The organism is Stenotrophomonas sp. WZN-1 (assembly GCF_002192255.1).
Taxonomy (GTDB): Bacteria; Pseudomonadota; Gammaproteobacteria; order Xanthomonadales; family Xanthomonadaceae; genus Stenotrophomonas.
Map to the genome: position 1 here is coordinate 4,457,501 of NZ_CP021768.1, position 55,203 is coordinate 4,512,703.

At 68.1% G+C, this 55,203-nt stretch carries 45 protein-coding genes and 1 pseudogene (1 of these 46 running past the window's edge); 20 read left to right on the forward strand and 26 right to left on the reverse strand.

What is annotated here, in order from left to right; all coding sequences use genetic code 11:
• From CCR98_RS20740 to egtB, 6 genes are all read right to left on the reverse strand, one after another.
• Positions 1–285, reverse strand: partial view of a DUF2628 domain-containing protein gene (locus CCR98_RS20740; protein ID WP_087924072.1) — the 5' portion only. Its footprint begins 249 nt before the window's first position; the window shows 285 of its 534 coding nt (coding positions 1–285); the start codon lies at positions 283–285; the stop codon falls past the left edge of the window.
• Between the two features lie 71 nt (positions 286–356).
• A complete protein-coding gene (locus CCR98_RS20745; RefSeq protein ID WP_087924073.1) occupies positions 357–1,127 on the reverse strand; it encodes a GYF domain-containing protein in 771 nt (256 codons plus the stop codon).
• A 26-nt stretch (positions 1,128–1,153) separates the two neighbouring features.
• The gene (locus CCR98_RS20750) at positions 1,154–2,044 is read right to left on the reverse strand and encodes a D-hexose-6-phosphate mutarotase (protein ID WP_087924074.1); all 891 of its coding nucleotides are present in this window, start codon (positions 2,042–2,044) and stop codon (positions 1,154–1,156) included.
• A gap of 61 nt (positions 2,045–2,105) precedes the next feature.
• Complete coding sequence (locus CCR98_RS20755; protein WP_087924075.1) at positions 2,106–3,353, reverse strand: lytic murein transglycosylase; 1,248 nt, start codon at positions 3,351–3,353, stop codon at positions 2,106–2,108.
• 84 nt (positions 3,354–3,437) lie between these two features.
• The gene (egtD, locus tag CCR98_RS20760) at positions 3,438–4,412 is read right to left on the reverse strand and encodes an L-histidine N(alpha)-methyltransferase (protein WP_087924076.1); all 975 of its coding nucleotides are present in this window, start codon (positions 4,410–4,412) and stop codon (positions 3,438–3,440) included.
• On the reverse strand, positions 4,409–5,680 hold the full coding sequence (gene egtB / locus CCR98_RS20765) for an ergothioneine biosynthesis protein EgtB (protein ID WP_087924077.1): 1,272 nt from the start codon (positions 5,678–5,680) through the stop codon (positions 4,409–4,411). The genes egtD and egtB overlap by 4 nt, the downstream gene beginning before the upstream one ends.
• Before the next feature lie 151 nt (positions 5,681–5,831).
• On the opposite strand from egtB, the gene CCR98_RS20770 reads away from it, so the two are divergent.
• Entirely contained in the window at positions 5,832–7,112 is a 1,281-nt protein-coding gene (locus tag CCR98_RS20770; RefSeq protein WP_087924078.1) for a GGDEF domain-containing protein, read from the forward strand.
• Between the two features lie 3 nt (positions 7,113–7,115).
• Here the strand turns inward: CCR98_RS20770 and CCR98_RS20775 are convergent, their stop codons facing one another.
• On the reverse strand, positions 7,116–7,508 hold the full coding sequence (locus CCR98_RS20775) for a YchJ family protein (RefSeq protein ID WP_087924255.1): 393 nt from the start codon (positions 7,506–7,508) through the stop codon (positions 7,116–7,118).
• A 93-nt stretch (positions 7,509–7,601) separates the two neighbouring features.
• On the opposite strand from CCR98_RS20775, the gene CCR98_RS20780 reads away from it, so the two are divergent.
• Entirely contained in the window at positions 7,602–8,390 is a 789-nt protein-coding gene (locus CCR98_RS20780) for a TSUP family transporter (RefSeq protein ID WP_006477938.1), read from the forward strand.
• A gap of 106 nt (positions 8,391–8,496) precedes the next feature.
• On the opposite strand, the gene CCR98_RS20785 is transcribed toward CCR98_RS20780, so the two are convergent.
• The 4 genes from CCR98_RS20785 to folE form a co-directional block, all read right to left on the reverse strand.
• Entirely contained in the window at positions 8,497–11,877 is a 3,381-nt protein-coding gene (locus CCR98_RS20785) for an SbcC/MukB-like Walker B domain-containing protein (RefSeq protein ID WP_087924079.1), read from the reverse strand.
• A 16-nt stretch (positions 11,878–11,893) separates the two neighbouring features.
• On the reverse strand, positions 11,894–12,595 hold the full coding sequence (locus CCR98_RS20790) for a DUF4194 domain-containing protein (protein WP_087924080.1): 702 nt from the start codon (positions 12,593–12,595) through the stop codon (positions 11,894–11,896).
• Positions 12,582–14,051, reverse strand: a complete 1,470-nt coding sequence (locus CCR98_RS20795) for a DUF3375 domain-containing protein (RefSeq protein ID WP_087924081.1) — start codon at positions 14,049–14,051, stop codon at positions 12,582–12,584. The genes CCR98_RS20790 and CCR98_RS20795 overlap by 14 nt, the downstream gene beginning before the upstream one ends.
• 112 nt (positions 14,052–14,163) lie before the next feature.
• Positions 14,164–14,775: a GTP cyclohydrolase I FolE gene (folE, locus tag CCR98_RS20800; protein ID WP_004141296.1), complete on the reverse strand. Its 612-nt coding sequence runs from the start codon at positions 14,773–14,775 to the stop codon at positions 14,164–14,166.
• 617 nt (positions 14,776–15,392) lie between these two features.
• Here folE and CCR98_RS20805 point away from each other — a divergent pair.
• The 6 genes from CCR98_RS20805 (at position 15,393) to CCR98_RS20830 (ending at position 21,069) form a co-directional block, all read left to right on the forward strand.
• Entirely contained in the window at positions 15,393–15,848 is a 456-nt protein-coding gene (locus CCR98_RS20805; protein ID WP_087924082.1) for a MarR family transcriptional regulator, read from the forward strand.
• Positions 15,849–15,955: 107 nt separating this feature from the next.
• Positions 15,956–16,165 carry a DUF1656 domain-containing protein gene (locus CCR98_RS20810; protein WP_010487502.1) on the forward strand — a complete coding sequence of 70 codons (210 nt, stop codon included), beginning with the start codon at positions 15,956–15,958 and terminating at the stop codon, positions 16,163–16,165.
• Positions 16,162–17,079, forward strand: a complete 918-nt coding sequence (locus tag CCR98_RS20815; protein ID WP_198361045.1) for an HlyD family secretion protein — start codon at positions 16,162–16,164, stop codon at positions 17,077–17,079. The genes CCR98_RS20810 and CCR98_RS20815 overlap by 4 nt, the downstream gene beginning before the upstream one ends.
• Positions 17,076–18,536: an efflux transporter outer membrane subunit gene (locus CCR98_RS20820; RefSeq protein ID WP_087924084.1), complete on the forward strand. Its 1,461-nt coding sequence runs from the start codon at positions 17,076–17,078 to the stop codon at positions 18,534–18,536. The genes CCR98_RS20815 and CCR98_RS20820 overlap by 4 nt, the downstream gene beginning before the upstream one ends.
• A 3-nt stretch (positions 18,537–18,539) precedes the next feature.
• Positions 18,540–20,579 (forward strand): FUSC family protein, encoded by a 2,040-nt coding sequence (locus CCR98_RS20825; RefSeq protein ID WP_087924085.1) that lies wholly within the window; start codon positions 18,540–18,542, stop codon positions 20,577–20,579.
• Positions 20,580–20,673: 94 nt separating this feature from the next.
• The gene (locus tag CCR98_RS20830; RefSeq protein ID WP_087924086.1) at positions 20,674–21,069 is read left to right on the forward strand and encodes a hypothetical protein; all 396 of its coding nucleotides are present in this window, start codon (positions 20,674–20,676) and stop codon (positions 21,067–21,069) included.
• A gap of 69 nt (positions 21,070–21,138) precedes the next feature.
• On the opposite strand, the gene recD is transcribed toward CCR98_RS20830, so the two are convergent.
• From recD to recC, 3 genes are read right to left on the reverse strand one after another with little or no spacing between them, the layout of a single operon-like run.
• Positions 21,139–23,019, reverse strand: a complete 1,881-nt coding sequence (gene recD, locus CCR98_RS20835) for an exodeoxyribonuclease V subunit alpha (RefSeq protein ID WP_087924087.1) — start codon at positions 23,017–23,019, stop codon at positions 21,139–21,141.
• Complete coding sequence (gene recB, locus CCR98_RS20840; protein WP_087924088.1) at positions 23,016–26,696, reverse strand: exodeoxyribonuclease V subunit beta; 3,681 nt, start codon at positions 26,694–26,696, stop codon at positions 23,016–23,018. The genes recD and recB overlap by 4 nt, the downstream gene beginning before the upstream one ends.
• Positions 26,693–30,037, reverse strand: coding sequence for an exodeoxyribonuclease V subunit gamma (recC, locus tag CCR98_RS20845; protein ID WP_087924089.1), 3,345 nt, complete (start codon positions 30,035–30,037; stop codon positions 26,693–26,695). Before recC ends, recB begins: the two co-directional genes overlap by 4 nt.
• Before the next feature lie 189 nt (positions 30,038–30,226).
• Here recC and CCR98_RS20850 point away from each other — a divergent pair, with 189 nt between their 5' ends.
• The 6 genes and pseudogenes from CCR98_RS20850 (at position 30,227) to CCR98_RS20875 (ending at position 34,326) form a co-directional block, all read left to right on the forward strand.
• Positions 30,227–31,015, forward strand: coding sequence for an ATP-binding cassette domain-containing protein (locus CCR98_RS20850; RefSeq protein ID WP_087924090.1), 789 nt, complete (start codon positions 30,227–30,229; stop codon positions 31,013–31,015).
• Entirely contained in the window at positions 31,015–31,764 is a 750-nt protein-coding gene (locus CCR98_RS20855) for an MlaE family lipid ABC transporter permease subunit (RefSeq protein ID WP_005414955.1), read from the forward strand. The genes CCR98_RS20850 and CCR98_RS20855 overlap by 1 nt, the downstream gene beginning before the upstream one ends.
• Positions 31,765–31,823: 59 nt before the next feature.
• Positions 31,824–32,288 (forward strand): annotated as a pseudogene (gene mlaD / locus CCR98_RS20860) (outer membrane lipid asymmetry maintenance protein MlaD); the annotation flags it as partial.
• A 56-nt stretch (positions 32,289–32,344) separates the two neighbouring features.
• Positions 32,345–33,007 (forward strand): ABC transporter substrate-binding protein, encoded by a 663-nt coding sequence (locus tag CCR98_RS20865; RefSeq protein WP_087924091.1) that lies wholly within the window; start codon positions 32,345–32,347, stop codon positions 33,005–33,007.
• Complete coding sequence (locus CCR98_RS20870) at positions 32,997–33,308, forward strand: STAS domain-containing protein (protein ID WP_087924092.1); 312 nt, start codon at positions 32,997–32,999, stop codon at positions 33,306–33,308. The genes CCR98_RS20865 and CCR98_RS20870 overlap by 11 nt, the downstream gene beginning before the upstream one ends.
• Position 33,309: 1 nt before the next feature.
• Entirely contained in the window at positions 33,310–34,326 is a 1,017-nt protein-coding gene (locus CCR98_RS20875; protein ID WP_087924093.1) for a VacJ family lipoprotein, read from the forward strand.
• Positions 34,327–34,426: 100 nt separating this feature from the next.
• Here CCR98_RS20875 and CCR98_RS20880 read toward each other — a convergent pair whose 3' ends face one another.
• The 3 genes from CCR98_RS20880 to rmuC all read right to left on the reverse strand — a co-directional run bounded on the left by CCR98_RS20880 (position 34,427) and on the right by rmuC (position 37,058).
• On the reverse strand, positions 34,427–34,972 hold the full coding sequence (locus tag CCR98_RS20880) for a glutathione peroxidase (protein ID WP_014039024.1): 546 nt from the start codon (positions 34,970–34,972) through the stop codon (positions 34,427–34,429).
• 66 nt (positions 34,973–35,038) lie between these two features.
• Positions 35,039–35,428 carry a hypothetical protein gene (locus tag CCR98_RS20885; protein ID WP_087924094.1) on the reverse strand — a complete coding sequence of 130 codons (390 nt, stop codon included), beginning with the start codon at positions 35,426–35,428 and terminating at the stop codon, positions 35,039–35,041.
• A gap of 61 nt (positions 35,429–35,489) precedes the next feature.
• The gene (gene rmuC, locus CCR98_RS20890) at positions 35,490–37,058 is read right to left on the reverse strand and encodes a DNA recombination protein RmuC (protein ID WP_087924095.1); all 1,569 of its coding nucleotides are present in this window, start codon (positions 37,056–37,058) and stop codon (positions 35,490–35,492) included.
• A 55-nt stretch (positions 37,059–37,113) separates the two neighbouring features.
• Between rmuC and CCR98_RS20895 the strand changes: the two genes are divergently transcribed.
• Positions 37,114–37,719 (forward strand): glutathione S-transferase N-terminal domain-containing protein, encoded by a 606-nt coding sequence (locus CCR98_RS20895; RefSeq protein WP_087924096.1) that lies wholly within the window; start codon positions 37,114–37,116, stop codon positions 37,717–37,719.
• A 65-nt stretch (positions 37,720–37,784) separates the two neighbouring features.
• Here CCR98_RS20895 and CCR98_RS20900 read toward each other — a convergent pair whose 3' ends face one another.
• Complete coding sequence (locus CCR98_RS20900; protein ID WP_087924097.1) at positions 37,785–38,792, reverse strand: zinc-binding alcohol dehydrogenase family protein; 1,008 nt, start codon at positions 38,790–38,792, stop codon at positions 37,785–37,787.
• A gap of 91 nt (positions 38,793–38,883) precedes the next feature.
• Between CCR98_RS20900 and CCR98_RS20905 the strand changes: the two genes are divergently transcribed.
• The 3 genes from CCR98_RS20905 (at position 38,884) to CCR98_RS20915 (ending at position 42,263) form a co-directional block, all read left to right on the forward strand.
• Complete coding sequence (locus CCR98_RS20905; RefSeq protein WP_087924098.1) at positions 38,884–39,855, forward strand: LysR family transcriptional regulator; 972 nt, start codon at positions 38,884–38,886, stop codon at positions 39,853–39,855.
• A 15-nt stretch (positions 39,856–39,870) separates the two neighbouring features.
• Positions 39,871–40,500 (forward strand): leucine efflux protein LeuE, encoded by a 630-nt coding sequence (leuE, locus tag CCR98_RS20910; protein ID WP_087924099.1) that lies wholly within the window; start codon positions 39,871–39,873, stop codon positions 40,498–40,500.
• 335 nt (positions 40,501–40,835) lie between these two features.
• The gene (locus CCR98_RS20915) at positions 40,836–42,263 is read left to right on the forward strand and encodes an amino acid permease (protein ID WP_087924100.1); all 1,428 of its coding nucleotides are present in this window, start codon (positions 40,836–40,838) and stop codon (positions 42,261–42,263) included.
• Positions 42,264–42,312: 49 nt separating this feature from the next.
• Here CCR98_RS20915 and CCR98_RS20920 read toward each other — a convergent pair whose 3' ends face one another.
• Together CCR98_RS20920 and CCR98_RS20925 are read right to left on the reverse strand one after the other, a co-directional pair.
• Entirely contained in the window at positions 42,313–43,554 is a 1,242-nt protein-coding gene (locus tag CCR98_RS20920; RefSeq protein ID WP_087924101.1) for a dipeptidase, read from the reverse strand.
• 218 nt (positions 43,555–43,772) lie between these two features.
• Positions 43,773–44,942, reverse strand: coding sequence for a class I SAM-dependent rRNA methyltransferase (locus CCR98_RS20925; protein ID WP_010487449.1), 1,170 nt, complete (start codon positions 44,940–44,942; stop codon positions 43,773–43,775).
• A 349-nt stretch (positions 44,943–45,291) separates the two neighbouring features.
• Here CCR98_RS20925 and CCR98_RS20930 point away from each other — a divergent pair, with 349 nt between their 5' ends.
• Both CCR98_RS20930 and CCR98_RS20935 read left to right on the forward strand, forming a co-directional pair.
• Positions 45,292–46,254, forward strand: a complete 963-nt coding sequence (locus CCR98_RS20930) for a TerC family protein (RefSeq protein WP_087924102.1) — start codon at positions 45,292–45,294, stop codon at positions 46,252–46,254.
• Between the two features lie 107 nt (positions 46,255–46,361).
• Positions 46,362–47,132, forward strand: a complete 771-nt coding sequence (locus CCR98_RS20935; protein ID WP_087924103.1) for a rhomboid family intramembrane serine protease — start codon at positions 46,362–46,364, stop codon at positions 47,130–47,132.
• 108 nt (positions 47,133–47,240) lie between these two features.
• Here CCR98_RS20935 and CCR98_RS20940 read toward each other — a convergent pair whose 3' ends face one another.
• From CCR98_RS20940 to rpmH, 6 genes are all read right to left on the reverse strand, one after another.
• Entirely contained in the window at positions 47,241–48,356 is a 1,116-nt protein-coding gene (locus tag CCR98_RS20940) for a glycerophosphodiester phosphodiesterase (protein WP_087924104.1), read from the reverse strand.
• Between the two features lie 101 nt (positions 48,357–48,457).
• Complete coding sequence (mnmE, locus tag CCR98_RS20945; protein WP_087924105.1) at positions 48,458–49,807, reverse strand: tRNA uridine-5-carboxymethylaminomethyl(34) synthesis GTPase MnmE; 1,350 nt, start codon at positions 49,805–49,807, stop codon at positions 48,458–48,460.
• Positions 49,808–49,810: 3 nt separating this feature from the next.
• Positions 49,811–52,483 (reverse strand): polysaccharide deacetylase family protein, encoded by a 2,673-nt coding sequence (locus CCR98_RS20950; protein WP_087924106.1) that lies wholly within the window; start codon positions 52,481–52,483, stop codon positions 49,811–49,813.
• Positions 52,484–52,598: 115 nt separating this feature from the next.
• Positions 52,599–54,314: a membrane protein insertase YidC gene (gene yidC, locus CCR98_RS20955; RefSeq protein ID WP_087924107.1), complete on the reverse strand. Its 1,716-nt coding sequence runs from the start codon at positions 54,312–54,314 to the stop codon at positions 52,599–52,601.
• Positions 54,314–54,808: a ribonuclease P protein component gene (gene rnpA / locus CCR98_RS20960; RefSeq protein ID WP_072168770.1), complete on the reverse strand. Its 495-nt coding sequence runs from the start codon at positions 54,806–54,808 to the stop codon at positions 54,314–54,316. Before rnpA ends, yidC begins: the two co-directional genes overlap by 1 nt.
• Positions 54,809–54,813: 5 nt before the next feature.
• Positions 54,814–54,954, reverse strand: coding sequence for a 50S ribosomal protein L34 (gene rpmH / locus CCR98_RS20965; protein WP_005411729.1), 141 nt, complete (start codon positions 54,952–54,954; stop codon positions 54,814–54,816).
• Between the last annotated feature and the right edge of the window lie 249 nt (positions 54,955–55,203).

A 55,203-nucleotide genomic window follows, 5' to 3' on the forward strand; every position in this document is an offset into this window, starting at 1 on the left:
GGTCAGCAGCGCGATGCCGAACAGGACCAGTTCGAAGAGGATGGCCGCCAGGTACATCTTCCGGTGCAGCAGCCAGTACGTCGGCACCAGGAAGGCGGGCCAGTGCCACGGCCGCGGCGGCTTCGGCACCGGGCTGTCCAGGCGCCAGCGCTGGCGGTAAAGCGCCGCGTGGGGGCCCACGAGGAGGTTCAGGTAGTCCGCGTCGGACGAAGCAGGCGCGTCGTCCACCTCTGCGGCGGGCGCGAGATAGGGATTGTCATCCGCCGGGGTTTCCAGATGAGCCATGTCGGCGACTCCTTGCCTGTTATGAACCTGCGATAGCGGCAGCTGCGGGCGAATCTGGAGCGGCCCCTGCCTCAGCCTGCCATCGCCTGCCCCACCAGCATCACCGCAACGACGGCGATGGCCACCACCGCCGCTGCCAGTGCATTGGTGTCACCCCGCCTGGCCAGCTCGCTGTGCAGATGCGCCTCATCGTCACCCGCCAATGCACGGGCACGGGCGATCTCGCGCTGGCAATGCGCCAGGTACCAGCGATTGGCATACACTGCGGCGGTGATGTTGATCACAAGGGTGATGATCATCGAAGCGCCTTCCGGCACCCCCAGCAACGCCTCGGCGATGCTGAAGAACACCAGCATGCCGGCCCAGATCGCCGCCAGCCGGTACATCCTGCGGTACACCATCCAGATCACGCCGATCAGGAACGCCGGCCAGTGCCAGGTACCGTTGCCCTCGGCAACACCCTGGTCGAGCCGCCAGCGCTGACGATAGATCGGGAAGTTGCCGCCGACAACGGCGGCGTACAAGGCGATGTCGCCTTCCAGCTGCGGCGCGGCCGCTGCCACCGGCGAAGCAGCCGGCGCACGATAGGGGTCGGACGGATCAGCGGTCGGTGCGTCACCGCCGCTGACGGCCTGCACCGGTTCAACCAGCGGCGGGGTCGGATCCATCGGCGTCACCGAAGGATCCAGCTCGGCCAGCGGCCGCCACGATGCCATTCCTTCCCGCCACATCAGTGTGCGGGCGGTTACGGTGCCGTCCTGCTGCAGGCGGCGCAGCCCGGCCAGGTCCACCGGCCCTTCGCTCTGCTTGCTGTTGGCGTACCACCACTGTGCGTCCTGCATGCCATCCATTCCTGTCGATCCCATCGCTACTCTGAACATCCCGCCACGGCCTGCAGCGGTTCACTGGTCAGCACCTGCACCAGCTGGTGGCGCGCGCCGGGCGCAAGGGTAATCTGCTCTGGCCCGGCATTGGCCACTTCCAGGCACACGTAGTCGTGCCAACCGTCGCCGACATCGGCCATCTTCGCCGCCGCCTCCGCGCCCGGATTCCACGCCACCAGGGTCTGGCTGCCTTCGCTGCGGATCTCGATCCGCCGCTGCAGGACGGGATCGCGCAGCACGTAGTGGCCGCCGGCACCGGTATAGATGCGGTCGCTTCGACCCGGATCGCGCGGGTCACGCAGCGACCAGGGCCCCTGCTGCTCGCGCAGCTGCGTGTAATCGTCGTACTTGTCCAGATAGTGCAGGCCATCGAGGCCATCGACCTCGACACGACGGGCATCGCCGACCCGGAAGTAGCTGTGCAGGGCCTGGGTGAAGGTCACCGGAGTCGGGCCGGTGTTCTCGGTGGTCAACTGCTGGCGCAGCTGGCGACCGATGCGCAGCTGCATCTGCAGGCGCAGGCCACATTCGGCAATCGACAGGGGCGCCAGCTGCAGCTCCAGCTCACCATCATCGTCCCGGCGGGCCTGCAGCAGCTCCCAGCGCGCGGTACGCACCAGGCCGTGTGCCGGCACGTCATCACGCTGGCCCTGGCGACCGAACCAAGGCCAGCACACCGGAACCCCGCCCCGGATTGGCGTGGGCAGCCCGGCCCGTTTCGGCGACAGCCACAGCAGGTCCGGCTGCCCTTCCGGAATGAATGACAACAGCTGTCCACCGAACACACTGATGACCGCGGTGGCGCTGGGGGCGCGTACCTGCCAGGCCTCGAGCCCGTGGTACAGGCCGGTGCTGATGTGCGGGTTCGACTGCATGCGATGACGCTCCTTGATGACCGCGGCGATGATGTCGCGGCCAGCCTGCGATCGGCAAGGTCTAGCGGGAGGCAGGCGCCCCTGCTGCTGCCTCCTGCTGCAATGCGCGCAGGATGCGCTGGCCGGCGCGCCCATCCGCATTGGCCCACCCCAGGCGCTGCTGCTCGGCCTGGATCGCGCGACGGGTGGCGGTGCCGATCATGCCGTCGGCGCTGCCGATGTCGTGGCCTCGGGCCAGCAGCAGGGTCTGCAGCTGGCGGCGTTCATCGCGGCCGATGCCGGGATCATCGGTCGGCCAGGCGGTGGCCAGGCCGGTGCCGCCACGCAGCTGGTCGGCCAGGGTGGCAATGGCCAGTGCATAGCTTTCGGCAGCGTTGTAGCTGTAGATCGCGTCGTAGTTGCGGAACACCAGCAGTGCCGGGCCCTTGATGCCGGCCGGCAGCAGCAGGGCCGCGCGCGCGTCGGCCGGCAGGTTGGCCGGGGCCAGCACGCTGCCATCGAGCGCGGTCACGCCCTGCGCTCGCCAATCGGCAAGGGCTCGACGCTGGGTGCGACCCGCCTGGCTGGCGTTGAAGCCGGCGGGAACACGGACCTCCATGCCCCACGGTTCGCCACTGCGCCAACCGGCACGCTTCAGATAGTTGGCGGTGGAGGCCAACGCGTCAGGAATGCTGCCGACCAGATCGCGACGACCATCGCCATCACCATCGACTGCGATACGTGCGTAAGTGCTGGGCATGAACTGCGTATGCCCGAAGGCGCCGGCCCAGGAACCGGTGAGCCCCTGGGCCTGCAGGTCACCGCGGTCGATCAGCTTGAGCAGCGCCAGCAGTTCGCCGCGGAAGAACGCCTGGCGGCGGCCGGCACAGGACAGCGTGGCCAGCGACTGCAGCAGCGGGCGCTTGCCGAAGACGCGGCCATAGTCGCTCTCCACCCCCCAGACCGCGACGATGGTGGCCGGATCGACGCCGTACTGTGCAGAGACGCGATCGAGCAGATCGCGATGTTGCTGCAGCAGGGTGCGGCCATCATCGACGCGCTGGCGGTCGACCAGCGCGGCCAGGTAATCCCAGATCGGCGTGGTGAATTCCGGTTGTGCGTCCAGCAGCCCGAGCACGCTCGGGTCCGGCGTGAGTCCGGCGGTGATTCCGTTGAATCGATCAGCGCTGATGCCCTGGGTCGCGACGGTGGCCTGCAGCCCCGCCAGGCAGCGGTTGAATGCCGGATCGATAGTGGCGGCGGGGGTCGCAGGCAGCGTCGGTGTCGACGCGAGGGCGGCCGCCAGGCCGAGCGTGGTCAGAATGGGCATGGCGTCCTCCGTGTTGCCGTTGCACGGCCATCTTAGGGGCAGCGCTGCGGCCGAACCTGAAGGGGCACCGGCTGGCCGCCCACCCTAGGCAGCGCGCAGCAGGCGCAGGCCATAGGCGGGGCTTTCGGCATCCCAGCGCTGCGCGACCTGCAGGCCCGCCTGCTGCAACAGCGCGTCGAAGCTGTCATCGGTGTACTTGTGGCTGTACTCGACGCGGATGGGCTCACCGGCAGCAAAGTGGAAGGTGTGGCCATCCAGGTGGACGTCCTGCGCCCACTGGCTGACCAGGTCGGTTTCGATGCGCAGCCGCGCGGTGCTGTAACGGGCGCGGTGGCGGAATCCGTCGAGATCGAAATCGCTGCCGATCTCGCGATTGAGGCGGGCCAGCAGGTTGAGGGTGAATGCTGCGGTGACACCCTGCGCATCGTTGTAGGCCGCCTCGATCAGCGACGGGTCCTTGTGCAGGTCGATGCCGACCAGGGCCAGGCCGTCGCGGCCCATGGTCTGGCGCATCGCCCGCAGCAGCGCGACGGCATCCTCGTCGGCGAAATTGCCCAGTGTGGAACCGGGGAAGAACAGCAGGCGACGGGCCGGCGCGCGCTCGGGCGTGGGCACGGCGACGGCGCGGGTGAAGTCGGCGCAGACCGGCAGCATCTCGACCTCGGGCAGCGCGGGTGCCAGATGGTCGATGCTGGACAGCAGTGCGGCTCGCGAGATCTCGATCGGCGTATAGGCCACCGGATCCTGCAGTGCGGCCAGCAGCAGCGCGGTCTTGCGGCCACTACCGCTGCCCAGCTCCACTACATGCAGGCGCGGGCCGACCACGCGCGCGATATCGGGCAGCACCCGGGCCAGCAGCGCCAGCTCGGTGCGCGTGGGGTAGTACTCGCAGGTCTGGGTGATCTGTTCGAACAGACGCGAGCCGCGGGCATCGTAGAAGTACTTGGAGGGCAGCTGCCGCGATGCGCGTGACAGGCCGGCCACCGCATCGGCCAGGATCTGCTGGCGGCTGGGGGTCAGGTCGGTCAGCGCCTGCAGCGCGTCATGCACCGTGCTCATGTGAGGTCCCTGGCCAGGCGCAGCCCGGAGAACTGCCAGCGCGCCGGCGGCATGAAGAAATTGCGGTAGCTGGCGCGCACGTGGTCGCGGGGCGTGGCACAGCTGCCGCCGCGCAGCACCCACTGGCCACACATGAACTTGCCGTTGTATTCGCCGAGGCTGCCGTCAAAAGGGCGGAAGCCCGGGTAGGCGCCATAGGCGCTGGCGGTCCATTCCCAGACATCACCGAAAAGCTGCCGCAGCCCACTGCCCTGCCCGGCCTGCGGGTGCAGGTGATCGTCATCGGCAAAGTGGCCGCGCAGGGGTTGCGACGCGGCGGCCGCTTCCCACTCGAACTCGCTGGGCAGGCGCGCACCGGCCCAGCGGGCGCAGGCATCGGCCTCGTAGTAGCTGAGATGGCAGACCGGCGCATGCGGATCCAGCTCACGCCAACCCCCCAGGGTGTACTCGCGCTGCAGGGCATCATCCCAGTACAGGGGGTGCTGCCAGCCTTCGGCTTCACGCAGCGCCCAGCCTTCGCTGAGCCACCAGCGCGGTTCGCGGTACCCCCCTGCCTCAATGAAGGTGCGGTACTCGGCATTGCTGACGGGGCGTTCGGCCAGCGCATGCGCAGACAGAAGCATACGGTGCGGCGGCGATTCGTTGTCGTAGGCGAAGGCGGCGTGCCTTGGCCATGCCGCGGCACCGACGGTGACGATTCTTTCGGGCGATTCGATCCAGCCCTGCGTCGTCGCCGTGCTGGCGACGGGCCGCAGGTCCTCGCGATACGGTGGCTGCAGTGGATTGCACCAGAACGCATGCTTGATGTCGGTCAGCAACAGTTCCTGGTGCTGTTGTTCATGCTGCAGTCCCAGCTGCAGGTGGTGAAGCGCCTGCTCATCAAGGTCACCCGCCGCCAGCCGTGACTGCACCTGCATGTCGACCTGCTGCCGGTAGTCGAGCACCTGCTGCAGCGAGGGCCGTGACAGCAGCCCGCGCTGCGGCCGCGCATGCGCCGGGCCGATGCTCTTGTAGTAACTGTTGAACAGGTAGTCCCAGGCCGGGTCATGCGCCGGCGTGGTGCTGAAGCCGGCCAGCACGAAGCGTTCGAAGAACCAGGTGGTATGGGCCAGGTGCCATTTGCTGGGACTGGCGTCGGCCATGCTCTGCAGCATGGCGTCCTCGGCACTGAGCGGCGCGGCCAGCTGCAGGCTTCGCGCCCGCACCTGTGCAAAGCGGCGGGCGAGATCGCGCTGCGGGGCAGCGACGGCGGCGGGTACGCTGTCCATGCGGGCAGCATCGACGCAGGACGGTGAGTGCGACGTCATGGCACCGCACCACCACGTTCACATGACAGCGGGCGCGCGCATTCAAGAAGCGCGTGGGGACGCCGCTAACGGCAATGTTGCGGCCGCATCGTCACCGCACTGGACTTACTGCGTGCCCCTGCATCCGCTCCGCCAGCCTGCGCATTACCTGTTCGTGCTGCCCGCCGTGCTGGTCGTCGGGGTGCTGTGGATGGCGCTGGGCACCGAGGATGTGGCCAGCCCCGGCCAGCGCATCCTGCCCTGGCTGCTGGCCTGCCTCGGCGCGGGCCTGGCGCTGCTTTACCACCAGATGCGCACGCTGTGCCTGCTGCTGGTGGTGGCAGTGGTGTTCGCCCTGCTGCATCGGGACGTCGGTGGCTACCTGCACAGTGGCCATGTCGACGCCCTGACCCCACTGCGCTTCCACGCGATCTCGGCGTGGGTGCCACTGCTGTTCGCCGGACTGGCGCTGTGGCCGGAACGCGGACGCCGACGCCAGGACCTGCTGCTGCGCAGCGTGGTCTGCGGCGCGGCGCTGGTGGTCTTCCTGCTGCTGGCGGCACAGCAGCCGCAGGGCATGCACGATCTGCTGTCGAACCGTCACTGGGGCTGGATTCCCGCCGACTGGAACGCGCTGGCGCAGCTGCCGGCGCTGCTGTTCCTGCTGGCAACCGCAGCATTGGGCTGGCAGGCGTGGCGGCATCCGCGGCCACTGCACACGGCGATGCTGCTGGCCCTGCTGTGCCTGTGGTGGATGCTGCCGCGGATCTTCCTGCAGCCGGTGCTGCTGCCAGCGCTGAGCAGTGCTGCTCTGCTGTTGATGCTGGGCGCGATGCTGCAGGAGTCCTTCCACATGGCCTTCCGCGATGAGTTGACCGGCCTGCCGGGGCGACGTGCATTCAACGAGACCCTGCAGCGGGCACGTGGTACCTACAGCGTCGCGATGGTGGACGTGGACCACTTCAAGTCATTCAACGACACCCACGGCCACGACACCGGCGACGATGTGCTGCGCCTGGTGGCGTCGCGGCTGGCGCGGGTGGGCGACGGTGGCCGCGCGTTCCGCTATGGCGGCGAAGAGTTCGCGGTGGTGTTCCTGGACCGCCCGGCGGCGGCCTGTGTCGATGCCGTGGAAGTATTGCGGCAGAGCATCGAGGACACCCGCATGCAGCTGCGTGACCGCAGCACCCGCAGCCGTGACGACGACGCCGGCCGCCAGCAGCGCGGACGCGGCGGCAGCGGCCAGGTGGTGCAGGTGACGGTGAGCATCGGGCTGGCCGACAGCCGCGAGGATCCGCGGCCGATGGCCGTGGTCAAGGCCGCCGACCAGGCCCTGTATGTGGCCAAGGATGGGGGCCGCAACCAGGTTCGCGCGCACGGCGGCCAGCGCGTGCTGGCTGCGCGAAGCGCGTAGGGCTCAGACCGCGTCGAGGTAGTACCAGCGGCCGTCGATGCGTTGGAAGCGGCTGTGCTCGGTCATCTTCACCGCGCTGCCGCCGCCGATGCGGTAGCGCGCGGTGAAGCGGACTTCGGCGTTGCCGGTGCCGGTGACGGTGTGCTCGTGCACGGTCAGGCCCAGCCAATGCGTGCGCTGGCCGGGTGCTTCATCCAATGACAGCTCGGCCGGACGCGTATCCGGGTGCCAGGTCTGGCGCAGGTAGTCGGCCAGGCCCCGCACATACGCGCTGTAGCGCGAACGCATCAGATGCTCGGCATCGGGTGCGGCTTCACCGGCGTGGAAACGGCCGCAGCAGGCGGCGTAGTCGGCAGGCAGGCCACAGGGACAGGGATCGGCGGGTTTTCGGCTCATGCCGGCATTGTCGCCGGGTTGCACGGATTGATCCACGCGCGGCACAGGTCAGTTGCAGCAGGACAGGCGTATGCTGTCGCGCCCCCACCTTGAATGATCGCCGTGCTGGAACTGGTTCCCCCTGAGTTGTGGTGGCTGGTGGTGATCGCCTTCATCGCCGGTCTTGTGGATGCTGCCGTGGGTGGCGGTGGCCTGGTGCAGCTGCCCGGCCTGTTCACGGTGCTGCCGCAGCAGACGCCGGCGATGCTGTTTGGTACCAACAAGTTCAGTTCGATGTTCGGCACCGGTGCGGCTGCCTGGCGCTATGCGCGCAACGTGCGCTTCCCGTGGAAGCCGGTGCTGTTCGCGGCCGGCACCGCCTTCATCTTCTCCTTCGCCGGGGCCACCGCGGTGAGCCTGCTGCCCAAGGACGCGGTGCGACCACTGGTGCTGGTGCTGCTGATCGCGATGCTGGCCTACACGTTGTGGAAGAAGGACTTCGGCGCGCTGCACCGGCCGCAGGAGATCGGCCGCCGCGAACTGGTGATCGCGCTGGCGATCGGTGCGGCAATCGGCTTCTACGACGGCTTCTTCGGGCCGGGCACCGGCAGCTTCCTGATCTTCCTGTTCGTGCGCTTCTTCGGCCTGGATTTCCTGCGTGCGTCGGCCGCGTCGAAGGTGGTGAACCTGGCGACCAATGTGGCGGCGATCTCGTTCTTCGTGCCGACCGGCAACATCCTGTGGCTGTTCGCGCTGCCGATGGCGGCGGCCAACATCATCGGTTCGGTGGTGGGCACGCGCCTGGCGCTGAAGGGCGGTACGCCGTTCATCCGCAAGCTGTTCGTGGGACTGGTGGTGGTGCTGATCGCGCGGATGGCGTGGGATACGTTCCGCGGCGCGTGAACGAGCGTCATGACCTGGTTGGTGCCAACCTTGGTTGGCACACGGTTTCCGATCGCGAAGAGCAGCCGAGCATGGCTCGGCTCTACAGGTCGCTGGACCGAGGCGATCAGGCCTCCGCTTCTTCCGGTTCGTTGGCCTGCTGGCGGCTGCGCTCGGGCAGCTTCAGGCGCTTGCCTTCTTCGTCGTACTCGATCAGCAACACGCCGGAGTCGTGGCGGCCGCTGATTTCGACGAAGCAGGCACCGCCGATGAACGGTTCCAGCGTCATCACCGACTTCAGCGGGGTGGCGACCACCATCTGGAAGCCGAAGTTGTCGAAGATGTTCATCGCCAGTGCGGTGAACTCGTTGTCGGCCTTGTCGAAGGCTTCGTCGAGCACGACGGCGGCGTAGCTGGGCAGCTGGCTGTCGGCACCGCCGAGCTGGTAGCGCAGCGCTGCAGCCAGGCAGGTGGTGGCCAGCTTCTGGCGCTGGCCGCCGGACTTGCCGGCGCCGCTGCGGTAGATCTCGACCTGCTGGCGCGTTTCCGCATCCAGCTCGACGCCGATGAACTCCACATGCATGCGCACGTCCAGCACCAGCTCGCGCCAGCGCTTGTCCTCGCCTTCCTGCGAACCCAGGCGGTTGACCAGCTGGCGCAGCACGGTGAACTGCGATTCGGCCAACTCGCGCTGCTCGGTCTGCTGCTGCGACAGCACCTCGCGCAGCTGCAGGTGGAACTCACCGACTTCCGGCAGGCGGCGGTCGCTCAGTTCGATGGTCAGCAGCGTGCCACGGTTGAACGGCACCTGCTCCAGGCTGGCGTTCACTTCGTCCAGGCGCTGGCCGATCGACTTGCGAGCCTCTGCACTGTGGCGCTGCAGGGCCAGCAGGTTGTTCTTGCTCTGGTTCTGCAGCAGGTCGAAGAAGCGCTCTTCGTGCTGCGGCAGGCCGTCGCGCTCCAGGCGTTCGAGGCGGGCGAGGAAGTCCTCGGCCGAGGCCACCGAGACGGTGAAGTCGCCCGATTCCTCCGGCCACTGCTGGATGAAGCGACGGAAGCAGCCGATCAGCTGGTTCTCGATGCGGTTGAGGTCCTGCTGCGAGGACGACAGCTGCTCGTTCAGCGCGTTGCTGACCTGGCGCATGTGCGCTTCGAGCGTTTCCAGGCTGAGCGGGCCCTGCTCCTGCAGGCGCTCGGCCAGCCCGGCTTCCTGCTCCTGGGCCAGGCTCGGCAGCACCAGCGCACGGCTCTGCTGGCGGGCGCGGTCGAGGCGATCACGTTCCTTGACCAGCTGGCCACGCTCGACGCGGACGTCTTCATAGGTGCGGCGGGATTGTTCGATGTCGGCGCGCACGGCGTCGATCTGCTTGGCCAGCTTGGCGAGGTCGGCGTTGCCTTCGCGCAGGTCGCGCAGGGTGGCCTCGATATCGCTCAGGCGCTGCTGCGGGGCAGCGATGTCGATCTCGTTCCAGCTGATGCTGACCAGCTCGTGGCAGGCCAGGCGGCGTTCGTTGTCGCGGTCACGCTGGCCGCGCAGGCGCGCGATGTCGGTCTCGCAGCTGGCGATGCGCTTGGCCAGTTCCTGTGCTTCGCGCTCGAAGGCGCCCACCTTGTCGTGGTTGTTGAAGCCGAGGATCCAGCGGCGACGGTCGCCCACCGCACTGCGGTCATCCTTCTCGAAACGGTCACCGGGATGCTTGACCTGACCCTCGCGGGTGATGCCGCGGTCGACGTTGCGCAGCTGCTTGGCATCCACGCATTCGTAGTCGAAGCGCTTGCCCAGCTCGCGCCGCAGCCAGCTTTCGAACACGTGCTCGCGCAGCTCCAGCTTGTGCAGCAGCGACTTGGCCGACGGCTCGCGCGCGAACGCGTCATCGTTGCGGCGCACGCGGTAGTAGGTGAAGCGCATGCCCAGGTGAGTGCGATTCACCCACTCGGCGACGTCGTTGTAGTGCTTGTCATCGACCAGCAGCGACAGCGCGAAGCCACCCAGCACGCGTTCGATGGCGCCCTGCCAGCCCTGCTCTTCCGAGCGGACCTGGATCAGTTCGCCAACGAAGGGCAGTGCCGCTTCGGCGATGCCGGTTTCCTCGGCCAGGCGCGCGCGCAGCTTCTGCATCGGCGCCGGGATGTTGGACGGTGTACGCTGCATCGCTTCGAGTTCGGCACGGACCTCGCCGAAACGGCGCTCGTCATCGCGCTTGCCACCGAGGCGATCACTGATCGCATCGTCCAGTGCCGAGGAGGCACGCTGGCGGTCCTGCAGCTCGTTCTGTGCGCGCTCGACCAGTTCGGCGAAGCCATGGGCGTCGTCCGGCAGTTCGGCCCCCAGCTGCTGCGCCGCCTGGCGTGCCTGCTCGCGCTTGGCCTTGCGACGGTCGCGCTCGGCTTCGGCGCGGCCCTGCTCGCGTTCCAGTTCCTCGATTCGTTCACCGCCCTGCTGGCGGCGCTGCAGTTCAAGTTCGGCCAGGCGCTCGGTGTGGTTGTCGAGCGCGGCGCGGCGCTGGGCTTCTTCGCCCAGCAGGCCACGGTCACGCACGTCCATCTCGCGCAGGCGCGCCTCGATCAGCGCCTGGCGGCGGCTTTCGCGGAAGCTGTCGACGCCGAGCTTCAGTGCTTCGTCGTCGCCGCGCTGGCGGTGCATTTCCTTCAGGTCGTTGTAGTAGGCGCGTGCCGGCAGCAGGGTTTCCACCTGGCGACGGGCGGTGACCACGGCCTGGTGCGCGCCGTCGAGTTCGGCGAAGTCGCTGACCAGGCGCTCGGCGGCGTCGAAGGTCTTCGGCGTGTCGAGCATGAAGTCGCGCAGGAAGACGTTGAGGTCGCCCAGGTTCTTCGCCGACTGCGTCTTGTGCAGCAGGCGCAGCGCCATTTCGTTGTCGATGCCGAGCAGGTCGCGGAAGCGCTCGGCGTAGCCGGAGAAGGTGTCGAAGTGGTGCAGGTCGGACAGCTTCTGCTTGAGCTTGCGCAGGTCCAGGTCGAAGCCGCCGAGGTCCTTGGCGATGTCGAACGGGCGCTCGGCAATCATGTAGTGCTTGCGCACGTCGCCGGCCGAGGTGCCATTGCCGGAGATCCACAGCAGGCGCACCAGGCTGACCACGCGGCCATCGCCGGCACGGTACTCCAGCACCAGTGCGGTCCAGGTCGCGCCCTTGCGCAGGTACTGGGTGGCGATTTCGCCGGTGCCGCTGTCCTGCTGGTCGGCCCACGCGCCACGCACGTAGGACACCAGGTTGCGGTCGCGGCCACTGCGCTCGGCTTCACGCGCGGCGGCGTTGAAGTCGACGATGGCCGGCGGCGTCAACAGCGCGGACATGGCATCGAGCAGGGTCGACTTGCCCGAGCCGGAACGACCGACGAACAGGAAGCCGCGCTCGGCGATCGGCACTTCGGTCAGGCCGTTGAAGGTGCCCCAGTTGTGCACCTGCAGGCGGCGCATGCGGAACTGCTGCAGGCGCGGGTCCGGCAGGCCTTCGTTGAACAGGGCGGGAGTGTGCTTGGAGATAGCCATGCGATGGTCGGGTCTCTCAGGCCTCGGCGGCCGGGGTTTCGCGCAGCTGGCGGTAGACCGCCGAAAGCTGGGACACGTCTTCGGCGGAGAACAGCAGCTTGAGCGCCGGCGAGACTTCGTGGCGGTCTTCCTGGCCGCTGAGGCGGGTCAGGATGTGGTTGTCCTTCATCTTCTGCACCGCCGAAGCGACGCGGCGGTTGAAGCCGGCGCGGTCGGTGGACAGGTTCTTCTCGTAGATGGCCAGCGCTTCGGCCATCTCGGCGTCGGCGACCACCGCGCGGTTGCCGCGCGCATCGGCCTCGGCCAGCTGCTGGCGCAGGTACAGCAGCAGCACCGAGTCGATGAAGGTCAGCGGCGAGGTGCGCAGCAGCACCGGCGCGTCGACGTCTTCGGTGTCGGCCTGGCGGGTGAAGGCCACGCCGCTGTCACGGTCCAGCACCAGTTCCAGGAACAGGTCGGCCAGCGCCGAACGGATGGCGGCTTCGCTGCGGATCAGTGCCGGCCACAGCTTGGCGTGGCGCAGCTGGTCGATGCTGGGGCCGATCAGCAGCTGGCACAGCGCGCGGCGCGCATCCAGCGGCAGGCGCCCGGTATCGCCGAGGTAGTACACGTCGTTGCCACGGCGGGGCTGCGCCACGGCCGCCACCGGTTCGGCTTCGTAGGCGTCTTCCGCCACGTCGGCCTGCGGTGCGTCGATGGGATCTTCATGCCAGCTCATGGCGTCTCTCCTGGGTGAACCAAACCAGCGGGATGCGGGCCCGACGGACCTGGCCGTCGCCACCACGCCATTGCGCAAGCTCCTGCTCGCCGGCGACCACGTTGCCGAAGCGCGTGCCCAGCGACAGGTAGCCGATGACGCTGCCAAGGCCCTGCGGCGCCTCGCGCTGCGACAGGGCCTGGGCGATGCTGAGCCGCGGCTGTGCATCGAGCAGGTCGTGCAGGTCGCGGCGCAGGGTGCGGAAGTCGATTTCGGACGAAGCGACCAGGTCGCCGACGCTCTCCAGGCTGATCGCGGCCGCGTCGTTGTACTCGACGTTGCCATCGACCTGGGCACTGCGTGGATCGTGCAGCTTCCACTGCGACCACGAGCGCAGGCGACTGGTGGTCAGCTGCAGGTCACGGCCGATGCCGCGTTGTGCGGGGAACTCGTCGCGCAGCGCCAGCGCTTCGGACTGCGCCTGCTTCAGCAGCTGGTTGAGGCGGCGCTGTTCCAGGTAGCCACGGCTCTGCACGAAGCCGCGCAGGCTGCGCGCGAAGTTCTGCAGCACGTCGTGCACCTGGCCACCGCGCTCGAGCATGGTGCTGGTGAAGCCGCGCAGGAAATTACGCTCGTTGCGGTCCAGGCGGCGGGCGAAGCCACGCGCCAGCACCGCTTCCAGCGCGGCATCGAGCTGGGCGCTCTGTTCGGCGTCGTTGAGCAGGCGCCAGAAGGCCTGGAAACTGCGGCCGGCATCGCTCTCGCCGATCACGTCCACGCCTTCGAACAGCTGCGACAGCACGTCGCCACGCTCGCCCTCATCGTCGATGATGCGTTCGCGGAAATCGCGGTTGAGCTGCTCGAAGTCGTCGCGCACGCGGCGGAAGTCCTCGGTGAGCTCGTCGGCCAGGCCGATGATCTGGCGCGCACGTTCCAGCGCGCGCTTGCCATCCAGCGCGATCACACGGCCGGCACCGACGCGGGCGATCTCGGCGTCGATGCGGTCGCGCTCGTCGCGCAGCGCCGACAGGCGCGCGTCCGGATCGGACTCGGTCTGCGCGGCCAGCTGCGAGAGCTGTTCGATGACCAGCGCCAGGCGGCTTTCAGTGGCAGCCACGCGAGCCTGCTCAAGGCCATCGGCGAAGCGGATGGCCTGCAGCGCCGCGGTCGACAGCTCGTACTGCTCCTGGTCGGCGCCCTCGGGCAGGCGGCGTTCCAGCCAGCCCTGGGCCAGCCAGTGCGCGATGTAGGCCTGCGCGGTACGCGGCAGGTCGCGCGACAGTTCGTCGCCGTTGAGCTGGTCCAGCGCGCGTTGCAGGCGCTCGTTGAGCACCGACGAGGGCAGCGTGCGCTCGCCGTCCATCAGCAGCCCCTGCAGCAGGCCGATGATTTCCGGAGCGTGGTCGGCGGCGAGCAGCTTCCACTGGGGCTGTTCGCGCAGATGGCGGTAACGGGAGATGCGTTCGCGATGCTTCATGCAGCGAAAGAGGTCTGTTGGGCTGACAAGGACGAGCCGCCACGCACGGCTGCCGCGTGGGCAGCCGTGGGCATGCCGGCCCGCAGCGGCCAGCGGGGTGCGGGCAGGCGGCTCAGCGCTTGCCGCCCACTTCGATGAAGCGCAGGAACTCGGCGCGGGTACGCGCGTCGTCGCGGAAGCTGCCCAGCATCTTCGAGGTGACCATGCTGACGCCGCGCTTGTGGATGCCGCGGGTGGTCATGCATTCGTGGGCGCCTTCGACGACCACGCCGACACCGATCGGCTGCAGCACATCCTGGATGCACTGGGCGATCTGCGCGGTCATCTTCTCCTGCACCTGGAAACGGCGGGCGTAGGCTTCGACGACGCGGGCCAGCTTGCTGATGCCCACCACCTTGCCGGCCGGCAGGTAGCCGACGTGCACGCGGCCGATGATCGGCGCCATGTGATGTTCGCAGTGGCTTTCGTACTCGATGTCGCGCAGGACGATCAGTTCGTCATAGCCGGCCACTTCCTCGAAGGTCCGCTCCATGTAGGCGCGCGGGTCGTCGCGGTAACCGCTGAACCAGTCGCCATAGGCTTCGGCGACACGGCGGGGGGTATCCAGCAGGCCTTCACGGGACGGGTCCTCACCGGCCCAGCGCAGCAGGGTGCGCACGGCATCCTCGGCCTGGTCCTGGGTCACGTCGCCCTGCGGGGCGGCCTTTTCGTTGTTCTTGCTCATTGCGTACAGCGTCCCGAACGGGGGGCGAGCATCGTACCCGACCGGGGGGGGGGTCGTCCTGTTGGGACGGTTCATCGGGGGTTCTTCCGGCGCGTACTTGCTATCGGTCTGGAGTGGGAGAGGGGGCTGCGCAGGACACGCCGTAAACCCGTCCATGGGGGCTCGATGGCGCCATCCATGGCGCCAACGGTCCTGCGCAGCCCCCTCTCCCCCTCCCTGACGGTTTCCTGCGGGCGCGGCCGGACCAGCCGAAAGCGGGGTCAAAAGCTGGGGTTCATGGCTTCGGAAACGGCTCGCGCCACTGCCCTGGTGGGTGCGGACCGTTGTCCGCACTGCTTCTGCTTCTGCCTTTCTTCTGCTTCTGCCTTTAAAGAGCCAACCCACCGCGCCCGCGGGATGTGGGGTGGGGTGGCGGAGGGCCGGACGGGGCAGGGCCGTGAGGCGCATGGATGCGCCGATCGAGCTTACATGGACGTACTTGCAGCGTGCCCTGCCCCGTCCGGCCCTCCGCCACCCCAGCCGATAGCCAGCAGGCGCAACGCTTTCCTCACTACACCCCACCCATTCATAAAAACCCATTGATAGGAATGAAATTAGTAGTATCCTATCTATCTCTTATGGACCGACCCCTCGACGAGCGCACCGTGCTGCAGATGCAGCTCAGCTCCGGCCTGCTGTACGCAGGGCGGCAGTGGCAGCGCCTGGCCGACAGCCGGCTCGGCAGCTACGGCATCTCCACCGCCTGCACCATGCCCCTGCTGATGATCGGCCGCTCCGGCGGTGGCATCCGCCAGGTTGCGCTGGCCCAGCAGCTGGGCATGGAGGGGCCTTCCCTGGTGCGCCTGCTCGACAAGCTGTGCGCCAGCGGCCTGGTCCGCCGCGAGAGCGATGCCAGCGACCGCCGCGCCAACCTGCTGTGGCTGACCGACGCGGGCCATGCGCTGGTCAGCGAGCTGGAAGACCAGTTGATCGGCCTGCGCCAGGACGTGTTCGGCGAGCTTTCCATGGATGAACTGCATGCCGTGCTGAAGGCATGGCGCCTGCTGGCCGAGGCCGCCGACCGCATCACGTAAGAGCGCTGCCCCCGAATACCGCCGCTGCCGTGCACACGCCAGCGGCTTTTACCCGTTGCCGTTGTTCTGTTGCCCCTCCCCTCCCCACTTCGCCCCCGCCCCTACCGATGCCCGGTGAATTCAGTCTCCACGGAGTGTTCGTCCCGACCCTGCTCGGGTTGATGCTGCTGGCCTATCTGGTCAACAGCGGTCTGCACGCGCTGCTGCAGCGTGCCGGCGCCTATCGCCATGTATGGCACCCGGCGCTGTTCAACCTGGCCCTGTACGGGATCGTGCTTGGCCTGCTGTTCCACCTCCTGCGTTGGATGCAATCGTGAACAAGATCGTGAAGAAGACCCTGCCGGTGCTGCTCACCAGCGCAGCCGTGATCGTCGCCCTGCTGGTGCTGCGCCAGCTGTGGGTCTATTACATGGATGAGCCGTGGACCCGCGATGCCCATGTCGGCGCCGACGTGGTGCAGGTGGCGCCGGACGTGTCCGGGCTGGTGGAAACGGTGAGCGTGGCCGACAACCAGGCGGTGAAGAAGGGCGACCTGCTGTTCGTGGTCGACCGCGCCCGTTACCGCATCGCGCTGGAGCAGGCCCGCGCCAGCCTGGGCGAGCGCCAGGCATCGGTGGCGCAGCTGCGCCGCGAGATCGGCCGTGACCGCAGCCTGCAGGACCTGGTCGCCGCCGAGGACGCCGAAGTGCGCCGCGCCAAGCTGCAGGCCGCACAGGCTGCGCTGGCCACCGCACAGGCCGCGGTCGACCTGGCCGAGCTCAACCTGGGCCGCACCGAGGTGCGCGCACCGGCCGATGGCCGGGTCAACGACCGCACCATGCGGGTGGGCGACTACGTGGTGGCCGGCAAGCCGGTGCTGGCGCTGCTGGATACCGGCTCGTTCCGCATCGATGGCTACTTCGAGGAAACCCGACTGCGTGGCGTGGCGCCGGGGCAGCGCGTGGACATCCGCCTGATGGGTGAATCGGCCCCGCTGCGCGGCCATGTCGAGAGCATCGCCGCCGGCATCGAGGACCGCTACCGCAGCAACGGCAGCAGCCTGCTGCCGAACGTGACCCCGGCCTTCGACTGGGTGCGGCTGGCGCAGCGCATCCCGGTGCGCATCGCCATCGACGAAGTGCCCAAGGGCGTCGAACTGATCGCCGGCCGCACCGCCACGGTGACCGTGGACACCGGCCGCCACCCGCACAGCGACAAGGCCGGCGCCGCGCCGACACAGGCGGGCCTGTGAACGCCGCCCTGCCCCGTCTCGGCTTGATCGTCGCGCTGGCCAGCCTGGCCGCATGCAGGACCGTTGGCCCGGATTACGCGCTGCCGGAAGGCTCGGCGTTCAAGCGCCCGCAGGCCAATGCGGCCTTCATCGATACCCAGAACCCACAGGTGGCCGCCAACCAGGCGCTGCCCGACCGCTGGTGGTCGCTGTACAACGACCCGGTGCTGGATGGCCTGATCACCCAGGCGCTGCGCGACAACGTTGAACTGAAGGCCGCTGATGCGCACCTTCGCCGTGCCGCAGCGGTGTACGAACAGGCGCTGGACGCTGGCGGCTTCGAGTACGAGGCCGAGGCCGGGGTCAGCCGCGCGCAGCTGTCGGCCGAATCGTTCCTGCAGGAACACGAGCTGCCGGTGATCAACCTGGCCGATGGCAAGTTCGCGGTCAGCTACCAGTTCGACCTGTTCGGCAAGCTCAAGCGCGGCGCCGAAGCGGCGCGTGCCGACGAGCAGTCGGTCGCTGCGGCGCGCGACCTGGCCCAGGTCAGCGTGGTCGCGCAGGTGGCCGACAGCTATCTGGAAATCTGCCACGCCAACCACGAACTGCATGTGGCCGAGCATTCGCTGCAGCTGCAGCAGCGCAGCCGCACGGTCACCGAGCGCCTGATCGCGGCCGGCCGCGGCACGCCGCCGGAACTGGCCCGCGCCAATGCCCAGGTGGCGCTGCTGGAAGCCGCACTGCCGCCGCTGCATGCGCAGCGCTCAGCGGCCGCCTATTCGCTGGCCGCCCTGCTCGGGCAGACCCCGGGCCAGCTGCCGGCCGGCGTGATCGACTGTGCACACGCCCCCAGCCTGGCGCAGCCGCTGCCGGTCGGTGATGGCCGCGCGCTGCTGCAGCGCCGCCCGGACGTGCGCCAGGCCGAGCGCACGCTGGCCTCGGCCACGGCGCGGATTGGTATCGCCACCGCCGAGCTGTACCCCGACATCCGCCTGGGTGCCTCGCTCGGTGCCGCCGGCCTGCTGGAGGACTTCGGCACGCCGATGACCCAGCAGTGGTCGATCGGTCCGCTGATCTCATGGACGCTGCCGTCTTCGGGCACGCATGCACGCATCCACGCCGCCGAGGCGGGTGCCGATGCGGCGCTGGCCGAGTTCGACCACACCGTGCTGCAGGCGCTGCGCGAGACCCAGACCGCGCTGGACCGCTACGCGCAGGACCTGCGCCGGCTGCAGTCGCTGCGCACTGCGCAGGAACAGGCCGCATTGGCCGCCGAGCAGAACCGCCGGCTGTACCAGGGCGGCCGCACGCCGTACCTGTCCAGCCTGGATGCCGACCGCAGCCTGGCCAGCAGCGATGCCACCCTGGCCGCCGCCGAAGCGCAGGTCTCGCGCGACCAGATCCACCTGTTCCTGGTGCTGGGTGGTGGCTGGCAGGCCAGCGCTGCCGCGCCCAACGCCTCGACCGCAGCAAAGTAAGCCATGAACGCCCTGACCGAACGCCAGGCCTGGCTGTTCTCGATCAAGACCTACCTGGCCGCGGTGGCCGCGCTGTACATCGCCATGGCCGGCAACCTGTCGCGCCCGTACTGGGCGATGGGCACGGTGTACATCGTCAGCCAGCCGCTGCTGGGCCCGACCCGGGCCAAGGGCGTGTACCGCATCGTCGGCACACTGGTGGCCGGCCTGGCCACCCTGCTGGTGCTGCCGGCGCTGGTGGAGACGCCGCTGGTGCTGAGCGCGGCAATGTCGATCTGGCTGGCCGGCTGCCTGTTCATGGCCCTGCTCAACCGCGGGCCGCGCGGCTACGCGTTCCTGCTGGCCGGCTACACCACCGCCTTCATCGGCTTCCCGGCGGTGACCTCGCCGGAAACCATCTTCGACACGGTGGTGGCGCGCAGCGAGGAGATCATCCTCGGCACGGTGGTGGCGGTGCTGTTCGCCTCGCTGCTGTTCCCGGCCTCGGTACGCCCGATGCTGCGCGCGCGCATCGGCAACTGGATGGAGGACGCCGCACAGTGGTGCCGGCAGATCCTTGAACGTGGCCGCGCGCATGCGCCACGCAACCGGCTGGCCGCCGACCTGGTGCAGTTCGAGGCGCTGATCGAGTTCCTGCGCCGCGATGATCCGCGCCATGCCGGTTCGGCGGTGTCGATGGAGCGCCTGCGCGAGCGCATGCTGCTGCTGTTGCCGGTGCTGTCGTCGATTGCCGACCGCCTGAGCGCGCTGCGCAGCGGTGGCCAGGCCCTGCCGGAAGGACTGCCGGCACTGGTCGATGACATCCACGACTGGCTGGACGGGCCGACCAACGCCAGCGAATACGCCCGCCTGCGCGCGCGCATCAGCGCACTGAAGCCGCAGGTGGACCGCGACCTGCAGCACCTGCAGCTGGCCAGCCTGCTACTGCGCCTGGAGGAACTGGTGGACCTGTGGCAGGACTGCCGCACCCTGCAGCACGCGATCGACCACGGCACCGCGCCGCTGGACCGCGCGCACTACCGCATCCGCACCGAGCGCGTGGCCGCCGACAAGCACGTCGACTACGGCATGGCCCTGTTCTCTGCGCTCAGTGCCGGCGTGGCCCTGATGAGCTACTGCGTGCTGTGGATCGCGCTGGGTTGGGAAGGTGGTGGCAACGGCGCGATGATGGCTGCGGTGACTGCCGCATTCTTCGCCGCACAGGATGACCCGGCACCGAGCATGGTGTCGTTCCTGGTGTGGGCGATGGTCGCCTCGGTGGTGGCCGGCGTGTACCTGTTCGGCGTGTTCCCGGCGGTGCACGACTTCGGCCTGCTGGCACTGGTGCTGGCGGTGGCGTTCCTGCCGCTGGGGCTGATGCTGCACCACCCCAAGAGCGCGCTGTTCGCACTGCCGCTGACGGTGAACCTGGCCGCGCTGCTGAGCCTGCAGAACACCTACAGCGCCAACATCCAGACCTTCCTCAACTCGTCCATCGCGATGTTCATCGGCATTGGCTTTGCGGTGGTGATGACCCGCCTGTTCCGTTCGGTCGGTGCCGAGTGGACCGCACGCCGGCTGGTGCGGCAGGGCTGGACCACGCTGGCCGAGGCCGCCGAAGGCCGCGGCCAGCAGGACCGCCAGCGCTTCGCCGCACGCATGCTCGACCTGCTGGGCCTGCTCGCACCGCGCCTGGCGGCGACGCCCGAGGGCAGCGACATTGCCTCGGTGGACATGCTCAACGAGGCACGCATCGGCCTGAACATCCTGCAGCTGCGCCGCGCGCGGCTGGAACTGCCCGAGCGCAGCCGCGAGGCGGTCGAGCACATCCTGGAAGAGATCGCCGTGCACTACCGCCGGCAGATCGCCGCGCGCAAGCCGATTGTGGCCGCCGAAGCGCTGCGCGAGCGGCTGGATACCTCGCTGGGCCGGGTCGGCAGCGTGGCCGCCTGCAAGGCCCGCGACGAAGCGTTGATGGGCCTGATCGGCCTGCGCTTCGCGCTGTTCCCGGAGGCCAAGGCATTGGCGCCGGGGTTGGCGGATGCCGACGTGCCGTCCATGTAATGCGATCCGCCGGGCATGGCCCGGCGCTACCATCGTCATCCGGTAGCGCCGGGCCATGCCCGGCGTCCTTACGCCACGGCAACAGGACGGTTCAATGAGTTACGACATAATGGTGTTCGAGGCCAGTGCGGCCCCGCGCGAGGTGGCGGCCTTCATCGCCTGGTTCGAGAAGCAGACGCAGTGGAACGAGCGCCACGAGTACGACGACCCGGCCGTCAGCAGCTCCGCATTGCAGGCGTGGTTCGCGGAGATGGCACAGGAGTTCCCGCCAATGAACGGGCCGCTGAGCAACGACGACGATGATCGTGCCGAGGTGACCGAGTACAGCATCGGTAGTCAGGTGATCTACGGCGCGTTCGCCTATTCGGTGGCCGAGCGCGCGCATGGCCGCGTGCAGGACCTGGCCGAGAAGCACGGCGTGGGCTTCTTCGACGTGAGCGCCGATGAAGCCGCGATCGTGTTCCCCGATGGGCTGGTATTGATCGCGTAGATCCACGCCATGCGTGGATGAGAGCCGAAACGACCAAAACGCGCTTCTGTGAAGCGCATCGCGCCCGCGTCAGAACAACTGGCCCTGCACCGTGGGCTGTTCGATACGCGCCGGTGCTTCGGCCACCGCTTCCGCACCCAGCCGCCATGCCATGCCACCCAATCGGCTGGCATGGCGCTTCAATGCGGCCTGCAGCACGTCGGCGCTGCCCGCCACATGCAGCACCTGGCGGGCGCGGGTCAGGCCGGTATAGACCAGTTCGCGTGACAGCACGCGGCTGTCCTGGCGCGGCAGCTGCAACCACACTTCATCGAACTCCGAGCCCTGTGCCTTGTGCACGGTCATCGCGAAGGCGCTTTCGTGCGCGGGCAGCGCCGCCGGGTGGAAGGCGCGCGGCTGCTCGACGGTGTCGCCGGGGAACCAGGCCACCATCGCGCCGCTGCTGTCGCGCAGGCAGATGCCGATATCGCCGTTGAACAGGCGGTGCCGGTAGCTGTTCTCGGTCACCAGCAGCAGGCGGCCCTGGAAGTAGCCCGGGGTGTTGCCCGCCAGCAGCTGCTCGATACGGCTGTTGAGCCCGCGCGCGCCCTGCGGGCCTTCGCGCAGCGCGGTCAGCAGGCGCAGTCGCCCGGCCTGCTGCAGGGCAAGCACTGGATCAGCCGCGTCGGCCAACGCACGCCAATGGCCCAGCAGGTGCTCGCGCTGGCCGCGCAGCGGGTCTGCCTCGCCTTCATGGAAATGCACGCCGGCCAGTTCACCGCCGCGCAGCAGCTGCAGGGCGGCGCCGGCGTCACCCTCGCGCACGGCATCTGCCAACGGGGCCAGCACCAGTGCATCGCTCTGCCGGTACCCACGTTGCAGCTGCACGCGGCGGCCGGCGAAGGCGCGTGGTTCGGCCTGGCGCTGCAGCGTGGACGGCGCCAGCAATCCACGCAGCGCCTGCGCATCATCGGCGCGGGTGCCGATGCCATCACCGCTGGCACGCAGGATCGCGCTGAGCACGTCGCCGACCTCAACCGACGGCAGCTGATCGGGATCGCCGAGCAGGATCAGCCGGGTGCCGCTGGCGATCGCATCGACCAGCTTGGCCATCATCGGCAGATCGATCATCGAGGCTTCGTCGACCACCACCACGTCCACCGGCAGCGGATTGTCGGCGTGGTGGCGGAAGCGCGGTGAATCGGGAATAACGCCGAGCAGGCGATGCAGGGTGGTGCCGGTACTGGGCAGCGCCGTGCACAACGCCGGGTCCAGTCCTTGTTCCTGCAGGCGTTGCACGGCCACGCGCAGGCTCTCGGCCATGCGTTCGGCGGCGCGCCCGGTAGGCGCGGCCAGCGCCACCTCGGGCAGCGGCTGGCCAGCGTGCCGGGCCTGCACGGCCAGCAGCAGCAACAGGCGCGCGATGGTGGTGGTCTTGCCGGTGCCGGGGCCGCCGGTGACCAGTGCCAGCGGATGGCGCAGGGTCACGCCGGCGGCGCGTGCCTGGTGATCTTCGCCGCCCAGTGCCTGCGGGAACAGCTGCGCGAACAACGGCGCCAACGCTGCCATGTCCGGCGCCGGCAGCGGATGCCGGCCGATGCGCTGCAGCCCAGCCGCCAGCTGACGCTCGTACTCGCGATAGCGGCGCAGGTAGAGCAGGCCGTTCTCCAGCACCAGCGGCGCATCGTCGGCGATGGCATCGGCCTGCTCCGGCGTCGCGACCCACGGCGATGCGCGCAACTGTGCCAGCCAGTCCTGCGCGGCAGGCCACTCGGATACGCCTTCCAGCAGCCGCTGCGGTTGCGCCGGATCGAACGCAGCATGGCCTTGCGATACCGCCAGCGACGCAAGCGCGGCCGCCAGCGCCACACTCTCGGGCGTGTCGTCGCGCAGCCGCTGCAGGCTGGTCGCCAATGCATGGTCGAGGGTGCGCAGCTGACCCTTCTGATGCAGTTCCTTCAGCAGGCTCATGCGCTGGCTCCGCGGGCACGTGCGGCCAGTTCCGCCTGGGCCTGTTCGCCACCGGCGAACAATGCATCCAGCGCATCCACCAGCGCCAGCGGGAAGCGGTCCACATGCACGCCGTTGCCGGTGCCATCCAGGCCGCGGCAGAACAGGTAGCGGATGCCGCCCATGTCGCGTTCGTAGTCGTAGGCTGCGCCGAGGCGGAAACGCAGCCAGCGATGCAGGGCCACCGTATAGATCAGCGCCTGCAGGTCGTACTCGCTGTGGCGCATGGCAATGGCCAGCAGGTCCGGGCTGTAGCCGGGCAGGCGGTTGGATTTGTAGTCGAGCACGTACCAGCGCCCGTCGCGCACGTAGGTCAGGTCGATCATGCCGGTCATCAGCCCTTCCAGGCGGCGGCGCTGGCCGAAGCCGCGTCGCGTGCTGGAAACCCCATGCGCATGCAGCACCTGCAGCAGCGCCGGCACCGTGGTCGGCTCGATGGCAAAATGGAAGTCGATTTCCGCGCGGCGCTCGCCTTCACCCAGGCTGTGCAGCGCGCCGCCTTCGGGCAGCGGCACGGTCAGCGTGTGGCCCACCAGCGGCACCAGCACCGCCACGCCATCGTCCAGGTCGACGTCGGCATAGCCTTCGTCGTGCAGCGCCTTGCGCAGCACCTCGGCCTGGCCCTCTGGGACTTCCAGGCCCGGCTGCCAGTCAGCCCAGGCAGCGAAGTCGACGTTCTCCATCGCTTCGTGCAGCACGTTGCCGAAGCGACTGCCCATGAAGCGCGGGTCGACCGCTGCGCTGTCCTCGGCCGCCGCAGCGGGTTCCGGCAGCGCGGGTTCCAGCGGCAGTTCCGGGCCGGCCGGTTCGTCGGCGGCCGGTGCCGGCAGCTCGGTGGCGGCGGCCTCGATGTCACTACCGGCGCCCGCATCGGCATGCGCCAGCTGGGTGAAGCTGTACACCCACCAGTCATGTGGTACGCGCCGGGTCAGGGCACGCACCGCCGGAAGGTCACCTTCCATTTCGGCCGCCAGCTGCGGCAGCGCGGCCGGTGTCTCGCTGTCATCGATGTGCACGTCGGCCTGGGCGCGCAGCGCCTGCAGGTCGCCCAGCAACGGCGCCAGTCGCGTCCTGCCCAGCCCGGCGAGATCGCCCACCGCGATCCACAACGCGTGTTCGGCGCGGGTCAGGCCGACATACAGCAGGCGTGCATCCTCGGCGCGCTGCTCGCGCTCGCGCTGGGCACTGGCCGCTTCCCAGGCTTCGTCCTTGTCCAGCTTCCAGTGCAGCTGGCGCTGGCCATCGACGTGCACGGTGCAGTGCGAGGCGGTGTTCGGTGCGCCGCCGTCGATGCCGACGAACGGCAGGAACACCAGCGGATACTCCAGGCCCTTGCTCTTGTGCAGGGTGATGATCTGCACGCGGCGCGCATCCGATTCCAGGCGCAGCAGCTGCTGCTCGTCATCCTGGTCGGCGCTGGCCATCTGCCCCTGCAGCCAGTCCAGCAGGCCGTGCATGCCCAGCGCCTGCGCCGAGGCTTCCTGCAGCAGTTCGCCCAGCTGCAGGTAATTGGTCAGGCGGCGCTCGCCATCGATCAGCGCCAACAGGCGTTCGCCCTGCGCGGCACAGACATCGGCGATCACCGCGAACGGTCCGCCGCGCTGCCAGCGCTCGCGCCAGTGCAGCAGCTGTGCCTGGAACCCGCGTTGCAGATCGCCCTCGCGTTCCATCGCCGCGATCGCGCTGGCGCGTTGACCGAGCAATACCGTGGCCAGCGCTGCACGCAGGCGGCCTTCGTCAGCCGGTTGCAGCAGCGCCAGCAGCAGCGCACGAAGATCGCGCGCTTCAGGGGTGGAAAACAGGCTCTGCTTGCCTGCCGCCACTGCGGGGATGCCGACTGCTGCCAGCGCACGCTGCACCAGCGTGGCCTCGCGGTGCGAGCGCACCAGCACCGCGATGTCACCCGGCCGCACCGGCTGCCCACGCAGCACGGCACTGCCCGCACGCGCCTCGACCAGAATCTGGTGAATCGCCGCCACGCAGGCCTGGGTCGCTGCCTCACGCGAGGCGTCCGCACTCATCGCCTTGTCACCGCCACTGCGCAGCACGCGCAGGGTAAGTGCCGTGGCGGCGTGGCCGTCGCGCAGGTAGTCCTCATCGGTGCGCACGCCACCGGGACGCACCGGCTCGAACTGGATGTCGCGTTCGAGGAAGGCATCTTCACCACCGTTGTCGTACAGCGCCTGCAGCGCACGCAGCACAGCCGGTCGCGAGCGGAAGTTCTGGTCCAGCACCGGCGCCAGCTGCGCCAGCTGCTTGGCCTTCAGGTAGGTGTGGATGTCACCGCCGCGGAACCCGTAGATCGCCTGCTTGGGGTCGCCGATCAGGAACAGCGCCGGTGACAGGCCGAGTTCGCGTACCTCCGGCGAATTGCCAAACACGGTGCGGAAGATGCCCCACTGGCGATCGTCGGTGTCCTGGAACTCATCGACCAGCGCGATGCGGTACTGCGCGCGCAGCTGCCTGACCAGCGCCAGCCGCTGCGGGCCTTCCATGGCCAGCGCCACGCCATCGATCAGGTCGTCGTAGGTCTGCACCCGGCGCGTGCGCTTCAGCGCCTGCAGGCGCTGCGTGGCTTCTTCGCGCAGGCGGTGCAGGAAGTTCAGTGCGGTGCCACGCAACCAGGCATCGCGTTCGGCGAGCAACGCGACATAGCGCGCCAACGGCGCCTGCAGCGGCGACGACGGCGTGCGATCAGCGAATTTCTTGTTGGTCTTGTCAGCCAGCACCTCCGGCAGCAGTGCCGGCAGGCGCTCGCTGGCCAGCAGTTCGCGCGGATCGGCGCGCTCGGCCCAGCCCAGCAGCTGCCGGCCCAGCGGGTGCAGCCAGCCCAGCTTGTAGGACACGCCGTTGATCCACTTGTTGTCGACGGCATCGCAGAGGTCGATGAAGAACTGCTCACCATGCTCGCGCAGCGCCAGCTGCAGTTCGGCGGCGGTGGCCTGCAGCGCCGGGTGTGGATCGGCCAGTGCCACCGGCCGTGGCAACGGGTGCAGTGGCGGCGCAGCCAGCAGCGCGCGCAGATCGGCGGCCAGCGCATCCGGGTTGGACCACAGCCAGGTCAGCGGTTCCAGCGTGGCCGCGTCGTTGGCGTGCACCCGCCATAGATCGGCCGCCAGCTCCTCCAGCAGCTCACGGTCGCTGGCCAGCAGTTCCGGCGGGTCGAAGGTATGGCCGCTCTCCAGCGCATGCTCGCGCAGCACGCGGGTACAGAAGCCGTGGATGGTGAAGATCGACGCCAGGTCGATCTCATCGGCGGCCACCTGCAGGCGTCGCTTCAGCGCGGCAGCGCTCTCGGTGCCACCCTGCAGATGGCGCTGCAGTACGTCGCGGGTCAATCTCGCGTCCGGTGCTTCGCCCTCGGCCGGTTCCACATCGACCAGGCGCGCGGCCAGCGCCAGGCGCTCGCGGATGCGCTTGCGCAGTTCCTGGGTGGCGGCATCGGTGAAGGTGACCGCCAGGATCTGGCCGATGCGCAGGCCCTGCTCCACCACCAAGCGGGTGAACAGCGTGGCCAGCGTGAAGGTCTTGCCGGTACCGGCGCTGGCCTCGATCAGGCGGATGCCATCCAGCGGCAGGGCCAGATAGGGATCGCCCGCCATGCGCTGGGAGTCATCATCGACGATGACGGTGCTCATGCGCTGCCCTCCTGGCGTGCATCGGCGCCAAGGGTGCGGCCCTCGCGCACTGCGCTGAAGACCACCTGGCTGTTGCGCAGCAGGTCGGCATAGCTGGCATCGGTGGCGAACGGATCGGCACCGCGCAGCAGCAGCTGCCAGGCGTCGCTGCTGGATTCACCCCAGCTGCGGTCGCTGCCGTGCCACTGCTTCCAGCCTTCGCTGCGCTGTTTTTCTGCCGGCGCGTTGTACAGCACCCAGCCGGTGTACGGGGCAAAGCGCAGCGGTTCACGCAGGCCACGCTGGCGCAGCTGCAGCAATGCGCGCAGCGCGGCGCGTGCAGCAGGAACGCTCAACGCCGGCAGCACATGCGGGCCGGGACCGGCATCGCCGCCATCGTGGAACTGCACCAGCGGCAACGCATCGCCGGCAGCGTTGGCCAGCAGCCAGTCCAGGCCCTGGCGGATCACCGCATTGCCATTGAGGGTACCGGCACGCAGGCGCACCAGCCCGTCGGGGTGTCGATCCGCCACCCGGCCATGCAGGCGCACGCCATCGATCTCCACTTCATAGCGGCGGCTTTCGAGTGGTTCGCCCTGCATCCAGCCCAGCAATGCACTGGCATACGGGCGCGTCTTCAACTGCTCCACCTCGAACTGCCGCTCGCCCAATGGACCCGAGGGCAGCAGGCCGCGTGCGCGCAGGCGTGGGTACAACGGCTCGGTATCGCCGCTGAGCGTGGCCCGCACCACCGCCGCCTGCACGCTGCGCTTCTCCGGCCCGCGTGATGACAGCACCAGCGGCTCCAGGTCATCGACCTCCTCGACGTCGTCGGCCAGGCGCAGGCCCAGCGACTGTGCGAGAAACTGCCCGGCCGGGTCGCACAGGAAACGGCGCAGGGTATCGAGTGCGACGTCGTCTTCCACCGCATCGTCGAGCGGCGGCAACGCCGCATCGAACCACGGCTGCAGGCCGCCGCGCTGGCCGATGAGGCGACCGGCGGCCGGATGCCATTGGCGGCGATAGCTGAAGCGGCGTGAATCGCCATCACCGAACGCCGCCGGCGAGAACGGCTGCAGTGCGTGGCGCACGGTGAAGTCACGGGCCGCCGCAGGCGGATCGAAGTGATACGCGGCGGCGGCATCAATCAGTTCGCTGACCAGCACCGACGGCTCGCGCACGCTGCCATCGCGCGGATCGGCACCGAGGTAGCTGAGGTAGAACACCTCCTGCGCGGCAGCGAACAGCTGCAGGAACAGGAAACGGTCGTCTTCGCGGGTGGAGCGGTCGCCGGGACGGCGGCGCGGCGTGTCCAACTCGGCGGTGAGCTGGTTGAGACCGGCCGCCGGGTCACGGCGCGGGAAGTCGCCATCATTGAGGCCCAGCACGCAGATCACCCGGAACGGCAGCAGGCGCATCGGCACCATGCGGCCGAAGCTGATGCCACCGGTCAGCAGCGGTGCGCGCGTATCGGCCTCGCCCAGCGCGCCGGCGAAATGCGAACGCACCACCTCCGGTGGCACGCCGTCTTCGAAACCGGCCTTGGCGGCATCGTCGGCGAACTGGTTGAGCAGCTTGCGCAGGCGCTCCAGCGCGCGCTGGCTGTTGGGCGAGCTGGGCGCGGTCGGCAGCAGCGCGTCCAGCAGCGACAGCAGGCGCTGCCGCCACTGCGCCGGCGTCAGCAGCTCGCCGAGGCGACGCTGGTAGACCGCCAACACGCGCAGCAGGCGCAGCAGCCGGTCCAGCGCTTCCAATGCGCCGCCCTCCAGCTCGATCCACGGTGCAACACCGGCCAGGTCGGCCTCGCTGCCGGTCGCGTGACCGAGCACCAGGCGGTCCAGCGCGAACTGCCAGGTGTAGGCGTCGTCGGCTGGTGCCTGGTGCTGGTTGCGGTGCTTGGCATCCAGGCCCCAGCGTGCGCCCGCCTGCTGCAGCCAGCCATGCAGGCGGTCGAAGTCCACCGCTTCCAGACCGGCCGCTTCGGCCAGTGGCGCGCTGGCCAGCAGGTCCAGCACTTCGTTCAGGCCGAAGCGCGAGACCGGCAGGCCCAGCAGGTGTACGAACACATCGGCCAACGGCTCGCCCGCCAGTGGACTGCTGTCGGCCAGCGCATACGGAATGTGCTCTTCCTCGCCGCCACGGCCGCCGAACACCGCTTCCAGGTACGGCACATAGGGATCGATGTCCGGCGCCAGCACCGCGATCTCGCGCGCCTGCAGTGGCGGATCGAAGCGCGGGTCCTGCAGCAGGCTGCGCAGCTGGTCGTGCAGCACCTGCAGTTCGCGCAGGCGGGTATGGCAGGCGTGTACCTGCAGGCTCGGGTCGTCGCGGCGCAGGTCGTCGCGCAGCTGCCCCGAAGGCAGCGCGCGGCGGTGGAACAGATCGCGCTGCAGGCGATGCAGCAGGCTGTCGGACAGGCCACCTTCGTCCAGGGTCGGACGCGTGTCTTCTTCCGGATCGGAATAGGCCGCAATCTCGCCGGCCGGGTGCACCACCTCGTAGCTGCCCAGCACCGCCATGAAGTCGCGGCCGGCCGCGCCCCAGGCTTCCAGCAGACGGTTCTCACCGGCCGCTTCACCGAAGGGATCGGGCGCGCCGCTGCGCAGGCGCTCGGCCAGCGTCTGCAAGTCACCCCAGTACGACTGCACCGGAGTGGGCATATAGAAGTGCAGCTCGCCGACCCGGGCCTGGGTGGCCATCACCCGCAGCACGTCGGGCGAGATATTGAGCGTCGCGAACGCGGACATGCGCGGCGGCAGGCCCTGTGGCAACGGCTGGCCGGCGCCCTCGAAGCGGTCCAGGTAGGCCTGGATGCGGCGCGCGCGGTAGTCGTGGCCACCGGCGATGGTGCGCCAGAGGATCGCCTGCGGGTCGGCCGGGTCGGCGCCGGCCTCCCAGCGCAGCAGCCAGTCGCGGCGCCAGGCCTGGTACTTTTCGAACACCGAGGCCAGTTCACCGGCCAGTGCCCACGGCTTCAGCGCGTCGCCGCCGGCAAGATAGGACTGCAGCGCGCGCATCGGTGGCTGCGCCAGCAGCGCCGGGTCGCGCAGTGCCTGGTACAGCTTCCAGTGCAGGCCAGCCGCGTCCAGGTCGTCGCGTTCACCCGGCACATTGGCGTTGAGCGCACGGGCAACAAACTCGCCCGGCGTCAGGAACTCAAGATTGGCAGCCACGCCATATTCGGCAGCGAGTGTCGCTTGCAGCCAACGCCGCATCGCCACCTGCGGGATCAGCACCACCTCCGGCGCCAGCAGCGGCTGGCCCGGAACCGGCGCACGCATGTTGCGCGCCAGCAGCGCGGCCAGCACGTCCAGGGAGTTGGAATGGTAGAGGCGGAAATCGCTGCCCGGGTCACTCATCATGCACAGTGTGCAACACGGCAGGCAGTATTCAATGGCTGGCCCATCGCCGGTACGGATTGTTCCGGGCAGCCGGCCGATTGTCCCGACCTGGCAAGGGTCTTGCCGTGCCACAATACTGGACCGTCCAGTCTGCTTATGTTCAGCCGACGGGCCCGATCCTTCGATGTCTAAAAAACGTTAATGGTGCCCATGTCGGCTTCCACCTCCAGTCTGGTGCAGTTATCCAACGTCCGCATCGACCGGAGCGGGCGCACGATCCTGCGCGACGTGTCGCTGCAGGTGCCGAAGGGCAGCATCACCGCGGTGCTGGGTCCGTCCGGCAGCGGCAAGTCGACCCTGCTGGCGGCGCTGACCGGCGAACTGCGCCCGGTCGCCGGCGAGGTCACCCTGTTCGGCAAGCCGATTCCGCATGACAGCGGCGCGCTGCTGGAGATGCGCAAGAGCGTGGGTGTGCTGCTGCAGGGCAATGGCCTGCTGACCGACCTCACTGTGGCCGAAAACGTCGCGCTGCCACTGCGCACGCATACCCTCCTGCCGACCGCCGTGCTGCGCCGGCTGGTGGAGATGAAGCTGCATGCGGTGGGCCTGCTGGCCGCGGCCGATGCCTGGCCGCGCGAACTGTCCGGCGGCATGGCGCGCCGCGTGGCGCTGGCCCGCGCGCTGGCGCTGGACCCGCCGCTGATGATCTACGACGAGCCGCTGACCGGGCTGGACCCGATCGCCTCGGGGGTGATCATGAGCCTGATCCAGCGCCTCAACCACAGCCTGGGCCTGACCAGCATCATCGTCAGCCACCACGTGCACGAGACCCTGCCGATCTGCGACCAGGTCATCGCCATTGCCAATGGCGGCATCGTGTTCCAGGGCACGCCCGAAGCACTGCAGTCCAGCCATGACCCGCTGCTGCGGCAGTTCCTGCACGGCCAGCCCGATGGCCCCATTCCGTTCGATGCCGCGCCTCGCGCGAGGGTCGCCTGATGCCGTTCGTCCAAGCCACCCGCTCGCTGGGCCGCGCCGGCCTGTTTTCGCTGACCGTGCTGCGCGGTTCGCTGCCGACCCGTGATTTCCTGGCTGAGCTGACCCGCGAGATCTACAAGATCGGCGCGCGCTCGCTGCCGATCATCGCCGTCGGTGGTGCCTTCGTCGGCCTGGTACTGACCCTGCAGGGCTATCGCACGCTGACCACCTTCGGTGCGGCCGACGCGCTGTCGACCCTGCTCGGCCTGTCGCTGTACCGCGAACTGGCGCCGGTGCTGACCGCGCTGCTGTTCATCGGCCGCGCCGGCAGCTCGATTGCCGCCGAACTGGGCCTGATGCGTGCCACCGACCAGATCAAGGCGTTGGAACTGATGGCGATCGACCCGGTGGCCAAGGCTGTCGCGCCACGCTTCTGGGCGGCGGTGCTGACCGTGCCGCTGCTGACCGGCATCTTCTGCTCGCTGGCGATCAGCGCCAGCTACTTCGAAGCGGTGCACGTGCTGGGCCTGGACAATGGCGTGTTCTGGTCGGCGCTGCGCAACAGCGTCGATTTCTGGGATGACTTCGGCGTGGCGATGCTGAAGTCAGCGATCTTCGGCGGCACCGCCGCGCTGGTCGCCGCCTACGTTGGTTTCCATGCCGAGCCGACCATCGAGGGCACCTCGGTGGCGACCACCCGTGCGGTGGTCAACGCCTCGCTGCTGGTGCTGATGTTCAACTTCGTGCTGTCGGCAATGTTGTTCACCTAACCCCTCCACCGGCGGTGCGCAGGCGCGCGCGGCCACCACGACTCGATCAGGTAATCCACATGGCCATCCGCGGTCCCAGACTCGAATTCTCCGTCGGCGCCTTCCTGCTGCTGGCCCTGGCCTCGCTGATGGTGCTGGCCGTGGCCTCGACCAACCAGCGCTGGAGCTGGGGCAGCCAGGGCTACGAGCTGAAGGCGCGCTTCTCCCAGGTCGGCCAGCTGCGCAAGCAGGCGCCGGTGAAGATCGGCGGCGTCACCGTCGGCCAGGTCGCCTCGATCGACCTGGATCCGGTGAAGTTCGAGTCCATCGTGACCCTGCGCATGGACAGCAAGGTCAAGGACCTGCCGGCGGACACCTCGGCCGGCATCTTCACCAGTGGTTTGCTGGGCGAGAGCTATATCGGTCTGCAGCCGGGTGGTGACCCGGACGTGCTCAAGGCCGGTGACGAGATCGTCTTCACCCAGCCAGCAGTCGACCTGATCCAGCTGGTCGGCAAGTACATGTTCAGTGGCGGCGCCGGTGGTGGCGCAGGCCAGAAGCCCAACGATGGCGCGCAGGCGCCTGCAACGGAACCGCAACCATGAAGATGAAACTGATCCCGGCCCTGCTCGCCTCGACGCTGCTGCTGGCCACGCCGTTCCTCGCCCAGGCCCAGGCCGCCGCCCCCGCCGCTGCCGCGGCGCAGGGCCAGGCCGGCAAGGTGGTGATCGATGCCAGCACGCGCATCCTCACCACCCTGCAGCAGCGCCGGAGCGAGTTCAGCAGCAACCCGGCCAGCCTGCGCAGCTACATCGACAGCGAATTGAACCGCACCTTCGACCGCGACTACGCCGCGCGCCTGGTGCTGGGCCCGCACGCCCGCGGCGCCTCGGATGCCGACATCAAGCTGTTCGCCGATGCCATGGCCGACAGCCTGATGCAGCGCTACGGTTCGACCCTGCTCAACATCCAGGGCAAGCCGAGCTTCCGCCTGAAGGGTGAGAGCCCGCTGCCGGGCAACCGCGGCGTGCGCGTGAGCACCGAGCTGGTGCGGGCCGGCAGCGAACCGACCCCGGTCGAATACTGGATGCGCAACGTGAACGGCCAGTGGAAGATCTTCGACGTCAACATCGAAGGCATCTCCTACGTGCAGACCTTCCGCAACCAGTTCGATACCCCGCTGCGCCAGAAGGGCATCAAGCAGGTGGCCAGCGAGCTGCACAGCGGCAGCATGCAGGCCGGACCCGCGGGCAATGGCAAGTAACGCACTGGCGCTGCTGGAAGGCGACACCCTGCGCCTGCGCGGAGTGCTCGACCGTGCCGCGGTGATCGCGTTGTGGCCGCAGCTGCAGTCCCTGCCGGCCAAGCTGGCACGGCTGGAACTGGGCGAGGTCGAGCGCGTGGACAGCGCCGGCCTGGCCCTGCTGGCCGAACTGGCGGCCCGTGCACGCAAAGCCGGCCATGCGCTGTCCGTTTCCGGCGCGCCGTCGGGTTACAACGAGCTGAGCGCAGCCTACCGGCTGTCGCCCGACCTGGATTTCAACGCTACTTCTGCTGCGAGCTGACATGAACGTCGTACGCACTTTCCCCCTGATCGTCCTGGCCACCGCCCTCACCGCCTGTGCCGGCAAGCCCGCGCGCAGCGATGCTGCGGTGGCCAGCACCGTGGTTGCGCCCAGCCCGGCTGCCGAAGCACCAGCCGCACCGGCCGATAGCGGCGTGGTCGACGCTGCTCCGGTCGCTCCTGTGGCCACCCCTGCGGCGCCCGCCGCGTCGTCGCCGACGGCTGCGCCGCAGGGCGCGGAGGCTGGTGCACCGAAGACCGCAGCGTCCACCGCCGCCGATGGTGACGATGATTTCGACGCCCTGTATGGCGGCACCGGCAACACCGGCAGTGCCGCCGCCTACGATCCGTGGGAACCGTTCAACCGCAAGGTCCACGCCTTCAACAATGCGGTCGACCGCGGGGTGGCCCGCCCGCTGGCCACCGCCTATACCCATGTGGTGCCGCGTTTCGCGCGTACCGGCGTCAGCAACTTCTTCAGCAACCTGCGCGCGCCGGTGACCATCACCAACCAGCTGCTGCAGGGCCGCGGAGCCGACGCCTGGGACACCCTCGGCCGCTTCCTGATGAACAGCACGCTGGGCATCGGTGGCCTGTTCGATCCGGCCAGCAAGGCGATGGTGCCGCGTCGCAATGAAGACTTCGGCCAGACCCTGGGCGCCTGGGGCTGGCGGCGTTCGCGCTACGTGGAACTGCCGTTCTTTGGCCCACGTACCGTTCGCGATGTGTTCGGCCTGGCCGGTGACATCCCGTTGTCGCCGATTCGCCGCATCGAAGAGGACAAGATCCGCATCGGCCTGCAGGGCCTGCAGCTGGTCGACACCCGCGCGCAGCTGCTGGCGATCGACGACCTGCGTGACACCGCCGTCGACGAATATTCGCTGGTCCGCGATGCCTGGATGCAGCGGCGCAACTACCAGATCGAGAACGATCTGCGCAGCAAGCGCGACCGCGGCCACGACGATGCCAATTCGCCGATCCCGGTCGATGCGATGCCAATGCCGCAGTGGACCCACTGAGTCCGGTCTGCAGCGCATGAAAAACCCCGCCTCGGCGGGGTTTTTCTTTTCCGGCAGGGTTCCTTTCCGGTGGGTGCCAACCTTGCTTGGCACGCGTTCCTCAGGCCGCCAGCGCCGCCTCGATGGCCTCGCGCAGGCGCGCATCATCGGCGGCCACGTCCGGGGCAAAACGGGCGACGACCTTGCCATCACGGCCGACCAGGAACTTCTCGAAGTTCCACAGCACCGCCGGTGCCGGATGGATCGGGATCTCCTTGCTGGCCAGGCGCTCGCGCAGCGGGCCTTCACCGATCGACTGCGGCTGCGCGGCGGTCAGCTGTTGGTACAGCGGGTGGGTGTCCTCACCGGCCACGCTGATCTTGGAGAACATCGGGAAACTGACATCGTAGGTGAGCTGGCAGAACTGCTGGATCTCGGCCTCGCTGCCCGGCTCCTGGCCAAGGAAATTGTTGGCGGGGAAGCCCAGCACTTCCAGGCCCTGCGCGTGCTTTTCCGCGTACAGCGCCTGCAGGCCTTCGTACTGCGGGGTCAGGCCGCACTTGGAAGCGACGTTGACCAGCAGCAGCACCTTGCCCTGGTAGTCGGCAAGCGAGGACGGCTGGCCGTCGATGGTGGTGAGGGAAATGTCCTGGATCGGGGTGCTCACGCGAGGGCTCCGGCAACAGCGGGGAATGGCCCACCAGCATAGCGCCGCGCGATGCCGGCACTACGATCAATCCACGCAGATCGTGCCCTGCGCCTTGCCGTCGTCGATGCGCTGGCGGCAACCGAAGTTCTGGCGCACATCGCGCTGGCAGGTACCGGTGGCGGCACTGCCGGCGACCAACTCGGGACCGGCCAGGCACTGGCCGGTGCAGTCGCTCTTGCGGCTGCAAGCCTTGCCGGCGTCGGCATAGGGGATCACGCACTGCTCGCGCTGCAGGCGGCCGAGCCGCTGCAGGGTGCCGCCGGCGGCCTGGCAGTCGACGTCGCGTGCTTCGCGGTAGGCCTCGGTGGCTTCCGGCGTGGGAGCGGTCGTGGTGGTGTCGGCAACCGGGGGCGTGCTGCTGCACGCAGCCAGCAACGCAGCGAGGACAAGAACGGCACAGGAGCGAAAGCGCATGTCGATACCCGCCACGGACCCAGGGCGCCCAGCATAGCCAGGCGCAGGTGCACGGGACGTGTCAGCCCGCATTGCCGTCCTCCTCGTCCTCCGGCGCGCTCAGCTGCTGCATCGGGTCCGGGGTCAGCTCCGGCGGCAGCGCGCGCTTGGCCTTGCTGCCCAGTTCGGCAAGCCGACGGGCGCGGCTGATGGCCGACTGCGGCGAATCGATCAGGCGATTGCGCGCATCGGCGTAGGCCTTGCCGGCATCGTCCAGCTTCTTGCCCATGGCGGTGAAGTCCTGCAGGAAGCCGGTCAGCGCGTCCAGCACCAGGCCGCCGGCCTCGCTGATCTTCAGCGCCTGCTTCTGCACCTTGTCGCGCGTCCACAGGCGCTCGGCCACGCGCAGCAGCGCCATCAGGGTGTTGGGCGAGGCGAACACCACGCGGTTGTCGAAAGCGAACGCCTGCAGGCTGCCGTCGGCACCCAGTGCGGCCGACAAGGCACCCTCGATGGGAACGAATGCAATGGTGATGTCCAGCGTCTCGCTGCCCAGTGCCTTGGGATAGTTCTTCTCGCCCAGATCCTTCACATGCTGCCGCAGCGCAACCGCGTGCCGGCGCAGCGCATCTTCCGACTGCTCCGGGGTGGCGGCATTCATGGCTTCCTGCCAGGCGATCAGGTTCACCTTGCTGTCAATCACCACGCTGCGTTCGTCGGGAAACTGCACCACCACGTCCGGTCGCAGGCGTGCACCTTCGTCATCCACGGCATGCTTCTGCCGCTGGTAGTGCACGCCCTCTTCCAGCCCCGATCCGCGCAGTACGTTGTCGAGCATCAGCTCGCCCCAGTCGCCGCGGACCTTGGCATTGCCCTTCAGCGCGTTGGTCAGCGCCGATGCCTGCGCGGCCATGTCCTGGTTGAGCGTCTTCAGTTCGCCCACCGCACCCAGCAGGCTGGCGCGCTGCCGCGCTTCCTCGCCATACAGGGTGTCGACGCGGGTGCGGAAATCGCCCAGTTTGTCGGCGAACGGCTTGAGCAGTCCCTCGATATCCGCGCGCGACTGCACCGTCGCCTGCCGCACATTCTTCTCGAACTGCTGTCCCCGTTCGTCGAACACCTTGCCGGCCAGTTCGGCGAAAGCGCCGGACAGCTTTTCCTTGGCCGTATCGAGATAACTGCGCAGTTCGGCACTGGCCCGTTCGGAGTGCTGCAGATTGGCCACCGCGCGGGCGTGTTCACCGTGCAGCTGCTGGTAGCGCTGCTGCGCCTGCTGCAGTTCGCGACTGGTATCGGCAACGGCAGCGCGCGCCTGCGCCAGGGCCGCTTCACGTTCGGCCAGCTGTGCTTCGCGGCTGGCCGACAGCGCCGCCTCGCGCTCCACCCGGGCGGTCAGCGTAGTGACCGCCTGTGCGTGCTGCTGGCTGCGGCTTCGTTCGTTTTCCAGTTCAGCGCCCAGCGCATCGAGGCGGCCGCGCAGCTGGCCGGCATCGACCAGGGCGAGGCGATGCTGTTCGCGCTCGTTGTCCAGTTGCCGCTGCAGTTCGTCGGACGGTGCACCGCCGGCACTGCGACGCCACAGCAGCAACAGCGCGACCAGGGTCGCCAGCAGCAGGACCACTGCCAGGATCATGAGGACTTCGATATTCATGCGATCAGTTTAGCCCCGCTGCGCTAGGCTGGGTCGGTCTGCCCCGGGAGCCCCCATGCTCGCTCTGTACGGAACGCCCACCTCCATCAACGTGCGCAAGGTGCTGTGGCTGTGCGCCGGACTCGACCTGTCACTTCACCACGAGCCAGAACCGCCGGCGGACCTGCTGGCGACGCTGAACCCGAACCGTCAGGTGCCGGTGCTGCGCGATGGCGACTTCGTGCTGTGGGAATCCAACAGCATCTGCCGCTACCTGGCCGTGCGCGGTGGCCGTGACGACCTGCTGCCCGGCCTGGCGCAGGGCCGCGCCCGGGTCGAGCAGTGGATGGACTGGCAGGCCAGCGACCTCAACAGCGCCTGGCGGCACGTGTTCATGGCGCGCGTGCGCCAGCACCCGGACTACCCGGATGACACCCGCGCCGAGGCCAGCCTGGCGCAGTGGAATCGGCTGATGGCTGTCCTTGATGCACAGCTGGCCGCTACCAACGGCTATGTGGCGGGCAACACCTTTACTCTCGCCGACATCGTGCTCGGGCTGTCGACCCAACGCTGGCGCAGCACGCCTGGCAACAAGCCCGTGCTGCCACACCTCGCGGCGTGGTTCGAACGCCTGCGGCAGCAGCCGGGTTTCACCACCCACGTCGACAACGGTGTGGCCTGAGGCAGGGGTCAGATCCCTTTCCCGGGGAAAGGGATCTGACCCCAAGGGCGCGGGAACAGCCGGTGTTACCAGCCTTCCAGCACGATCTTGCCCTTGGCGCGATGGCTTTCCAGCAGCGCATGGGCACGCCGCAGGTTGGCCGCGTCGATGCGGCCGAAGTGCTCGCCCAGCGTGGTCTGCAGCACACCGGCATCGATCAGCTCCGCCACCCGGTTCAACAGGTCGTGCTGGCGCTGCATGTCGGCAGTGCGGTACAGCGGCCGGGTGAACATCGACTCCCAGTGCAGGGACAACGCCTTGCGCTTGAGCGCCATCACGTCCACCTGGCCGGGATCATCGATCAGCCCCAGCTGGCCCTGCGGCGCCAGCAGTTCCACGATCTGCGCGTAGTGCTGGTCGGAGTGGGTCAGGCTGGCCACGTGCTGCACCTCGCTGATGCCCAGCCGCGCCAGGCCCTCGGCCAGCGGCAGGCTGTGGTCGATCACGTGATGCGCGCCCATCGCGTAGACCCAGTCCTGGGTATCCGGACGCGAGGCGGTGCCGATCACCGTCAGTTTCGTCAGCTTCCGCGCCAGCTGCACCAGGATCGAGCCGACACCACCGGCAGCACCGATCACCAGCAGGGTCTGGCCCTCGCCACCACCTTCCGGGATGCGCAGGCGGTCGAACAGCAGCTCCCACGCCGTGATCGCGGTCAGTGGCAGTGCGGCGGCGGCCGCATCATCGAGGCTGGCCGGCTTTCGACCAACGCTGCGCTCGTCCACCAGCTGGTACTGGGCATTGCTGCCCGGGCGATCGATGACGCCGGCGTAGTAGACCGCGTCGCCGGGCTGGAACAGGGTCACTTCGCTGCCTACCGCGTCGACGATGCCGACCGCATCCCAGCCCAGCACGCGCGGGCCATCGGTGGCCACGCCGCGGCGGACCTTGGTGTCGACCGGGTTCACCGCCACCGCGCGTACCGCCACCCGCAAGTCACGCGGGCCGGGCTGCGGCAGCGCCAGGTCGATGTCGATCAGGGCCCGGGCATCATCGATCGGCAGGCCGGCGTGGGTGTAGGCAATGGCGCGCATGGCAGCGGTCCAGTGGGGAAGGAGGCGACAGGTTGCGCCGCGCGCGCTCCCGCAGAAAGGCGCAGAATCGGGCAGCACTTTCACTCTGGCGATGAAGATGATCCGCTTCGACGATCTGCAGCTGTTCGTCCGCACTGCCGCACTGGGCAGCTTCTCGCAGGCGGCCCGCGAGGCCGATCTGCTGCCGGGGCAGGTCGCTGCGGCGGTGGCGCGGCTGGAACGCGAGCTGGATCTCCGCCTGTTCGTGCGCACCACCCGCAGCCTGCGCCTGACCGGTGAGGGCGCGCTGTACCTCCCCTATGCACAGGAGGTGCTGGCGACCCTGCGCGAGGGCCAGGCCCGCGTGCAGGGCGAGGACACCGAGCTGCACGGCACCCTGCAGCTGTCGGCGCCGTCGGACTTCGGTCGCAACCTGCTGCTGCCGTGGTTGAGCGCGTTCCGCGCCGCACATCCGCGGCTGCGCCTGCACCTGCGCCTGTCCGACGAGGTCGCCGACGTGTTCCGCGACCCGGTCGACGTGGCGATCCGCATCGGCCACTTCGACGACGCCAACTACGTCGCCCTGCCCCTGCTGGAAGGCAACCGGCGCCTGCTGGCGGCCTCGCCCGACTATCTGCAGCGGCACGGCACGCCTACCCGTCTGGACGAGTTGCGTGAGCATGATTGCCTGGTCTATCAACTCAATGGCCGCGCCTATGATCGCTGGTCGTTCGAGGTCGACGGGCGCCGCAGCGTGATTCCGGTGCGCGGTCCGCTGGTCTGCGACGACGCCGATGTAGTGCGGCGCTGGGCGGTGGCCGGCGAGGGCATCACCTACAAGTCCTGGCTGGACCTGCGCGAGGACGTGCTGGCCGGGCGCCTGCAGCTGCTGCTCGACGGTATCGGCAGCAGCATCCCGCTGCAGCTGGTGTGCCCGCACCGCAAGCAGTTCTCGCCCGCAGTACGGCAACTGCATGCGCAGCTGCGCCAGCACCTGCAACCGCTGCTGTCTGGCATGCCTGATGGTTCCACCGGCCCCCTGTCGCCAATCCCGGCGCTGACCGACAATGGCGGCCCCCCGTAACAAGAGAACGCCGCCATGCCGTGGATGGGCATCCAGGACCTGTGGACGTTTCTGGTCGCCGTGCTGGTGTTTCTCGCCCTGCCCGGCCCCGGCACCTTCACCCTGCTGACCGCCACCGGCCGTGGTGGCGTGCGTGGCGGCTACACCGCGCTGGCCGGCCTGCTGGTCGGCGACCAGATCCTGATGTGGCTCGCCTTGGCCGGCGTGGCTGCGCTGCTCAAGGCCAACCCTCTGGTATTCCACGCGGTGCAGTACCTCGGCGCGGCCTACCTGGTGTGGGTGGGCATCAGCCTGCTGCGCACGCCCAAGCACGAGGGTAGCGACGCCGGCCCGATCCGCATGCAGCCGGGCCGCTACTTCCAGCAGGCGATCCTGGTCAGCCTGCTCAACCCCAAGGCGATCCTGTTCTACATGGCCTTCCTGCCATTGTTCATCGATCCCAAGGCACACCAGGGCCTCGCCACCTTCGCTGCGCTGGCCGGCATCATCCTGGTGGTCAGCATCGCCTACTGCTCGATGTTGATCGGCGTAGGCAACCTGGCCCGGCGCCGGTTGATCCAGCATCCGCGGATCAGCGACGCGCTGCGCCGCGTGGCCGGCCTGTTCCTGGTGGGGTTCGGCATCCGGTTGGGGCTGAACGGATGAAACCCTGGCCGGCAACGATGGCCGTCCCGCCGCTTCTGGCCAATACCACCGCGTCGGCGGCCAGCGCGCAGGTGGCCGCAATGACAACATCCACCTGGAGTGGCGCTGGCTCAACGCCGGCGTGAGCTACAGGGAAAGCCCTTCAAGCGCCTGGAGGGACCTCGAGTAATTTCGAATCTTGCCGGAAATTTGTGCCGATTCCGGCAGAATGCTCGGAGTACAGCGGCGCCGGTGACGCATCTGACCCGAGCATGACCCCCGTCAGTGGTAATGCTGCGCTGCGTTCGGTCACACTCGGGAACTTGTCGTTCTTAGTCACCCCTTCCGAGGCCTGCATGTCCCTGTTCCGGCGCAAGTCCCTAGATTCCGTCACCGTCCACGAAGCCGGCAGGCGCCTGATCCCGACGCTCAGCTGGCCGCACCTGATCGCGCTGGGCATCGGTGCCATCGTCGGCACCGGCATCTACACGCTGATCGGCGTCGGTGCCAACCTGGCCGGCCCGGCGGTGCTGATCTCCTTCGCCATCGCCGGTGCAGTCTGCGCCTGTGCGGCGCTGTCCTACGCCGAACTGTCGACGATGATGCCGGCCGCCGGCAGTGCCTACACCTACAGCTACAGTGCGCTGGGCGAGGTGTTCGCCTGGGTGGTGGGCTGGAGCCTGATCCTGGAGTACTCGCTGGTGGTGAGTACCGTGGCAGTGGGCTGGTCCGGCTACTTCGTCGGCTTCCTCGAATGGGTACACACCCAGTTCGGCTGGAACGTGCATCTGCCCGCGTGGCTGGCGGCCGGCCCGCACGTGGAAGGCGGCATGATCAACCTGCCGGCGATCGTCATCACCTGGCTGGTGGCCGGCATGCTGATGGCCGGCACCAAGGAAAGCGCCACCCTCAATGCCATCCTGGTGGTGTTCAAGCTGATCGCGCTGGCCATCTTCGTGGCCGTGGCCCTGCCCGCGTTCGACAGCGCCAACCTGCAGCCGTTCATGCCGTATGGCTTTGCCAAGTCGATGGGCCCTGATGGCGTCGAGCACGGCGTAATGGCGGCGGCGGCGATCATCTTCTTCGCCTTCTATGGCTTCGATGCGATCTCCACCGCAGCCGAAGAAACCAAGAACCCGGGCCGCGACCTGTCGATCGGCATCATCGGTTCGATGATCGGCTGCACCATCGTCTACGTGCTGGTCGCGCTCGCGGCCGTTGGTGCGATGAGCTACGCGGTGTTCGGCCACAGCGCCGAGCCGCTGGCGCTGATCATGCGCCAGCTCGGCCGTCCGACCGCGGCGATGGTGATCGGCGTGATCGCGATCATCGCGCTGCCGACCGTGCTGCTGGCCTTCCTGTATGGCCAGAGCCGCATCTTCTTCGTGATGAGCCGCGACGGCCTGCTGCCGCGTGGCCTGTCCAAGGTCAACGCACGTACCGGCACGCCGGTGGCGACCACGCTGTTCACCGCCGTGGTGGTGTCGGCCCTGGCCGGCGTGGCACGCCTGGACGAGATCGCAGCCCTGGCCAACGCGGGTACCCTGGCCGCGTTCACTGCAGTGGGTGTCTGCCTGGTGGTGCTGCGCCTGCGCGAGCCCAACCGCGAACGTACCTTCCGCACGCCGCTGGCCTTCGTGGTTGGCCCGCTGGCCGCACTGGGCTGCATCTACCTGTTCCTGAGCCTGCCGCACACCACCCAGTTGTATTTCCTGGTGTGGAACGTGGTTGGCCTGGTGCTGTACTTCCTGTACAGCCGCCGCCACGCACTGATCGCGAAATAAGCGCTTCACCGGTAGTGCCGGCCGCTGCCCGGCACTACCGCAAGGCGTTTCACCCGCCCTGCTTTGCGGCGTAGTCCTGCGCCTGGCGCATCACCCGCAGCAGATTGCCGCCCCAGATGCCGGCAATCTGCTTCTCGGTGTAGCCCTTGCGGAGCAACCAGGCGGTAATCTTCGGCAGCTGGCTGACATCGGGCAGGTCAGTCAAGCCACCACCACCATCCCAGTCCAGGCCGATACCCACGTGCTCGGGGCCGACCACCTTGAGGATGTGCTCGAAGTGGGCGAAGAAGTCGTCCAGGCTGGCATGGCGCACCGGGTGCTCATGGTCCAGTGCCTGTTCGGCTTTCAGCAGGGCCACGCCCTGCTCGATGCCCATCCCTTCCCAGCCACCCAGCTGCTTGCTCAGTGCTTCTTCGGCCTGCTTGCGCTCGGGCGTCTTCGCGGTGTCGATCAGGTAGCCGCCATAGGCGTTCACCTGGATCACGCCACCGGCCTTGGCCAGCTTGCGCAGGCGCGCGTCATCCAGATTGCGCGGGTGGTCGTAGACGGCCTTGGCCGAGCTGTGCGACAGCACGAACGGCACCGGCATCATCGCCAGCAGGTCATCGAACACCGCGTCCGAGGCATGCGACTGGTCGATCACGATGCCCAGCTTCACTGCTTGCCGCACCAGGTCCTTGCCGGCCGGGCTCAGGCCCTTCCACTCGGCGCCCTTGGGATCGGTAGCCGAATCGGCGAACTCGTTGTTGGCGAAGTGCACGGTGCTGAGCAGGCGCAGGCCTGCGCGGTGGTAGAACGAAAGCAGGCTCGGGTCTTCCACCAGTGGGCTGGCGTTTTCCATGCTGATGTAGACCACGCGCTTGCCGGCGGACTTGATCCGCGCCGCGTCATCGGCGGTCAGCGCCAGCGCGAAGCGCTCGGGATTGGCCGCCAGCATCTCGCGGATTTCCAGCAGCCGCTGCAGGCCGTGGTCACGCTCGGCCAGGTGGGCCGCTGCGCTGCGATCGCCCTGATCGGTGTAGATCGCCCAGAAGCCACCGTCCAGCGCGCCTTCGACCATGCGCGGGTAGTCGACCTGCGAAAGCGCGTTGCGGTCGTGGCGCTGCTCGATGTCAAAGCCGCTGCGACCAAAGTTGGCCGGCGTATCCAGATGGCTGTCGAGGGTGACCAGGCGCTGTTGCAGCGCCTTGGCACGGGCCAGCTCCTGCGCGCTGAACTCAACGGCGTGGACGGACAGCGGCGCGCACAGCGCCAGGGCAAGCACGACGGACAGGTGGCGCAACGAAGGCATGGGCTCTCACCGCGAATGGGAAGAGCCCGACCATAGCGCTGCTGCCACGCATTGGGTAGCGCCGGGCCGCGCCCGGCGAATCGCGAGGCTTCCACGCAGATCCGCCGGGCGTGAATCATGTTCACTGCCCGGCGGCCAGCTTCCCGCGCATTGCGATGCGCACGTAAGAATGGCGCCCCGTTGATCAGGTGGCGCGGCTCGGCTCTAGAGCTACAGGGTCAGTCGACCACGCGGCAGAACACGGCCTTCAGGTAACGCGATTCCTGCACGTGGGCCATGAACGGATGGTCCGGGCCGGCGCCGGCTACCTTCAGGATCTGGATCGTCCGGCCGGAGAAGTACGCCGCACGACGCAGCATGTCGAGGAACTGGTCCTCGGCCACCAGGCCGGTGCAGGAGAACGTGGCGAACAGGCCACCCGGCTTCACCACGCCCAGCGCCAGCTTGTTCATGTCCAGATACTTCTTCAGCGCAGTGATCACCTGATCGCGGTCGCGGGTCATCTTCGCCGGGTCCAGGATCACCACGTCGTACTGCTCGCCACGATTGGCCGCATCGCGCAGCCACGGGAAGATGTCGGACTGGACGAACTTCGGGCGCACGTTGTTCAGGCGCGAATTGCCCTTGGCAATCTGGATGACGTCTTCATCGATGTCGATGCCGACCACTTCCGAGGCGCCACGCGCCGCCGCATACACGGCGAAACCGCCAGTGTTGCAGCACAGGTCCAGCACGCTCTTGCCTTCCACCTGCTGGCTCAGCCACTCGCGGTTCTCGCGCTGGTCGGCGAAGAAGCCGGTCTTGTGCGCACCGGCCGGGTCGGCGCGGAACTTGATGCCGTACTCGGTGATCACCGACGCTTCGGTGGTGGTGTTGCCGTGGAAGTCGAAGCTTTCCTGCTTCTGCACGTGCTCGTCGGCGAAGCTGTGGAAGCGGCAGCCCGGGAACTGCTCGCGCAGGGCGTCGTAGATCCACTCGCGGTGGCGGAACATGCCAGCGGCGAAGAACTCGACCACCACCAGGTCGCCGTAGCGGTCGACCACCAGGCCGGACAGGCCATCGCCTTCGCTGTGCACCACGCGCCAGGCGTCGGACACCGCATCGAGCTTCAGCACCTCACGGCGCAGCGACACCGCCTGGGCGATCTTGCGCGAGAACCAGCCGGCATCCACCGGCACGTTCTGGTCGGTCTCGAGGATGCGCACGGCAATGCGCGAATGCCCGTTGTAGAACCCGCGGCCGATGAACTCGCCATCAATGCCGACCACGTCGACGATGGAACCGGGCTTGGGCCGGACGGTCGGCTTCTCGACCAGTTTCTGGAAGATCCACGGGTGGCTGGAGCGCCACGCGTTCTTGAGGCGCACAATCGGAAGGGGGGTATTCATCCACCTATTGTAAACCGGGCGCCGGGGTCAGATCCCCGCAGGGGCTCTGGCCCCGGCCGGCATGCCAACCAAGGTTGGCATCCACCAGAGCGGGGACCCCGGCCACCCGCCATTTGACGGCAGCCCGGCCAGGCCGCAGAATCGGCGCCAGAAGGGGAGTAGCTCCCAGACGTTGTCGCCGTCATTTCGAGCCCGCAGGCTCCGGTGCAACGGCAGTTCCAGCCGACTGGAACTGCGAGCGAGACCTTCGCCGTACTGGCGAAGCTCTGTCCCTGGATCCCCCTCCCGATCCTCCGTTGCAGATCCTCGCCGTCCGGCCTGGCATTCATCTTTCCAACGGACATTCCCAATGCAGACGATCGGTAACGTGTGGTTGTGGGGCGGCTTCGCAGCGGTGGTGGTCATCGCTCTGCTGGTCGACCTCGTGTTGATGCGCCATGGTGGACCGCACAAGGTCACCTTCAAGGAGGCCCTGTGGTGGTCCATCGGCTGGGTCGCGCTGGCCCTGCTGTTCAACGCGGGCCTCTGGTACTACCTGAATGAGACCGCTGGCCAGGCCGTGGCCAACAAGGTCGGCCTCGAGTTCCTGACCGGCTACCTGGTCGAGAAGGCGCTGGCGGTCGACAACATCTTTGTCTTCCTGATGATCATGAGCTACTTCGCGGTGCCGGAGGAGCAGCGCCAGAAGGTGCTGATCATCGGCATCCTGGGCGCGATCGTGCTGCGTACGATCATGATCTTCGCCGGCAGCGTGCTGATCAGCCAGTTCCATTGGCTGCTCTACGTGTTCGGTGCCTTCCTGCTGTTCACCGGCTGGAAGATGTGGTTCGCCGCCGGCCAGGAGCCGGACCTCGAGACCAACCCCGCCCTGCGCTGGATGCGCAAGCACCTGCGCCTGCTGCCGGACTACGCCGGCAATGCGCTGAGCGTGAAGCGCGATGGCGTGCGCTGGTTCACCCCGCTGTTCGCAGTGCTGATCCTGATCGCGGTCACCGACGTGATCTTTGCCGTGGACAGCATCCCGGCGATCTTCGCCATCACCACCGACCCGTTCATCGTGCTCACCTCCAACGTGTTCGCGGTGCTGGGGCTGCGCGCGATGTTCTTCCTGCTGGCCGGCATGGCTGACCGCTTCCACCTGCTGCCGTACGGCCTGGCGCTGGTTCTGGCCTTCATCGGCATCAAGATGATGATCATCGACCTGTTCAAGATCCCGACCCCGGTCTCGCTGGGCGTGGTCGCGGTGATCATCGCCGCCACCGTGGTGCTGAGCCTGAAGTACCCGCCGAAGGAAGGCGAAGGCCAGGCCTGAACCTGACCGGCTGAACGGCGCGGCCGGTGGGATTGTCCCGCCGGCCGCACCCCACTCTCCCGCTGCGGTGGCCTTGGTTTCGCGCCAGCCACCGCCATTGCTGAGGTATGGACAACAACGCGCCCCTGCCCGCCGGCGACGTGCCGCCCCCCCGCAATGACCGCTCGCGCATCCTGCGGGCGTTCAATGTCAGCCTGGCCGCCGTGCTGGTGCTGGTGGCCGTGTTCGCCCTGCAGGGCACGTTCGACTGGCGACCGTGGGCGGTCGCGCCGCTGGAAGCCAAGGGCCTGCTCGGCCTGATCGGCGGCCCGATGCTGCATGCCTCGGTCGAGCACATCGCTGCCAACAGTATCGCCATCCTGATCCTTGGCACCCTCGCCGGTAGCGTGTATCCGAAAGCCACCGTGCGCGCCCTGCCCCTGCTGTGGCTGGGTTCGGGCCTCGGCGCGTGGATGCTGGGCAATCCGGGCAGCGTGCACCTGGGCGCCAGTGGCGTGACCCATGGCCTGATGTTCCTGCTGGCCAGCCTCGGCCTGCTGCGCCGCGACCGCGCGGCGATCGCCACCGGCCTGATCGGCATGCTGTTCTACGGCGGCATGCTGATGACCGTCCTGCCGCACGCCGATGGCGTGTCCTGGCAGTCGCACATGGGCGGCGCCTTCGCCGGCATCATCGCCGCGCTGCTGTTCCGCAACGCCGATCCGCTGCCACCGCGCCAACGCTACAGCTGGGAAGACGAAGAAGACGAGCCCGAGCCGCTGGCCGACGACGAACTGGAGCCGCCGTCACCGCAGCGCGTGCCGGTGCTGTGGCAGCCGCGCGAGGGCCAGGACTACGTGGTGATCCCGTTCCGCCGCCCGGACGAGCCGCGCAGTTGAGCGATGGTAGTGCCGGCCGCTGGCCGGCAACCTCGTGAACCGGTAGTGGCCGACCTTGGTCGGCACTCCTGCCGTGTGCCAACCAAGGTTGGCATCTACCAGAGCCCGTCAGTTCGCCGCATTCCCCGCCGTGCCCATCCCGTCCACCGCCTGCCGGCCGAGCGCAGGATCATCGGTGAAGAAGGCATCGATGCCGGTCGCAAGGTAGGCGCGCATTTCGGCGATGGAGCCTTCCGCGTTGCGTGCGGTATCGGCACCCTTGCGCAGGTTGCTGGGCTGGAAGTGGTTCTCCGGGCGGAAGGTGTACGGAATCACCATCAGGCCAGCCGCGTGCGCATCACGTACCAGCGAGGTCGGCGTGCCCAGCGCGCCCTTGGCATCCAGCGGAATGATCGAGCGCAGCTCGGGGCCGATGCCATCGGCGTAGCCGGCGATGTCCTTCAGGCCGGTCGGGGTCATCATCTGTGCGTAGGTCAGCGTGCCGTCGGCCTTGGCGATGTCGGCCGGCTGGGTATCGCCCTTCCACAGCAGCTGCAGCAGGCGGATGTTGCTGCCCCGGCCGATCTTGCCACGCAGGTAGCGCAGGTTGGCGGTCTCGAACGACTGGATCGTGACCGGGCCGACGTTGGTGTATGCGTTGCCGCGCAGCGCGGCCAGCAGCTTCTCTTCCATCGGCAGGCCGATGGACTGGAAGTAGGTCGGGTGCTTGATCTCCGGCACCAGGCCGATGCCGCGGTTGGCGCGCCCGGCCTGCTGCACCAGGAAGGCCAGGATCTCGTCCAGGCTGGCGATGCGGAACTGGCCGTCATAGGCGGTGCTGCGCAGTTCCGGCAGGCGCTCCCGCGCGTACAGGGTCTTCAGCTCGGCCAGGGTGAAGTCTTCGGTGAACCAGCCGTCGACCTTCTGCCCGTCGATCACCTTGCTGGTGCGGCGGCTGGCGAACTCCGGATGCGAGGCGACGTCGGTGGTGCCACCAATCTCGTTCTCGTGCCGTGCCACCATCACCCCGTCCTTGGTCATGACCAGGTCCGGTTCGATGTAGTCGGCGCCATCGGCGATGGCCTGCGCATACGAGGCCAGGGTGTGCTCGGGCAGCAGTGCGCTTGCCCCGCGATGGCCGTAGACCGACACCTTGTGCGCGGCCGGGGTGGAGGATTCAGCACTCATGGCCACCGATGGTGCCACGGCCAGCGACAACAGCAACGCACAACCCCACGACTTCACTGCGACTTCCCCAAGCGGTATGTGATGGGCGTCAGTATGAGGCGGCAATGTGACAGGTGGGGGACCTGGGGTCGGATCCCCGCAGGGGCTCCGACCCCTGCCTACTTCCCGATGCAGAAACTGGAGAAAATCCTTCCCAGCAGATCATCCGCACTCATCTGCCCGGTAATCTCACCCAGCGCATCGTGGGCCAGCCGCAGTTCCTCGGCGGCCAGCTCCAGGTGTTCGTGGGCCAGTTCGGCATCGGCACGCTGCGCATGTTCCTGCGCGCGTTCGATCGCATCCACATGGCGCGTGCGCGCAGAGAACTCACCGTCCACCTGCTCCCCCGCCCCGGCCGAAGCGATGCTGCGCAGGCGCGCGTGCAGATCTTCGAGCCCGGCACCGGTGGCGGCCGAAACGAACACCCGATCCGGATCGTCCAGCGACGGCAACGCCGCCAGCAGGTCCGATTTGTTGTGGATGTAGACCTTGTGCGGCACCGCCGCCACGGCACCGCCCAGCGCCACTTCACCGGCCGCTGGATCGCGCGCATCCAGCACGATCAGCGCCAGGTCGGTGCGTTCGATTTCCACATGGGCGCGGCGCATGCCTTCGCGTTCGATGGCGTCGCCGCCGTCGCGCAGGCCAGCGGTGTCGACCAGGGTCAGCTCCAGGCCATCCAGGCGGATGGTCTCGCGCAGCGTGTCGCGGGTGGTGCCGGCGATGTCGGTGACGATGGCGCGCTCGCTGCCGGCCAGCGCATTGAGCAATGAACTCTTGCCGGCATTGGGCGGACCGATCAACACTGCATGCAGGCCATCGCGCAGGCGGCGACCGCGTTCGGCGTCCCGCCGCAGCAGGGCAAGATCGCCGCGCGCCTGCTCCAGCCCACGGCGCACCTGCGCGCCGCCCAGGGTATCCAGCGGTTCGTCGGCAAAGTCGATGGCCGCTTCCACATGGATGCGCAGCAGCACCAGCTGCTCGACCACGGCGTCGATGCGGCGCGAGAACACGCCATCCAGCGAACGGCGTGCAGCGCGCGCGGCACGGTTGTCGCCCGCGGCAATCAGGTCGGCGATGGCCTCGGCCTGGGCCAGGTCCAGCTTGCCGTTGAGGAACGCCCGTTCGCTGAACTCACCCGGCCGAGCCTGGCGCGCACCGAGCGCGATGCAGCGCGCGACCAGCTGCTGCAGCAACACCGGGCTGCCATGGCCCTGCAGTTCCACCACCTCTTCGCCGGTAAAGCTGTTCGGTGCCGGGAACCACAGCACGATGCCATCGTCGATGACCTCGCCGTCGGCATCACGCAGGCGTGCATAGTGCGCGTGGCGCGGGCGCAGTGCAGGTGCGCCCAGCGCATTGGCAATCGCTGCAGCACGCGGGCCGGACAGGCGCAGCAGACCAACACCCCCGGCGCCGGGGGCACTGGCGATGGCCACAATGGTGTCGGTACGGATCGCGTCGCTCATGGCTCAGAGCTTCTCCAGCTGCGCGCGCGCCTGGGCCGCGCCGCTGCCCTGTGGCTGCAGCGCCAGGTAGGTGGTGTAGGCCTGCTTGGCCTTGGCCTTGTCGCCTGCGTTGAAGTAGGCATCGCCCAGGTTCAGATGGGCCACCGCGCGCGACGGGTCGATCTTCAGTGTGTTCTCCAGCCAGCGCGCGGCTTCGGCATAGCGCTGCTGGCGGTAGTAGACGAAGCCGAGGTTGTTCGCGGCCTGGGCGAAATCGGGGCGCAGCTTCAGCGCTTCGGCGAACTGCGCGGCCGCCTCGTCGTATTGCTTCTCGCGGTACAGCTGCAGGCCGCGGTCATTGGCCTGCTGCGCGCGCTGGCGATCCGACGCCGGGCCGGCGGTGGGCACCACCAGCTTGGCCTTGCCGCCCTGCAGGTCGGCCACGGTCACCGGTGCCTGGCTGCCCTTGGCCTCGCTGGCGGCATCGACCTTGTTGTTCAGCGCGATCGCATCGGCGGTCAGCTGGCGCGTATCGGCGTTGAGGAATTCCTGGCTGTCCGGCACCTGGAACACGAACTCGCCGCCCTGCGAACCGGGCAGGCTGCCGAAGGCCGGGGTCTGGTGCGAGACCGCCGAGACCGCCGGCGCCACGTAGGCGGCCAGTTCGGTACCGGTGATCAGGCCATCGCCGTTGAGGTCGCCCTTGCCGGCCAACGCCTGCAGCAGCACCCAGGTGAACACCGAATGGCCGTTCGGGCCTGCATCGGCCACCTGCTGGTCGGCACCACCGGCGGTCAGCATCTGCCGCGCGCTGCGGCGGGCGTTCTCGCGCAGGAACGACGACGACGACGGGCCACCACGGGTCAGGCCCAGGCCGCTGTAACAGGCATCCATCACGAACATCACATGCTTGGCCTGCATGCTTTCGGCGATGTTCTGGATGTCGGTCATCGCAATCGCGTCGGTGGCGAATTCCTTCGGGTCCGAATCGACCGGAATGATGTAGCCGAGGTCGCGCCCGGAGGCGAGCTGGCGGGTCGCGCCATGGCCGGCGAAGAACACGAACACGCGGTCGTTCTTGCCGGTGCGGTCGTCGGCCAGGCGGTCGTGGAAGGCGGCCAGGATGTTGTTGCGGGTCGCCTGCTCGTTCTTCAGCACGATCACCTGCGAGGATGGGAAGCCGAACTGCCCGGTCAGGGTATCGGCCACTGCCTGTGCGTCATGGCTGGCGTACTCCAGCTTCGGCCACTTGGCGTAGGTGTCGATGCCGACCACGATCGCCCACGACTTCTCGTAGCCGGTGGTGACGGTGGCGGCACCGGTATCGCCCTTGCGCGCACGGGAGACGGTGAAGTCGCGGCCATTCCAGCCGGCGAACTGGTAGCCATCGGCGATCAGCCGGTCGAGGATCTGCGGCAGCGCCTTCACCGCACGGTCGTGGATGTCGTGGAACAGGATGATGCCGCGCTGTTCCTTGTTCACCTGGTCGAGCACGCGCTGCACGATCGACTCCGGCACCGGATCGGCCCAGTCCATCGAGTCGATGTTCCACATGATCGACTTCAGCCCGGCCTCGTTGAGCAGCTGCAGGCCTTCGGCATTGCGCGCGCCGTACGGGAAACGGAACAGCGGTGCGCGCTTGCTGTCGACATCTTTCAGCAGCGTGTCGGTGTCCAGCACCTGCTGGCGCAGCGCGTCGCCGGTGGTACGCGACAGCTGGGCGTGGGTCAGGCTGTGGTTGCCCACCGCATAGCCCTCTTCCATCAGGTTGCGGCTGATCTTCGCCATCGGGCCGAGGCTGACCTTGCCGTCAGCCTCGACCTTGCCCAGGTTGCGGCCCACTTCGAAGAACACACCCGGAACGTCGTAGCGCTTGAGGATGGCCACCACTTCATCGGTGTAGGCCTTGTGCGGGCCATCGTCGAAGGTCAGCACCACGGTCTTGGCCGGCAGGTCGCGGCCGAAGATCTCGCGGTCGCTGTCCTTCATCGACATCGGGTACGGCTCGATCACGCCATAGTCGCGCAGGATCGCTTCGCGGCTGTAGTCCTTGTGCAGGTGGGCGATGTAGTCGTCCCACTTCTCGCGCTTCAGTTCGATGGCACGGGTGCGCTCGAAGCGGCTGAAGATGCGGGTCAGTTCCTGGTTGTAGTTGCGCTCGATCTCGTCGAGCGCCTCCAGGTCCTCACCGATGCGCTGGTGCAGCTTCACCGCCGGCAGCGAGGAATCGGTGCCGACCCGCTCATGCAGATCACGCAGCACTTCGCGGAAGGCCAGGCGATCGGCATCGAACAGTTCCGGCGCCGACTCGATGTAGTCCAGCACGGTGCCGAGGGTGGCAAAGCGCTGCGGACTGGAACCGCGCAGCAGAGTGTCGAACTGCGCGGCGATGGCCTTGCGCTGTTCCAGGCCATCGTGGAACAGCTGCTGGCCCACACGCGTGGAGGTGCCGCGGTCGGCGGCCGACTGCTGTTCCTCGTCGGCCAGCAGCACGATGATCCGGCGGTAGCCGTCGAGCTGCTTCTGCAGCGCCGCCAGCAACGGTGCAGCGGCCGGATCGGCGTCCGCCGCGGCCTGCGCGCTCGGCTGGGTAACGGTGGTCGCCGGCGCCTTCGCGTCCTTGTCGCCACAGCCGGCAACGACCAGGGTCAACAACAGCGAGGGCAGGAACAGGCGGAACGACGACGCGCGCGGCATGGCGGACTCGAAGGTGGGAGATACGGTGTGCAGGCGATTCTAACGCCGCATGCGAAAAGCCCGCCTTGCGGCGGGCTTCTGCTGGGGCCAGCCGGCCAGCCGCCGGCTCTACCCGTTACTTCTTCTTGACCGGGGCCGGCGCGGTGGTGGCCGGGACCGGCTCGCCGCCATGGCGCTTGGTCATCCACCACTGCTGCAGCAGGCCCAGGCCGCCGTTGACCACCCAGTACAGGACCAGGCCGGACGGCATGAAGGCCATCATGACGCCGAACACCAGCGGCATGAACTGCATCATCTTCTGCTGCATCGGGTCCATGCCCGGTGCCGGGGTCAGCTTCTGGGTGAACCACATCACTGCCACGTTGATGACCGGCAGGATGAAGTACGGGTCGCGTGCGGTCAGGTCCTGGATCCAGCCGAACCAGGGCGCCTGGCGCAGTTCGACCGATTCCACCAGCACCCAGTACAGGGCGAAGAAGATCGGCATCTGGATGAGGATCGGCAGGCAGCCGCCCATCGGATTGATCTTTTCCTTCTTGTACAGCTCCATCATCGCGGTCTGGAACTTCTGGCGGTCATCGCCATAGCGTTCCTTCAGCTGCGCAATGCGCGGCTGGAAGCGGCGCATCTTGGCACCGCTCTTGTACTGGGTCGCCGACAGCGGGTAGAGCACCAGCTTCAGCAACACCACCAGGCCGACGATCGCCCAGCCCCAGTTGCCGACCAGCTTGTGCACCTGGTTCAGCACCCAGAACAGGCCCTGGCCGATCACCGCCATCATCGAGAAGCGGCTGTAGTCGACCACGCGGTCCAGGCCCGGTACGTCTTCCTTGGCAATCAGGTTCACCAGCTTCGGGCCGACCCACAGGCGGGCCTCGGTGCTGGTGGACTGGCCCGGGGCCACGGTGAAGGCCGGGCCACGCGCTTCGATCAGGTCACGACCGGCCACCTGCGACAGCACGTAGTGCGCGGTCTGGTCCTTCTGCGGAATCCAGGCGGTGAAGAAGTGGTGCTGCAGCATCGCCAGCCAGCCACCGGTGATGTTCTGGTTCAGCGCACCGTCGTCCAGGTAGTCCTTAAACGCACGACGCTGGTACTTCTTGTCGTTGTCGTACCAGGTGGCACCGTTGAAGCTGAAGGAGTCCGGGTTGGTCATGCTCCGCGACAGGATGGTCGGGGTGCGGTCCAGGGTGCGGTAGACGTAGCCGTTCCACGGTGCGGCACCGGCGTTGCTGACTTCGTCCTTGAAGCGCACGGCGTACTCGTTGCGCGAGACGGTCAGGGTGCGCTTGATGGTCACGCCGTTGTCGGCGGTCCACACGAACGGGATCTGCAGCTCGTTCTGGCCCTTGGCCAGCACGAAGTCCTTGGTGTCACCGACCAGCTTGAAGCCGTCAGCGCCGGGAACCGGGGTGTTCTTGTCTTCGCTGGCCCAGCCGCTGATCGCGCTGTACGGATGCGCGGGGTCTTCGGTCAGAAGGCGTACCGGCGGGCTGCCTTCGTCCTTGGTCTGCGGGAACTGCAGCAGCTCGGCATCGAGCACGCGGCCGCCATCAAGCACCAGGCGCAGCACGTCGGTGGTGACGGTCACGCGCTGGCTGGCCGGGGTGGCGCTGGCCTGGGCCTGCACAGCGGCCTGTCCCGGGGCGCCCGGGACCTGTGCACTGGGAATGCTGCCCGGGGCAGCGCCCGGAACACTCTGTGCGGCAGCCGGGGCCGACGTGGTCGTCGGTGCCGGGGTCGGAGCAGCCTTTTCACGGCTCCACTCCATCCACAGCAGCACGGCCACCATCAGCCAGGCAAAAATGAGGAATACGCGGGTCTGGTTCATCAGCGGACAGGCTCGGCGGGGCCGGGACGCGATGCCGGCTCGGTCAAAGAAGGAGTTGCGATGCCATCAGGCGGCGGCATTGTGCCGTCCACGCCCGGCGCGGGCAATGCACGCAGGCGACGCAGCAGGCGCAGGAAGGCCTGGCGGATCTCGTCGTTGCTGGCGGAACGCGCAGCACTACGAGCCACGACGACGAAGTCGCCTGGCTGGATGTCGGTACGTGTCTGACGCAGGATGTCGCGCAGGACGCGCTTGATCCGGTTACGCCCAACGGCGTTCGGATCAACCTTGCGGGAAACCGCCAGACCCAGCCTGGCCGGCCGGTCAGCCGGCAGCCAGTGCAGGGTCATCAGCGGATCGGACACACGGCGGGCGCCGTTGAAGACCGTTGAATATTCGGCACGCGTGCGAACCCGCGCAGAGCGAGGGAATCGCTTGCGCGGGTCTGCAGTATTCACTGTCGAAGGGATTGCGTCTGCCGCAGGGTGCGGCATGGCAATCAGGCGCTCAGGACTTTGCGGCCCTTGGCGCGGCGACGCGACAGGATCTTGCGGCCGTCAGCGGTCTTCATACGGGCACGGAAGCCGTGGTCGCGCTTACGCTTGAGGTTGCTGGGCTGGTAGGTGCGCTTCGTGGCCATTGGGGGCCTCTCGTATGAATGGGACGGAAAGAACCGGAAATTCTAGAGAGGTACCCTACCCCGCGTCAACCCCTGGCAGCTACGCGAATTCACTGGGCTGTGCAATAGCTGTGGATGTTTTTGTGAATAAGTAGGGGACAAGCATTCCGAAGGCGGGCGCTCGGTGGTAGTCTGAGCCATCCATTTCCCCCCTTTCCGGCCTGTGTTTGGGCGCCTTGTCGCGTCCATGCCCCGGCCACCGGACGATTA

Excerpts from the sequence above, each read along its gene's own strand:
- CCR98_RS20745 (WP_087924073.1), bottom strand. The coding sequence starts at position 1,127 with ATGCAGGACGCACAGTGGTGGTACGCCAACAGCAAGCAGAGCGAAGGG.
- CCR98_RS20750 (WP_087924074.1), bottom strand. The coding sequence starts at position 2,044 with ATGCAGTCGAACCCGCACATCAGCACCGGCCTGTACCACGGGCTCGAG.
- CCR98_RS20755 (WP_087924075.1), bottom strand. The coding sequence starts at position 3,353 with ATGCCCATTCTGACCACGCTCGGCCTGGCGGCCGCCCTCGCGTCGACA.
- egtD (WP_087924076.1), bottom strand. The coding sequence starts at position 4,412 with ATGAGCACGGTGCATGACGCGCTGCAGGCGCTGACCGACCTGACCCCC.
- egtB (WP_087924077.1), bottom strand. The coding sequence starts at position 5,680 with ATGGACAGCGTACCCGCCGCCGTCGCTGCCCCGCAGCGCGATCTCGCC.
- CCR98_RS20775 (WP_087924255.1), bottom strand. The coding sequence starts at position 7,508 with ATGAGCCGAAAACCCGCCGATCCCTGTCCCTGTGGCCTGCCTGCCGAC.
- CCR98_RS20780 (WP_006477938.1), top strand. The coding sequence starts at position 7,602 with ATGATCGCCGTGCTGGAACTGGTTCCCCCTGAGTTGTGGTGGCTGGTG.
- CCR98_RS20785 (WP_087924079.1), bottom strand. The coding sequence starts at position 11,877 with ATGGCTATCTCCAAGCACACTCCCGCCCTGTTCAACGAAGGCCTGCCG.
- CCR98_RS20790 (WP_087924080.1), bottom strand. The coding sequence starts at position 12,595 with ATGAGCTGGCATGAAGATCCCATCGACGCACCGCAGGCCGACGTGGCG.
- CCR98_RS20795 (WP_087924081.1), bottom strand. The coding sequence starts at position 14,051 with ATGAAGCATCGCGAACGCATCTCCCGTTACCGCCATCTGCGCGAACAG.
- folE (WP_004141296.1), bottom strand. The coding sequence starts at position 14,775 with ATGAGCAAGAACAACGAAAAGGCCGCCCCGCAGGGCGACGTGACCCAG.
- CCR98_RS20805 (WP_087924082.1), top strand. The coding sequence starts at position 15,393 with ATGGACCGACCCCTCGACGAGCGCACCGTGCTGCAGATGCAGCTCAGC.
- CCR98_RS20810 (WP_010487502.1), top strand. The coding sequence starts at position 15,956 with ATGCCCGGTGAATTCAGTCTCCACGGAGTGTTCGTCCCGACCCTGCTC.
- CCR98_RS20825 (WP_087924085.1), top strand. The coding sequence starts at position 18,540 with ATGAACGCCCTGACCGAACGCCAGGCCTGGCTGTTCTCGATCAAGACC.
- CCR98_RS20830 (WP_087924086.1), top strand. The coding sequence starts at position 20,674 with ATGAGTTACGACATAATGGTGTTCGAGGCCAGTGCGGCCCCGCGCGAG.
- recD (WP_087924087.1), bottom strand. The coding sequence starts at position 23,019 with ATGAGCCTGCTGAAGGAACTGCATCAGAAGGGTCAGCTGCGCACCCTC.
- recB (WP_087924088.1), bottom strand. The coding sequence starts at position 26,696 with ATGAGCACCGTCATCGTCGATGATGACTCCCAGCGCATGGCGGGCGAT.
- recC (WP_087924089.1), bottom strand. The coding sequence starts at position 30,037 with ATGATGAGTGACCCGGGCAGCGATTTCCGCCTCTACCATTCCAACTCC.
- CCR98_RS20850 (WP_087924090.1), top strand. The coding sequence starts at position 30,227 with ATGTCGGCTTCCACCTCCAGTCTGGTGCAGTTATCCAACGTCCGCATC.
- CCR98_RS20855 (WP_005414955.1), top strand. The coding sequence starts at position 31,015 with ATGCCGTTCGTCCAAGCCACCCGCTCGCTGGGCCGCGCCGGCCTGTTT.
- CCR98_RS20865 (WP_087924091.1), top strand. The coding sequence starts at position 32,345 with ATGAAGATGAAACTGATCCCGGCCCTGCTCGCCTCGACGCTGCTGCTG.
- CCR98_RS20870 (WP_087924092.1), top strand. The coding sequence starts at position 32,997 with ATGGCAAGTAACGCACTGGCGCTGCTGGAAGGCGACACCCTGCGCCTG.
- CCR98_RS20875 (WP_087924093.1), top strand. The coding sequence starts at position 33,310 with ATGAACGTCGTACGCACTTTCCCCCTGATCGTCCTGGCCACCGCCCTC.
- CCR98_RS20885 (WP_087924094.1), bottom strand. The coding sequence starts at position 35,428 with ATGCGCTTTCGCTCCTGTGCCGTTCTTGTCCTCGCTGCGTTGCTGGCT.
- rmuC (WP_087924095.1), bottom strand. The coding sequence starts at position 37,058 with ATGAATATCGAAGTCCTCATGATCCTGGCAGTGGTCCTGCTGCTGGCG.
- CCR98_RS20895 (WP_087924096.1), top strand. The coding sequence starts at position 37,114 with ATGCTCGCTCTGTACGGAACGCCCACCTCCATCAACGTGCGCAAGGTG.
- CCR98_RS20900 (WP_087924097.1), bottom strand. The coding sequence starts at position 38,792 with ATGCGCGCCATTGCCTACACCCACGCCGGCCTGCCGATCGATGATGCC.
- CCR98_RS20905 (WP_087924098.1), top strand. The coding sequence starts at position 38,884 with ATGAAGATGATCCGCTTCGACGATCTGCAGCTGTTCGTCCGCACTGCC.
- leuE (WP_087924099.1), top strand. The coding sequence starts at position 39,871 with ATGCCGTGGATGGGCATCCAGGACCTGTGGACGTTTCTGGTCGCCGTG.
- CCR98_RS20915 (WP_087924100.1), top strand. The coding sequence starts at position 40,836 with ATGTCCCTGTTCCGGCGCAAGTCCCTAGATTCCGTCACCGTCCACGAA.
- CCR98_RS20920 (WP_087924101.1), bottom strand. The coding sequence starts at position 43,554 with ATGCCTTCGTTGCGCCACCTGTCCGTCGTGCTTGCCCTGGCGCTGTGC.
- CCR98_RS20925 (WP_010487449.1), bottom strand. The coding sequence starts at position 44,942 with ATGAATACCCCCCTTCCGATTGTGCGCCTCAAGAACGCGTGGCGCTCC.
- CCR98_RS20930 (WP_087924102.1), top strand. The coding sequence starts at position 45,292 with ATGCAGACGATCGGTAACGTGTGGTTGTGGGGCGGCTTCGCAGCGGTG.
- CCR98_RS20935 (WP_087924103.1), top strand. The coding sequence starts at position 46,362 with ATGGACAACAACGCGCCCCTGCCCGCCGGCGACGTGCCGCCCCCCCGC.
- mnmE (WP_087924105.1), bottom strand. The coding sequence starts at position 49,807 with ATGAGCGACGCGATCCGTACCGACACCATTGTGGCCATCGCCAGTGCC.
- CCR98_RS20950 (WP_087924106.1), bottom strand. The coding sequence starts at position 52,483 with ATGCCGCGCGCGTCGTCGTTCCGCCTGTTCCTGCCCTCGCTGTTGTTG.
- yidC (WP_087924107.1), bottom strand. The coding sequence starts at position 54,314 with ATGAACCAGACCCGCGTATTCCTCATTTTTGCCTGGCTGATGGTGGCC.
- rnpA (WP_072168770.1), bottom strand. The coding sequence starts at position 54,808 with ATGCCGCACCCTGCGGCAGACGCAATCCCTTCGACAGTGAATACTGCA.
- rpmH (WP_005411729.1), bottom strand. The coding sequence starts at position 54,954 with ATGGCCACGAAGCGCACCTACCAGCCCAGCAACCTCAAGCGTAAGCGC.